The organism is Pseudomonas sp. H1_G08 (genome assembly GCF_054681355.1).
Genome location: NZ_CP162822.1, coordinates 2227580 through 2285250 on the forward strand (window position 1 = coordinate 2227580; position 57671 = coordinate 2285250).

General features: G+C 59.8%; 35 protein-coding genes (2 of these 35 running past the window's edge). 20 read left to right on the top strand and 15 right to left on the bottom strand.

The window, feature by feature from the left end:
* Both AB4N85_RS10100 and AB4N85_RS10105 read right to left on the bottom strand, forming a co-directional pair.
* Nucleotides 1-1971: the 5' end (the start) of an NAD-glutamate dehydrogenase gene (locus tag AB4N85_RS10100; RefSeq protein WP_095180183.1), read on the bottom strand. Its footprint begins 2925 nt before the window's first position; only the first 1971 of its 4896 coding nucleotides appear in the window; it begins with the start codon at nt 1969-1971; its stop codon lies beyond the left edge, outside the window.
* Between the two features lie 479 nt (nt 1972-2450).
* Nucleotides 2451-3845 carry a hypothetical protein gene (locus AB4N85_RS10105; protein ID WP_236169872.1) on the bottom strand — a complete coding sequence of 465 codons (1395 nt, stop codon included), beginning with the start codon at nt 3843-3845 and terminating at the stop codon, nt 2451-2453.
* A 295-nt stretch (nt 3846-4140) separates the two neighbouring features.
* Between AB4N85_RS10105 and AB4N85_RS10110 the strand changes: the two genes are divergently transcribed.
* From AB4N85_RS10110 to AB4N85_RS10150, 9 genes are all read left to right on the top strand, one after another.
* Entirely contained in the window at nt 4141-4497 is a 357-nt protein-coding gene (locus tag AB4N85_RS10110) for a hypothetical protein (protein ID WP_056789468.1), read from the top strand.
* Between the two features lie 519 nt (nt 4498-5016).
* Nucleotides 5017-6204 carry a YcaO-like family protein gene (locus AB4N85_RS10115; RefSeq protein WP_252867729.1) on the top strand — a complete coding sequence of 396 codons (1188 nt, stop codon included), beginning with the start codon at nt 5017-5019 and terminating at the stop codon, nt 6202-6204.
* Between the two features lie 26 nt (nt 6205-6230).
* On the top strand, nt 6231-7937 hold the full coding sequence (locus AB4N85_RS10120) for an ATP-binding cassette domain-containing protein (RefSeq protein ID WP_252867730.1): 1707 nt from the start codon (nt 6231-6233) through the stop codon (nt 7935-7937).
* A 167-nt stretch (nt 7938-8104) separates the two neighbouring features.
* Nucleotides 8105-9064, top strand: coding sequence for an AAA family ATPase (locus AB4N85_RS10125; RefSeq protein ID WP_007913915.1), 960 nt, complete (start codon nt 8105-8107; stop codon nt 9062-9064).
* 5 nt (nt 9065-9069) lie between these two features.
* A complete protein-coding gene (locus AB4N85_RS10130; protein WP_016774988.1) occupies nt 9070-10014 on the top strand; it encodes a DUF58 domain-containing protein in 945 nt (314 codons plus the stop codon).
* The gene (locus tag AB4N85_RS10135) at nt 10011-10508 is read left to right on the top strand and encodes a DUF4381 domain-containing protein (RefSeq protein WP_252867731.1); all 498 of its coding nucleotides are present in this window, start codon (nt 10011-10013) and stop codon (nt 10506-10508) included. Before AB4N85_RS10130 ends, AB4N85_RS10135 begins: the two co-directional genes overlap by 4 nt.
* On the top strand, nt 10501-11580 hold the full coding sequence (locus AB4N85_RS10140) for a vWA domain-containing protein (protein WP_056789460.1): 1080 nt from the start codon (nt 10501-10503) through the stop codon (nt 11578-11580). Before AB4N85_RS10135 ends, AB4N85_RS10140 begins: the two co-directional genes overlap by 8 nt.
* A complete protein-coding gene (locus AB4N85_RS10145; protein ID WP_122750530.1) occupies nt 11577-13313 on the top strand; it encodes a tetratricopeptide repeat protein in 1737 nt (578 codons plus the stop codon). The genes AB4N85_RS10140 and AB4N85_RS10145 overlap by 4 nt, the downstream gene beginning before the upstream one ends.
* A complete protein-coding gene (locus tag AB4N85_RS10150) occupies nt 13310-14941 on the top strand; it encodes a BatD family protein (protein ID WP_460061655.1) in 1632 nt (543 codons plus the stop codon). The genes AB4N85_RS10145 and AB4N85_RS10150 overlap by 4 nt, the downstream gene beginning before the upstream one ends.
* Before the next feature lie 99 nt (nt 14942-15040).
* Here the strand turns inward: AB4N85_RS10150 and AB4N85_RS10155 are convergent, their stop codons facing one another.
* The 3 genes from AB4N85_RS10155 to AB4N85_RS10165 are packed head-to-tail and all read right to left on the bottom strand — an operon-like array spanning nt 15041 to nt 28751.
* Nucleotides 15041-15343 (bottom strand): hypothetical protein, encoded by a 303-nt coding sequence (locus AB4N85_RS10155; RefSeq protein ID WP_110645657.1) that lies wholly within the window; start codon nt 15341-15343, stop codon nt 15041-15043.
* A 59-nt stretch (nt 15344-15402) separates the two neighbouring features.
* Nucleotides 15403-15822: a hypothetical protein gene (locus AB4N85_RS10160; protein ID WP_143497886.1), complete on the bottom strand. Its 420-nt coding sequence runs from the start codon at nt 15820-15822 to the stop codon at nt 15403-15405.
* Between the two features lie 5 nt (nt 15823-15827).
* On the bottom strand, nt 15828-28751 hold the full coding sequence (locus tag AB4N85_RS10165; protein ID WP_460067914.1) for a hemagglutinin repeat-containing protein: 12924 nt from the start codon (nt 28749-28751) through the stop codon (nt 15828-15830).
* Between the two features lie 445 nt (nt 28752-29196).
* Between AB4N85_RS10165 and AB4N85_RS10170 the strand changes: the two genes are divergently transcribed.
* The 6 genes from AB4N85_RS10170 to AB4N85_RS10195 all read left to right on the top strand — a co-directional run bounded on the left by AB4N85_RS10170 (nt 29197) and on the right by AB4N85_RS10195 (nt 40800).
* A complete protein-coding gene (locus AB4N85_RS10170) occupies nt 29197-32781 on the top strand; it encodes a toxin VasX (protein WP_460067916.1) in 3585 nt (1194 codons plus the stop codon).
* Nucleotides 32771-33886 carry a hypothetical protein gene (locus tag AB4N85_RS10175; RefSeq protein ID WP_460067918.1) on the top strand — a complete coding sequence of 372 codons (1116 nt, stop codon included), beginning with the start codon at nt 32771-32773 and terminating at the stop codon, nt 33884-33886. Before AB4N85_RS10170 ends, AB4N85_RS10175 begins: the two co-directional genes overlap by 11 nt.
* Nucleotides 33887-34086: 200 nt before the next feature.
* Nucleotides 34087-35247 carry a hypothetical protein gene (locus tag AB4N85_RS10180; RefSeq protein ID WP_460067921.1) on the top strand — a complete coding sequence of 387 codons (1161 nt, stop codon included), beginning with the start codon at nt 34087-34089 and terminating at the stop codon, nt 35245-35247.
* 77 nt (nt 35248-35324) lie between these two features.
* The gene (locus AB4N85_RS10185) at nt 35325-36569 is read left to right on the top strand and encodes an exonuclease SbcCD subunit D C-terminal domain-containing protein (RefSeq protein WP_460067923.1); all 1245 of its coding nucleotides are present in this window, start codon (nt 35325-35327) and stop codon (nt 36567-36569) included.
* Nucleotides 36566-40207 (top strand): AAA family ATPase, encoded by a 3642-nt coding sequence (locus tag AB4N85_RS10190; RefSeq protein ID WP_460067925.1) that lies wholly within the window; start codon nt 36566-36568, stop codon nt 40205-40207. Before AB4N85_RS10185 ends, AB4N85_RS10190 begins: the two co-directional genes overlap by 4 nt.
* Nucleotides 40204-40800, top strand: a complete 597-nt coding sequence (locus AB4N85_RS10195) for a glutathione S-transferase (RefSeq protein ID WP_236169621.1) — start codon at nt 40204-40206, stop codon at nt 40798-40800. Before AB4N85_RS10190 ends, AB4N85_RS10195 begins: the two co-directional genes overlap by 4 nt.
* Nucleotides 40801-40847: 47 nt before the next feature.
* Here the strand turns inward: AB4N85_RS10195 and AB4N85_RS10200 are convergent, their stop codons facing one another.
* From AB4N85_RS10200 to AB4N85_RS10235, 8 genes are all read right to left on the bottom strand, one after another.
* Nucleotides 40848-41105 (bottom strand): hypothetical protein, encoded by a 258-nt coding sequence (locus tag AB4N85_RS10200; RefSeq protein WP_056789426.1) that lies wholly within the window; start codon nt 41103-41105, stop codon nt 40848-40850.
* Nucleotides 41102-41314 carry a hypothetical protein gene (locus AB4N85_RS10205; RefSeq protein WP_460067928.1) on the bottom strand — a complete coding sequence of 71 codons (213 nt, stop codon included), beginning with the start codon at nt 41312-41314 and terminating at the stop codon, nt 41102-41104. The genes AB4N85_RS10200 and AB4N85_RS10205 overlap by 4 nt, the downstream gene beginning before the upstream one ends.
* 418 nt (nt 41315-41732) lie before the next feature.
* A complete protein-coding gene (locus tag AB4N85_RS10210) occupies nt 41733-41912 on the bottom strand; it encodes a hypothetical protein (RefSeq protein WP_016775003.1) in 180 nt (59 codons plus the stop codon).
* Between the two features lie 156 nt (nt 41913-42068).
* Nucleotides 42069-43244 carry a lactonase family protein gene (locus AB4N85_RS10215; protein ID WP_305380925.1) on the bottom strand — a complete coding sequence of 392 codons (1176 nt, stop codon included), beginning with the start codon at nt 43242-43244 and terminating at the stop codon, nt 42069-42071.
* Complete coding sequence (locus AB4N85_RS10220; RefSeq protein ID WP_252884354.1) at nt 43231-43542, bottom strand: DUF5629 family protein; 312 nt, start codon at nt 43540-43542, stop codon at nt 43231-43233. The genes AB4N85_RS10215 and AB4N85_RS10220 overlap by 14 nt, the downstream gene beginning before the upstream one ends.
* A gap of 206 nt (nt 43543-43748) precedes the next feature.
* A complete protein-coding gene (locus tag AB4N85_RS10225; RefSeq protein WP_353189068.1) occupies nt 43749-45329 on the bottom strand; it encodes an aldehyde dehydrogenase (NADP(+)) in 1581 nt (526 codons plus the stop codon).
* Between the two features lie 9 nt (nt 45330-45338).
* Entirely contained in the window at nt 45339-46331 is a 993-nt protein-coding gene (araD1, locus tag AB4N85_RS10230) for an AraD1 family protein (RefSeq protein ID WP_460067933.1), read from the bottom strand.
* A gap of 156 nt (nt 46332-46487) precedes the next feature.
* Complete coding sequence (locus AB4N85_RS10235; RefSeq protein ID WP_024013183.1) at nt 46488-47810, bottom strand: MFS transporter; 1323 nt, start codon at nt 47808-47810, stop codon at nt 46488-46490.
* Nucleotides 47811-48002: 192 nt separating this feature from the next.
* Between AB4N85_RS10235 and AB4N85_RS10240 the strand changes: the two genes are divergently transcribed.
* Together AB4N85_RS10240 and AB4N85_RS10245 are read left to right on the top strand one after the other, a co-directional pair.
* On the top strand, nt 48003-49739 hold the full coding sequence (locus AB4N85_RS10240; protein WP_460067935.1) for an IlvD/Edd family dehydratase: 1737 nt from the start codon (nt 48003-48005) through the stop codon (nt 49737-49739).
* Between the two features lie 187 nt (nt 49740-49926).
* Nucleotides 49927-50646 carry a FadR/GntR family transcriptional regulator gene (locus AB4N85_RS10245; RefSeq protein ID WP_024013185.1) on the top strand — a complete coding sequence of 240 codons (720 nt, stop codon included), beginning with the start codon at nt 49927-49929 and terminating at the stop codon, nt 50644-50646.
* Nucleotides 50647-50910: 264 nt separating this feature from the next.
* On the opposite strand, the gene AB4N85_RS10250 is transcribed toward AB4N85_RS10245, so the two are convergent.
* Together AB4N85_RS10250 and AB4N85_RS10255 are read right to left on the bottom strand one after the other, a co-directional pair.
* A complete protein-coding gene (locus tag AB4N85_RS10250) occupies nt 50911-53295 on the bottom strand; it encodes an efflux RND transporter permease subunit (RefSeq protein ID WP_042606775.1) in 2385 nt (794 codons plus the stop codon).
* On the bottom strand, nt 53292-54335 hold the full coding sequence (locus AB4N85_RS10255) for a WD40/YVTN/BNR-like repeat-containing protein (protein WP_110603691.1): 1044 nt from the start codon (nt 54333-54335) through the stop codon (nt 53292-53294). Before AB4N85_RS10255 ends, AB4N85_RS10250 begins: the two co-directional genes overlap by 4 nt.
* Before the next feature lie 461 nt (nt 54336-54796).
* Between AB4N85_RS10255 and AB4N85_RS10260 the strand changes: the two genes are divergently transcribed.
* The 3 genes in view from AB4N85_RS10260 to AB4N85_RS10270 are tightly spaced (at most 32 nt apart) and all read left to right on the top strand, a layout consistent with a single transcriptional unit that may run on beyond the window.
* On the top strand, nt 54797-55387 hold the full coding sequence (locus tag AB4N85_RS10260; RefSeq protein WP_007968626.1) for an amino acid synthesis family protein: 591 nt from the start codon (nt 54797-54799) through the stop codon (nt 55385-55387).
* A gap of 32 nt (nt 55388-55419) precedes the next feature.
* Nucleotides 55420-56253: an alpha/beta fold hydrolase gene (locus AB4N85_RS10265; RefSeq protein ID WP_024013187.1), complete on the top strand. Its 834-nt coding sequence runs from the start codon at nt 55420-55422 to the stop codon at nt 56251-56253.
* On the top strand, nt 56250-57671 hold the 5' portion of the coding sequence (locus AB4N85_RS10270) for an aldehyde dehydrogenase (RefSeq protein ID WP_252867748.1). 60 nt of this gene lie beyond the right edge of the window; 1422 of the gene's 1482 nt are visible here — the first part of the coding sequence; its start codon is at nt 56250-56252; the stop codon falls past the right edge of the window. The genes AB4N85_RS10265 and AB4N85_RS10270 overlap by 4 nt, the downstream gene beginning before the upstream one ends.

Below are 57671 nucleotides of genomic sequence, written 5' to 3' on the forward strand. Positions count from 1 at the left end.
CACCAGACGGTTGAACGCATCGTTCTCGGCATCGCCGCGCACGATGTGCACGAACGCGTCCTGCAGGGTGTCGTTGAGTTGCTGGATGTCGAGGTCCAGACCTTCAGCGGCGGTGAAGGCGAAATCGTGAATCCAGAATTCGCGGCCATTGGTGTGACGCAGGCGGTACGGGAATTCACCCAGCACGCGCAGACCGAGGTTTTCCAGAATCGGCAGGACGTCGGACAGCGCCAGCGGCGTGTCGGCGTGATACAGCTTGCAATGCAGCTCGCGCTGGCCGGAGACCTGACCGAGCGGCTGATAGAAGCTCATCACCAGCGGATTTTTTTCGTTGAGGCTCAGCAGGTGCTGCATGTCGACCACGGCCGAATGCGCAGCAAAACGCTCGCGGTAGCCGGCCGGGAAGCCTTTCGGGAAGTCGGCCAGCACGTTGGTGCCGTGGGCTTCGCCGAAGCTCTCGACGGTCAGTGCGGCGTAGTCGTCCTGCCAGCTGCGGCACGCTTGTACGACTTCTTTTTCCAGCAGCAGCGGGTCGATGTCGAGGCGGTTCTTCGGATCGACGCGCAGAATCAGCTGCACGCGGGCCAGCACGGATTCCGAGAAGAAAGTCCAGAATTCGCAATCGGAAGCCTTCAGGCGCTCCATCAGCACTTGCTGGATCTTCTGGCGCACTTCAGTGGAATAGATATCGCGCGGCACGTAGGCCAGGCAGTAGCAGAAGCGACCGTACGGGTCTTTGCGCAGGAACACGCGGATCTTGTTGCGTTCCTGGATCTGCACGATCGACATCACAGTGGTGAACAGTTCGTCGACCGGGGTCTGGAACAGGTCGTCACGCGGCAGCACTTCGAGGACCTGTGCCAGTTCCTTGCCCAAGTGAGCCTTGGACTGGAAGCCGGAGCGGCGCTCGATTTCTTCGACCTTGCGGCGGATGAACGGGATGACCCGCACGCTCTCGCCGTACACCGACGAGGTGTACAGGCCCATGAAGCGGTGTTCCTTGATGACTTTGCCGTCGGCGTCGATTTCACGGATCGACACGTAGTCCGGGTAAGCCGGACGGTGCACACGGCTCGGGTGCGCAGCCTTGGCGAACGACAGCAGGGTCGGTTCGCGCAGATAGGACACGGCGTAGTCTTCGATGCGCAGGTCTTCGTAGGTCAGGCCGGTGCGCAGCAGTTTCGTCAGGCCGAGGAAGGAGTTCCGGTCGTACTCGATGTGGCCGCCATCGGCTTGATCGGTAACCACGAACTCTTCGTAGCCGAGGAAGGTGAAGTGGTTGCCCACCAGCCATTCCAGGAAGCTCTTGATTTCGTTCTTTTCGTCGGCATCGACCGGATAGGCGCTGTTGTCGAGCTGGGTGAGGATGTCCTGCACCTTGGCTTTCATCGGCTCGAAGTCAGCAACGGCGACGCGCACTTCACCTAGCACCTGCTCAAGCTCTTTGCTCAGCACGTTCAGCTCGGCCGCGTTGGCGCAACGGTCGATTTCCAGGTACATCAGCGATTCGTGCAGCACGCCTTCGCCGGTGCTGCCTTTTGGCAGGATTTCCAGCAATTCGCCCTTGCTGCCACGACGCACGCTGAGCACGGTGGTCTGCAGGGTATGAATGCTGTAGCCGCGACGGTTCAGCTCGGTACGCACCGAGTCGACCAGAAATGGCAGGTCGTGGTGCAGCACTTCGACCGCGGTGTGGGTCGACTGCCAGCCGTGGCGTTCGTAATCGGGGTTGTAGACACGCACTTGCGGTTGCGCGTGATCGAAGCGCTCAAGCAGGCGCCACGCAGAGAGAGTACAGCCAGCGAGGTCGGAGAGACGACGTTGAGTCAGCTCGTCCAGGGAAATGATGCCGAAGAATTGTTCAGCGAACAGCGCCACTTGTGGCAGTGCCTGTTCACTGATGTGCTGCGCCAGTGCCGCTTGCAGTTGGTGCTGGAAGTCGGCTTTGCTGGCTGCGGTGAAGAACGCCATCTGTGGTACTCCGCTTAAGCTTGTTATTGATGGAAAGCGTCGCGTGCAACACCCCTTTCGGGGCTGGTGTCGCCCTGTTCCTGATTCTCGGGCAGAGGAAACAGGGAGACAGGTGGGTGAAGCTGGACGGGACACTCAGGTCACATTCACCTTCCATGAATGAGCATCTGCAAAAGCGACTGCCAGCACTGCCGACAATGCCTTTACGGGTGCTCATCCGTTGCGCAGCTTAATGGGTGCGACAATGTGTCTGCTTGCGGTGCTGCGACATATTCGGTCATTGGCACGTAAATGCAGGGTTTGGCCTGCATCAACACTAGCAGGCGTGAGCTGAAATGCAGGCTCGATACCCCGGTTTCACGGGACTTTCGTGCCAGGACAATCCTTGGGAACGTTACATATCCGGAAACGAAAACGCCCAAGGCCCTGTTATCGACCCTGAGCGTGGCATCCGGTTCAGCGCTGGCGGTTGACGCGGATCAGTCCGGCAGTTCCTCAAAGGCTCTGAATTTGCTCACCGTGGCGCAGTCGTAGCACATCGTCTGCAGGATCTGCTTGTCCATGCTGGCGTCAATGTTGCTCGAATCGCATTCGCGGCAGAACAGGCGCAGATTGCCCAGCAAGTCGCTGTCGAACGCTACGGCGCTGAAGAATTGCGGAACCAGTTCGTCGCGCCAGTACATGCCCGGCGACTTTGAGAATCCGGCGCCGCTGTCCTTCAGCACTACGTCGTAAAGCAGTCGCTGCAAGGCTGTCTGCGGCACCCGCGCATCACGATGGCCGTTCTTGCGCCAGTTACGGACGAGCGCGTCCTGCGCCGTGCCCAGCATGTTGCGCGGAATGGTGTTGGAGGCGTGACTGCGCCCTTTGGAATTGCCGGTGGCATAAAAGTGCGCGGCGTTTCGTACCGCCAAGCGGGCGAAGTAATACAACTGACTCACCGAGAAGTCCTGCAACAACTGCCCGACCACCTCATCGGCACGGGCTTCGGCCGTGAAGGCGAAATCCACCTCACTGGCCAGCACACGAATGTATTGAAGCGACTCTTCGCGGGCGAGACTGAAGACCAGCGAATAGATTTCGCTCTTCCAGGCAGCCTTTACGCTGCCCGACAATTCCTGATACAGCGCCAGATACAGATTCTCTCGGTTACTGCGCGCCGCGCCATCCAGCGTGACGTTGGGCAGCCAGCGCACGGCGCTGTACTCGCGAATACTGCAACCCTCGCTGCGATCGAAGGCGTTGATATCGGATTCGGTGGAAACCGCCAGCACCCCGGCTTCGTGCAGGTCTTTGAGCAACTCTTCCCGCGCCTCGAAGGTCAGGGCGAGCAGCTCCTCTCGGGATGGCGCGTTCAACGGCGCAATCCATTCAACGTTTGCGCCGTAGCCATCATCGAGCAAGGCAAGCAACGTCAACTTCTGCACAAAGCCCAGATTGGCGTAAGGCACTGCAGGGAGTTGCGCGCCATATCTGGCCTGCAACTCCAGACGGTCCCGCGCTGCCCGGGCGGCCAGTTGCTGCTGGCGAACCTTGAAACATTCTGTGCAGTTGCACGCTGCGTGGCGGCCATTGGCGCCGGGGACACTGTGCTGGTGCTCACAGCGTACGCATTTGAATGTACTGCGCAGCGAAAGCGGAGTACCCCTGGCGTAGCGGCGCATCCACATCGGCAGTTCACAGTAAGGACAGGTGAGGTCAGTGCTGACGAACGGTGGCAGAACCTTGAGCAGACTGCGCACCGTGGAAGGAATCTGGAATTGCGCCATCAGCTGCGCGGTTTTCTCACCTTCCAGATAGCGCTTGTAGATCTCCTCGATCTGTTCGTCAGACAGGTGGCGAATTTCTTCGGCGCGTTCGAAATATTGAGTCATGGCAAAGTTCCCTTTTTTGGGGTTGTCGTAACGCACTCCATTGCGCAAGAGCGGCGAAACTAACGGTAAAAAGGCTGCGATCACAAGGGAAAAATCGCAATTTCGGGTGGATTTTGCGCATCCGGTAATTGCCTTACGCTGGCGTCGGATTTTCCCTTCTCGCTACTCGGAACCGGGCGACGGAAATGTCCTGCTTTGCCACTTTTTACCGATGCAGGCAGCGCAAACCGGTTGAGACTGGCAAAATCGCGCCTTCGAACAGATTCACCGCCGCCACTGCCCAGGATTTCCCCCAATGCAAATGACCACCGCCCTACTGATCGTCAACCCGTGCGACGACGAAGAAGACAACATGGCCATGCTCTGCTGCCACAGCGACAAGGGCGAGATGTTCCTGATGAGTCGTTATCCGGATGAGGATGAGCTGGAGATCACCCTGGATGGCGAGCCTTCGACGCTTGACGGCGTGAAGGTCACGCTGACGTCGGAACTGCTGAAGATCGAGATTGCTGCGGCGGATGCCGATGCGTTGAATGGGGATGATGTGCTGGAGATCGCTTTCAACCCGGATATGGTGGATATGGAAGAGGTTGTTGAGACCTTGAAGAATATTCTCGATGGGACAGGAACTTTTGTAATTAATCTGGAATAACCAGGTCGGCTCGCATGACAAGATAAATGACGACGGCATTTGATCGCCCCTTATGCCATCGTCATTAATTCCACGCTGATCGATACCTCTACAAGCTCTAAACACCTGAAAACCATAATTCGCGCTAATTTTCCGCATAGAACGCCGCTGTGTTTAACAGCACGAAGCTCGATCCTACTACTCCTCAAGAAGTGCCCTACGCAATCATCGGAAGCCGTCTGATTGCGGGCCCACCCCTCCCTTGTTATTACTCGTTGCGCTTGCAAAAAAACATGCAAGCTCGGCGCACAAAAAAGTGCCGACAACGTGATATTCAATGGAGTCATATGTAATGGGTAGAAAACGTTCTGAAATAAACACCTTCGAGGATTTGCCTTATGGCTCGGGCCACTTTGAAGGTTTCCTGGCGACGGAACTGGACTTCTTCGCCTCACTGACCCGCTGACTCGGCCTCCCGATCAGCCAATCCTGAAAATGCCGAAAGTCGATCTTTCGGCATTCAAGCCTACGAGGCTCACCATGTCAGAGCGTGAGATTTCATCCAGCGAAGCGTTTGTCCGAATAAACAATATTATCCAGACACTGGGTTTGAAAGCGCGAGTGCGCTATGTCGATGACGGTAATCTGGTCGCTACTGCCGAACTCTATAACGAATACGACACGCTGATTGAATCAGGCGCAGGCAAAGGTCCCGACGCGCTTGTAGGTGCACTTGCTGAAAGCCTTGAGCACTACGCGATGTTTCACGCCGAGCCGCCATTTTGCACAACGCTTGGTTGCAGTGACATCGCTTCGCAGAACGGGGTCGAGTCGGACGGCATTTTCACAAGTCTGCGAAAAAACATCGAGCCTCTACAGTGTCTGCAGCTTGCAGCACTCGACGGCTGCGCCGGGCTTTTTGTGCCATGCGCCCTGCTGTATCCGGTCAAAGATGAACGTAAAACAACGAGTCAACCGACGCGCTTTTTAAATCGCTACGCCTCTAACTCAGGAACTGCTTTCGGCTGCACGAAATCAGAAGCACTGCTGCACGGTACCCTGGAACTGATTGAGCGACACCTGTTGTCCCGGTTTTTCATGGCCGTCTGCAGACTGATACCTGCGATAGATCTCTACTCACCGTCGGCGCCCCTGCTTGCGCAAGCCCTGTTCAACAACTCATACGCGCTACGGGCTGCCGAAGCTTTGCAGATCATCATTATCAAAGACGAGTCAGAAGTTTATCTGGCGGTTGCATTCCCACGAACCGGCCCCGGCGACCGACATATATCCGCAATCGGCTCCGGCTGTTCTTTGGACATATTTATCGCCATCCAAAGAGCGGTAACGGAGCAATTCCAATCAAACGCCTTATACGACGCCAACGATGAAATCGCGGACCGAAAGGTACTTGATGTGCTTTGTCAATCCGAGAAACTGAAACAGCTGATAGACTTTGCACCCGTTAAAAACTTGAAACTCAATACCCTGGCGCCGCCAAAAAGCCTGCTTGCACTCTCTGTTCCTGAACAACTTGCCTTGCTCCGAAAAAACCTGAGCGGTATGAACAAAGTCCTATTTTTCAGAACAGTCATGGAGTACCCGGGGACCAACGTAGTTACCCAGACTTATATCCCGGGTCTCGACCGATTCAACATAATCAGAAATGGCCAACCCGTAGCTCCTCAGCACATTTTGCTCGGCACCAGGAGCACGCCAACGGCGTGATCCAAAACGACCACAGGCCCATACTCATGCAGACATTTATAAGAACAGCCTGCGAGAAACATCGACTCCTGCTGGTGATGACAATAGGCGCGACCATCACCCTGAAAATCCTGGCCCTGGCCCCTCCTTTGTTATTGGGCAAGATCGTCGATTCACTAAACGATGCCGATCACACAACGCTGCGTACGCTGCTTTTTTTCACCGCAGCTTTTACGCTGGCCGGTTGCATTCAGTCGATGACCACCCCCCTGCAAACGCTGCTGCTCTCAAAGCTCGTCCAGCGAATTGTCATGGATGCTTCCATCAATTGGATGGCGCGGTTGATGGGCAAGGATTTTTCCCAGTTTGGCACGTGGCGAGTAGGACACTTCATCAAGTCGGTCGAGCGCGGAATCACTGCCCACGAACAGTTGCTGATGTTCTTCGTCACTACGGGTTTTCCCCTGTGCCTGGAATTTCTTATTGTGGCCGGCGCATTCTGGTATATGGGCGGAGCCTGGGTTTTCTGCGCGCTAGCTGGCCTCGGTGGCTGTTATCTCTATGCAACTCACCGGATCATTCGATGGCGCAGAAAACACATCGATGCTGTTAATGACCAGGAGGATGAGCTGAGTGCAACCTTGGTCAATACTTTGAGGGCTGGTAAATCGATAAAACTGGAACGCGCCGAACGCACGGCCCTGCAACCCTTGAACCGAGCGTTTGAGCGCTACGCCAATGCTGCGGTGACCGTAGCAGGCTCGGGCGGACTGTTGAGCGCGGCGAAGATTTTGTTTATCAGCCTGTCCACCGGCGGTTTGTTGGCTTGGGGAGTCATGGATCAGACGTCCGGACAAGCAAGTATCAGCGTCGGTCAGTTGGTGGCCATTTCCTCTATTGCTGGTACGTTCCTGTTGAATGTATCGGCGCTGACCGAAGGCTATCGGGTGCTGGATCAATTTTCGGCTGATCAACGGCGACTCAAAGAATTACTTGCAACTGCTGACTTCGATAACGATCGCTGCAATGACTCTGATGCGTTGCATAACCTATCAACATTACGGCTCGAGCCCTGCGAGATCACCCATAACGGTGTTGCGCAGCTATCAATTGCCAGCCAGATCAGCTTCCGACAGGGCCAATCCGTTGCGATCATCGGGCCCAGCGGCGCTGGCAAATCGACGTTACTCGAAGCGCTGGCAGGACTGGATTTTTCGGTGCGGCCCCGGCTGTTCATCGACGAGCTGTGCATAGATCGCTTAAATGCTCGCGTTCATCTGGAAACGGTGCGTTACAGCCCCCAGTCTCCGCAGTTCCTGGAAGGAAGTTTTGAACAGTCCGTACTTTTCGGTGTTGAGCAGTCGAAAGCATTGAACGAGGCAATTCAATGCCTCCAGCTTGATGAAATCATTGGCCGAGGTCACATCGCTGAAAACGCCACCAATATCTCCGGAGGTGAAGCGAAGCGGCTTTCGTTGCTGCGACTTCTGAATCGACCGGGCAAATTCAATCTGTTTGATGAGCCGAGTGCTTCGATTGAACCGAAACTCGCTACACCAGTGTGGGATTTGCTATTCAAGACATTCGCTGGACAGGGCCTTATATGTGTCACCCATGATGTTGAACATCTCCATCGTTTTGACCGCGTGCTCGTCATGCAGCAAGGCGCCATCGTTGATGAAGGCAAATGGTTCGAACTGCTTGAGCGCCCCGCCATCAAGGTCATATTGCACAGCTTGCACACGCAGACCTGAATCGCAAAAACGTCCAGAAACGGCCCCACGCAGTGCAAACGAGGGCCGATACTGACAAATCGCGCAAATGCCGTTAGTCGCCGCCCCCCACGATGGATTAAAGTAACGCCCCCAGCCCCGGCGTTATCCGAACGCCCCGGCCACCCCCTTTCCAGGAACAGTCACCGATGGAACATCGTGAAGCGCTGCTGGCGCTGCGAACCTTTCTTTCAACGCAGATTCTCGGCCAGGAAAAACTCATCGAGCGTTTGCTCATCGCCCTGCTCGCCGACGGCCACATGCTGGTTGAAGGCGCTCCCGGTCTGGCCAAGACCAAAGCGATCAAAGAACTCGCCGAGGGCATCGAAGCCCAGTTCCATCGTATTCAGTTCACCCCCGACCTGCTGCCGGCCGACATCACCGGCACCGAAATCTACCGTCCGGAAACCGGCAGCTTCGTCTTCCAGCAAGGGCCGATCTTTCACAACCTTGTGCTGGCGGACGAAATCAACCGTGCGCCGGCCAAGGTGCAATCGGCCTTGCTCGAAGCGATGGCCGAGCGCCAGGTCAGTGTCGGGCGCAGCACCTATGAGCTGTCGCCGCTGTTTCTGGTGATGGCCACGCAGAACCCGATCGAACAGGAAGGCACCTATCCGCTGCCGGAAGCTCAGCTCGACCGTTTCCTCATGCACGTCAAGATCGGCTTCCCTGACGCCGCCGTCGAACGGCGCATCCTGCAACAGGCGCGTGGCGAGGCGTTGAACGGCGAGACCAAGCCCGAGCGCCGGGTCAGCCAGCAGGCGATTTTCGCCGCGCGCAAGGAAATCCTCGGTTTGTACATGGCCGACGCCGTGGAGGAATATCTGGTGCAACTGGTCATGGCCACGCGCAACCCGGCCAAGTTCGACCCGGAAATGGCCGAGTGGATCGCCTATGGCGCCAGTCCGCGCGGTTCGATTGCCCTCGACCGCTGCGCCCGCGCCCACGCCTGGCTGGCCGGTCGCGACTTCGTCAGCCCGGAAGACATTCAGGCCGTGCTGTTCGACGTGTTGCGCCATCGCATCATTCTGTCGTTCGAAGCCGAAGCCGCTGGCATCGATCAGGACCGCGTGGTGCAGCGGATTCTCGACGTCGTCGCCGTCGCTTGACCCCCATGAACGCCGCCCTGCCCTCCGAACCCGGTATCCGCATCAGCCTAGCCGAGCTGATCGAGATGCGTCACCGCGTGCGCGAGGTGCAACTGTTTTCTACGCCGAGTCAGCGCAGCCCGCTGATCGGCCTGCATCATTCGAAATTCCGTGGCCGTGGCGTCGACTTCGATCAGGTGCGGGTCTATCAGGCCGGTGACGACGTGCGCACCATCGACTGGCGCGTCACCGCGCGCACGCAGGAGCCGCATACCAAGCTGTTCCACGAAGAGCGCGAGCGACCGATTTTCATCATGGTCGAGCAAAGCACGCGGTTGTTTTTCGGCTCGGGGCTGATGTTCAAGTCGGTGCTGGCGGCGCAGGTCGCGGCGTTGATCGGCTGGGCCGCGCTGGGGCACAACGACCGCGTCGGCGGATTGGTGTTCGGCGACAACGAGCACTACGAAATCAAGCCTCGCCGCAGCAAGCAGAGCCTGCTGCAATTGCTCAACCGGCTGGTCAAGGTCAATCAATCGCTGCACAGCGAGCGCGAGCCGGATCGCGATGCCTTCGGCGTGGCCCTGCGCCGCGCACGGGAAGTGCTGCGGCCGGGCAGTCTGGCCATCGTCATTTGCGACGAACGCGCGTTGTCCGACAGCGCCGAGCAGCAATTGAGTCTGCTGGCGCGGCATTGCGATCTGCTGATGTTGCCGCTGTCCGACCCACTCGATCACGCCCTGCCCGCTGCCGGCCTGCTGCGCTTTGCCGAGCGTGGCGCGCAGCTGGAAATCGACACGCTGAACTTCGACCTGCGCCAGACCTACCGCGCCCAGGCCGAAGCGCGCATCGCTCGCTGGGAATTGCTCGCGCAGAAGCTGCGGGTGTTGCTGATGCCCTTGAGCACGCAGAGCGAAATGGTCGAGCAGATGCGCGAGTTCCTGAACCCGCAGCGTCCGGGGAAAGGTCGATGAACGGCCTCGAACAACTGCAACCGCTGATCTCACCGCCGCCGATCGCGTTCTGGCCGCCGGCGCCGGGCTGGTGGCTGCTGCTTCTGCTGTTGCCGCTGCTGGGTTTCGCCGTGTGGAAGCTACGGCGTTTCATTCCGATGAAGAAACGCCCGCTGGTGCGCGCCGAGCAACCGCTGGACCCGGTACGCATCGCCGCGCTCGCCGAACTGGCGCAAATGCCCAAACCCTACGACGGTGCACCAGCCGGCGCTTGGCTGCAACAACTCAACGGCCTGCTCAAACGCCTGTGCCGCAACCACTATCCGTACAGCCAGAGCCACACCCTCAACGGGCGCAAATGGCTGGCCTTCCTCGATAACCGCTGCCCGGCTGCCGGCCTGACGCGCTGGATGGTGCTGGTTGAAGGCGCGTACAAACCGGAATGCAAACTCGACGACAAAGCCATCGTCGGCCTGACCCAAGCGGTCGACACGTGGATTCGCAAACATGTTTGAGTTCGCCTGGCCTTGGATCTTTGTGCTGCTGCCGCTGCCGTGGCTGATGCGTCTGATCCTGCCGGTGGCCGACAGCGGCGAGCCGGCATTGAAAGTCAGTTTCCTCGCCGACCTCGAAGGCCTCGCCCGCCGCCGCGCCCGCGCCAACTTGCCGGCGTGGCGGCAGCAGGCGCCGTTTATCTTGCTGTGGCTGATCTTGCTGATCGCCGCCGCGCGCCCGCAATGGCTCGGCGAACCGCTGCCGATTGCTGCCAGTGGCCGTGATCTGCTGGTGGCGGTGGACGTGTCCGGTTCGATGGATTTTCCCGACATGCAGTGGCAGGACGAAGAAGTCAGTCGCCTGTCGCTGGTGCAGCACTTGCTCGGCGATTTCCTTGAAAGCCGCGACGGCGACCGCGTCGGTTTGATCCTGTTTGGCAGTCAGGCCTACCTGCAAGCACCACTGACCTTTGACCGGCGCACCGTTCGCATCTGGCTCGACGAAGCGCGGATCGGTATCGCTGGCAAAAACACCGCGATCGGCGATGCCATCGGTCTGGCCCTGAAACGCCTGCGTCTGCGCCCGGCGCAAAGTCGCGTGCTGATTCTGGTCACCGACGGCGCCAACAACGGCGGCGAAATCAATCCGCTGACCGCCGCAAAACTGGCCGCCAGCGAAGGCGTCAGAATCTATCCGATCGGCATCGGCGCCAATCCCGAGGACAGCGGCTCGACCGGCCTGCTCGGGGTCAATCCGAGCCTCGATCTGGATGAGCCGGCACTCAAGGCCATCGCCGAAATCACCGGCGGCCAGTACTTCCGCGCCCATGACGGCAAAGAGCTGCAAGCGATCAAGGACACCCTCGATCAGCTCGAACCGGTGACTCAGCAACCGACTCAGGCACGCCCGGCGCAAGCCTTGTATCACTGGCCGCTGGCGTTGGCGCTGTGGTTGAGCCTGTTGCTGGTCGTCCGCGAACTGTGGCCGGACAATCCGCTGCAACGCCTGTTTACCAAACAACTGTATTTACAAAGTCCGCTGCCGGACTGGCGTGAGCGCTTGCAGCGTTTGCGCCTGCGGAGGCGCCGATGATCGCGCTCTGGCCGCACTGGTTCCGCCCTTGGTGGCTGCTGCTGTTGCCGCTGCTCGGCTGGCTGCTCTGGCAACTCTGGCACAGACAGAAACGCGCCGGGCGCTGGCAGATGATTCTGCCGCCGGCATTTCACGCTGCGCTGCTCAGTGGCGGCAGCGGTCGCCAGAGCAAACTGCCGTGGATCGCCCTAGGCGTGGCGTGGTTGCTGACCATTCTGGCCTTGCTCGGGCCGAGCTGGGAGCGCGTCGAACAGACCAGCCAGAAACCCGCCGACCCGCTGGTAGTCGTGCTCGAACTGACCCCGGAAATGCTCGCCACCGACTCACCGCCAACACGCCTCGAACAAGCGCGGCGCAAGCTGTTCGACCTGTTGCAGGCGCGCAGCGATGCGCAGACCGCCATCGTCGTTTATGCCGGCAGCGCGCACACGCTGGTGCCGCTGTCGGATGATCTGGCCACCAGTCGCAACCTGCTCGACGCGCTGAAGCCGTCGCTGATGCCGGAAGCCGGCCACCGCGCCGATCTGGCCGTGGGCAAAGCATTGGCCTTGCTCAAGCAAGGTGCGCTGGGACAGGGACGGATTCTGCTGATTGGTTCGTCGCTCAATGAAGAGGAACGGCGCGGCATTCGCCGTGCGCTCAATGGCGAGTCCACGCAACTGCTGATGCTCGGCATCGGCACCGCTGAAGGTGCGCCGATTGCCCAGGAAGACGGCAGTTTCCTCAAGGACGAGCAAGGCGCGATCCGCGTGCCGCAACTCGACAGTCCCGGCCTGGCGACTTTCCTCAACAGCGTGGGCGGTGAGTATCACCCTGCGCGTCTCGACGAGGCCGATCTTGGCGCACTTGGCCTGCTCAACGGCCCGCGCAGCCTGCGCGACGACGGCCAGACCGTGCGCCTCGACACGTGGGCCGATCAGGGTTACTGGCTGCTGTTGCCGCTGCTGTTGCTGGCTGCGTGTGCCGGGCGCCGTGGCTGGCTGTTCTGCCTGCCGCTGCTGTGGTGCCTGCCGCAACCGAGCTACGCTTTCGACTTCGAAGACTTGTGGCTGCGCCCCGACCAGCAAGGTTTGCACCTGCTCAAGCAGAAACGCCCGGCCGAAGCCGCGCAGCATTTCGATGATCATCAATGGCAAGGGGTGGCGTTGTACGAGGCCGGCGACTACAGTGGCGCCGCTCAGCGCTTTGCCGAGGGCAGCGATGCCCGCGCCCACTACAATCGTGGCAACGCTTTGGCAAAGAGTGGCGAGCTGGAAGCAGCAATCGACGCCTACGAACAGGCGCTGGAACTGCAACCGGATCTGCGTCCGGCGCAGACCAACAAGGCGCTGGTGGAAAACCTGCTGAAGCAGAAAAACGCTCCGCCGCCGCCCGAGCCGGACAACCAGCCGAACGAACAAAGTCTGCCCGGCGATGAGCCTTCGCCCACCACCGCGCCCCCTCCGGCGGTGAGCAGCGAAACCCAGAGCGAGGCGCAACCGGCCGAGTCGGCCAGCGAACCGCCGCCGACCGCCCCGCCGCTGCCCGGCCCCAATGAAATCCCCGGCAGCAACGAGGAAGAGGAAACCGACACGGTGCCGACCCTACGCCCGAGTGAGAACAACCTCGAAGGCGAGCAGCGTCAGGCGCTCGAGCAATGGCTGGGCAAGATCCCGGACGACCCGGGCGAACTGCTCAGGCGCAAATTCTGGTACGAACAGCAACAACATCAGGATCAGGAAAACAATCGATGACCCGCTTCACCGCTCTCTTGCTGCCCCTGCTGATCTGCACGGCCACCGCTCAGGCGGCCGAGCTGACCGCCAGCGTGGATCGCAGTCGCCTGAACTCCGGCGAGACGGTCGAGCTCACCCTCGAAACTGACGACGTCACCCAGTTCGGCAAGCCCGATCTGTCGGCGCTGGAAGCGCTGTTCGAAGTGCGCGGCACGCGCCAGGTCAACCAGCTCAACACCCTCAACGGCGACAACCGCGCGACCACACGCTGGATCATCACCCTGCTGCCAAAAGAAAATGGCAGCGTAGTGATTCCGCCGCTGCAACTGGGCGAAGCACAGAGCCAGCCGATCACCGTGCAGGTGATCGCCAGCGACAACCGCGAAGACAACAACAGCCTTGATCCGGTGTTCATCGAAGCCAGCCTCGACCAGACCAGCGTCTACGTGCAGGCCCAGGCCATCCTGACCTTGCGCATCTACCACTCGGTTTCGCTGTACGACGACAGCAGCCTGAGCCCGCTGCAAATCGCCGATGCGCGCATCGAACAACTTGGCGACACGCGCACCTACGAAAAAGACATCAACGGTCTGCGCCACGGCGTGATCGAGATGCGCTACGCGATCTATCCGCAACACAGCGGCCTGCTGACGATCGCCCCGCAGACGTTCAGCGCCACGCTGGTGGATACCGCGCCATCAGCAGACCCCTCGGGGCCGAAGCCCGGCAAACTGATGCGCGTCAGCTCGGCGTCGATTCCGCTGACGGTCAAACCGAAACCGCTGACCTACCCGGTCGATGCACCATGGCTGCCGGCGCGCAACCTCAGCCTCAGCGAAAGCTGGAGCCCGGAACCGGATCACACTCAGGTCGGCGATTCCCTGACCCGCAGCCTGACCCTGAAAGTCGAAGGCCTCGCCAGCTCGCAACTGCCAGCCCTGCCCGCCACCGACGTCAACGGCCTGCGCCGCTACCCCGACCAACCGGTGCTGAGCAACCAGAGCAGCGACCGCGGGATCATCGGCAGCCGCGAAGAACGCGAAGCCCTGGTGCCAAGCCGCAGCGGCGCGATCGACCTGCCAACCGTCGACGTGGTCTGGTGGAACACCTTCGAAGACCACCTCGAACACAGCAGCCTGCCCGCGCGCACCCTGCAAGTGGCGAACAACCCCAGCCTGCAGATCGACACCCCGGCCGGCACCCTGCAACCGAGTACGCCCGACAACGACACCCTGTGGTGGTGGAAACTCAGCACCCTGATCCTCGCCTGCACCACCCTGCTCGGCTTCGGCCTCTGGTGGCGCGCCCGCTGGCAACCGGCAATCCACCGCGCCGCCCAGACCGGCCCTAGCCCACGCACCCTGCTAGACGACATCAAACGCGCCAGCCAAGCCAACGACCCCCACGCCACCCGCCAGGCACTGGACGCCTGGGCGCGGCAGCAGCCGGAGACACTGGCAGACATGGCCGCGCGGTTTGTGCCGTTGTCGGACGCGTTGGATGGGCTGAACGGCGCGCTGTACAGCGAGACCGGGCAGCATTGGCAGGGTGAGGATTTGTGGCGGGCGATTCGAACGATTCCAGCCGCCGAGCGCGTGCAGGATCCGGTGGGTGAGAGTGGGTTGCCGCCGCTTTATCCGAAGTGAAAAGCAAAAGATCGCAGCCTTCGGTGCTCCTACAGAGTGGGTACGTATCCCCTGTAGGAGCTGCCGAAGGCTGCGATCTTTTGATCTGAAAGTCCGGAATCAATATGCGAATTTCGTTTTGACTTGTTCGCCTTCTCGATAGGAGAGGACGAATGACTTCCATGGCTCGCCACGCTTGACTGCGTTTTCCTGAAGCTGGTCGACCAAACGAAGGATAATCGCCCCGTTAATATCAGTTTCAGCGTTCCAGTCCTCGACGCCATCTTTCTCAACGCACAGCTCCGTCTCGATGTAGCCCTCCCCCAACTCCACGCCATAACGGAACGCGTCATAGCCATGGACGATGCCGGCTTCGACCACCTGAAAAATCTCTTGGATGATCTTTATGTCTTCGGTAATCACTGTAAAACCTCCGGAGTGCGGTGGAAGTGGAGTTTCCTCAGAGCCATGAAAATGGAGGATTACCTATCGGTACGCAGGTTGATGTACAGGGATTTGATCAATGCGTCCTCACCGTCCTCGATGTCCGGTACATAAAAGCTCATACCAAATTCGCTAACGTCAAACCCGTCATCGTCAATGACAGGTTGAATGCCGTTACTGCGGAACAGGCTCAGTATGCGAGACAATTTTTGTCCCACAAGTTTGTGCCCCATCCAGGTGACGCCGCTTCTTTCGAAAAACTCCGCACCTTTCACAACATCTCGAGGGTCATAAAAGACATGTAAGTCGTATCTTACAAACGCATCCGTCGTATTCAACGAGGCAGCCGTTTTCTTAAACTCCTCAAAATCACCACCCAAAATGCTACGCACCTGCGTTCTGGACAAGGTGCCATTCAGAGGTCCTACCGTTCCAAATACCTGGAATGAAAAATCCACCGTCATTACCTCCTGAAATCGTTCGGATCTAGTTTGGAGGCGTACTCCAACATTTGTCTGATTCCTTCATCGTACTTGTTGCCAAACTGACTTCTGATGTCATTGATATCCATCTGAATAGCATCCATCAGGCGCCCCTCCTCGAGCAGCTCTTGTTGCTTGTCTCGATAAGCCTTGGCCTCTTCGGAACGACCAAAACTCGCGGTCTTTTTGTGATCCTCTGGATCCATCTTGATGGCAGGACCATCACGACTGCTGATTGGCGCACCTTTGTAGCATTTCTGAGCAGGGCAATGGTGTGAATCCAATCCATCATTCACCGGTTTGCTGGTTTCCTTGTGCGGACCGCCCAGTACATCGGCCGGATCTTTTTTTACAACCGCGACGGTTCTGGTGACAGCCTTGATTCCGAGGGACTTGAATTCCCCAAGTACCGCATCGATCAGGAAACGCGTAGCAACTACATACCCATCGCCGTCGTATTTGTACTCCTCATTACCGCCGTTGTGCTCCTGCTTGGCGGTCTCGTGAAGCTTCGTCAGCTCTTCTTCTGACTCACCGAGCAATTTCGCCGCCAGCTTGATCGCGGCCAGATCTTTCAGCTCATCGATTTTGTCGCCATACGCAGCGTTGAGTAGTCCATTGGCGGCCATGCTCAACAGGAACTTCATCGGGCCCATCACCGCTTGTACAGCGATAACGGTGGCCTGAATTTTCTCTGTCGGCATATCCTTGGTCAGATCAATCAAGTCCAGTACTTGATTCAATGCCAGCTGGCCATGAGTAACCAGGCTTGCAGGAACCGGAATAGGCGGCAGCGTCATTGTTCCCGGTTTATCCGGGCCGCTTGATGGGTCAGCCGTCATCTGCGGGCAGGTATTATTTGCGGTACAACTCTCCACCAGCTTTTCGTAATCAGCCGCTTGTTTCGCAAACTCGGACAGCCCTTTCAGGACTGCCTCAGGCAATGATTTTATCTGGGCGGGGTCCAGTCCCTGTCTAACGAAGTTTTTGGTGACTGCCAGTGCACGCTCTTTACCCAGTTCATCGATAAGTGTCGGGGAAACATCATCAATATCGACAAGCTGAGCATTGATCGCCTGGTTCAGGTTCTGCAGGAAACTCGCCCCGGCTTTAGCCTGATCAAGCATGTTCTTTTTGAAATCAACGACGTTATCGCTCCAGCCCTCGACAGTTTTTACCGGATGGGTAACAGCGTCGATTGAGGAACTGCTGGCGTACAACGTCGTTCGATGTTCGTCATCCTTAGTGATCTCATACGCCCTGTTGACGTCGCGATTGAGTCCGGATGTCGAGTCCTGCCCCGTGGCCTTGTCGTTACGCACAACGATCTGACCTTCACCCACGGTGGCGTTCAGCGTCTGCTGACGATCCTTGTCGTACTTGTAACCCTCTACCGCCCAGCTATTTTTATTCTCTCCTTCCATGCCTTTATTCGGCTTGTCAGCCTGGGCGCCGCCGTTATGGTTATAGCTGCCGCTGACATTGAGGTAATAACCATGCTCGTTATCCTTGCCGGTGATGTTGCGATGGCCGAGGGTGTCGGTATCGAGTTTCAGGTTGCGGTTGTCAGCGCTAATGACCGAGCCGTCGAGTTGTGTGTGCTTCTCGGTGTGGATATCGACTTTGCTCTTGCCACTGATCACCGTCTGGTTTTCGACCCAGTTGGTTTTGCCGCTGGTCTCCCCATACCCCAGTGAACCGCTGGCTGTTACACCGATGCTGACTGCAACCGTGAGGCTGGCGTCGAACTCTTTACCTTCGACCTTGCCGGTGTTCGGCACAGACGTCACGGTGAGATTGCGGCCGACATCGCCGATGACCTCGTCACCTCGAAGAGTGGCGCCGGCGATCGTTGTGTCACGCCCGCTTTCGAAGCCCAGCTTATTGCCGGCATACAGGTAGGCTTCCTGTTGCTTCACACCTTCGCGGTTGAGATCGCCGATGCCCACGTTCCCCGAACCGTAGATACCAAAACCGTCCTGGCCGGCGATGATTCCGCCTTCTGCGCCCCAGCTACGCCGATCATGGGAACTCTCATAGGCATTTTGTGCGGAAAGGATATTCAGATCGTTGGCGGCTTTGAGGGAAATATCCCGCTCCGCGGTGGCACGGGTACCAATCAGCGTCAGGTCGTTTTTCGCATCCAGATTGATACTGCCGCCAGCATTCAGCTGAGTTGCCGTCGAAGTGCCTTGATTCGATTTGTCTTCAGTCCCGGCGTTACTGACACCCACGCCAAGTTTGAAGCCACCGGTGGTGCCACCTTTGACTCCGCCCTTGCTCTGGGTTGAATGCCCATCGCTGCTTTCGGAACCGTGCGCCACATCGAACGTGATGTCTTTGCCTTTGACGTTGATGTCACGCCCGGCATTGAACTGGCTGCCGCTGACGTTGACGTTGTTCCCGGCGTCGAGCGAGACGTCGCCACCCGCTGAAAGCGTCGATGGACGTTGTGTCACCGAGCTCTGCGTGCTGCTGGAGCTGACACTGGAGGCGCCAATGTGGCCGTCGAACTTTGGTCCGCTGAAGAACTGGTCCAGTGTATCGACCGCTTTCAGTACGCTGGATCCTTTGCTGACCCCATCCTCGCCCTTGCCAGTGCCTTTGAGGCCATCAATGGTGTTGCCGATGTTGTAGGCCGTGGTCACGGTGAGGCCGTTACGCTTGATGATGTCACGGATGGTGACTTCGCTTGCCTCCTCCTTGGCATCGATGTTGATGTCGCGATCAGCTTTGAGGTTAATGTTGTTCGCGGCTGACAAATCCGAGCCTTGCTGATTGATGTCGCGACCGGCGTTTACCTTAAGATTCATCCCCGCATCGATGGAGCTGCCCGCTGCGGTGTAGCCCGTGCTGTTAACGCCATGTTGAATGGTTTCACTGCCGGCGAAGGTGGTGAAAGCATTGCTGTCTATGGTCTGTTTTATACCGACGGTCTTATCTGTATCCCAACTAGTGCTGCGGTGATTGTCGATCGACGCGACCACATTGACATCGCGACCGGCATTGAGAGACGCATTGTGGTCCGCGCTGATCCCACTGCCGATGATATTGATGTCTCGGGAAGCATTCAGAATTGCATCGTTGCCTGCGTTGACCTGGCTTCCGATGCTCTCGGAACTGACGACCTCCCGCACACCCTTGTGCGAAGTAGCGAATGTCATATCGGCGCCGAAACCCGGCGTACCGACGGCCCAACCGATAGCATCCTTCAGCGAAAGCCCGACTTTCTTCTTATATTCCTCAGCCCGGCTATACGCTTGGTCATCAGCTGACGACAGAGTGATATCGCCGGCCTTGTCCACAAGGCCGGCATTCAGTTCTGCGTTATTATCCGCGTTGACTTCACTGGCATTCAGCCGAACATCACGCCCGGCTATCACTACCGCATCGTGACCGGCGTTCAACTCACTGCCAACCTGAGTCACCGAGGTTTGCAGATGGCTGCTGCCACTTTTAGACATACCAAACAGGCCAGTCTTGGTTTTTTTGCTGTAACTGCCTGACTCTTCGGTGCCAGAAAGTACCGCGACATCATTGGTCGCACCGATTAGCAAATCGTTGCCGGCGCTCAATTGACTGCCGATGATCGTGACGTTGCGCCCGCCATCGAGGCTGACGCCATCATCTTTACGCTTCGAGACGTTCATCGTCAGGTCACGACCCGCCTCGATTACCGAAGCGACGTTTTCGCTTTCATAGCTTTCCGACTGTGTGGTTTTGCTTCGTCCGAACGAACCCTTCTTTTTTCTGTAATAGTACGAAGAGGTTTCGTCTTTCGCCGATGCTACCGTGATGTCCTGTACCGCATCGAGGCTGACATCGTCCTGCGCCTTTATACGACTGGCAATAACGCCCAAATCATTGCCCGCGTTCAGCGCGATATCGCGTCCGGCGTTCAATACCGACGACTGTTGCGTGATGCTGTGGGTTTCGTTCGCGCGCTTCTTGCTGCGCGAGAAGTAGTCACTCTCGTCGGCGGCCGAAGTAATGACAATGTCATGGCCTGAATCGACGCTGAGATCGCGCTTGGCATCCAGTCGACTGGCAACAATTGCCACGTCGCGATCGGCACTGATCGACAGATCCCGTCCGGACGTCACTTCAGCGCCGTGCTGGGTGATGGTCTGGTTGAGGAAGTTGCTGCCGCGCGAGTCGGTGCGGCGATCCTGGACCGAGGTGATGTTGACGTCGCGTCCGGCATCGAGCGCCATGTCCTGTCCGCTGCTCAGGACACCACCGATGTTGCTGATGTCGCGACCTGCGCCAATGTTGAGATCATTGGCGGCTTCGATCCGCGCGGCGTTGTTCAGTACGTCGCGATGCTGCAGCGTGCCGCCGTAACTGGAATCGTAGCCATACACGTCGCGCTGGTTGATCACATCGCCGCGAGTGGCGGTCAGGCTGACATCGCGCCCGGAAATAATGCCGCCACCGCTGTTGACGATGTTGTTGCCGGCCTTGAGCGTCAGTCGCTCGCCCGCCTCGATCAATCCTGTATTGGAGAGGTTGTTGCCGGCTTCGGCCGACAGGTTATTGGAGGCGCGAAGCGTGCCGGCGTTGGTCAGGTCCGTACCGGCAATCAGTGTTACGTCGCCGCCCTGGATCAGCGCACCGTTGGGTGCCAGGCGGTTATTGGCCTGGGCCAGATACAGCACCGGCACCAGCACTTTCTCGCCATTCACTTCGTGCTCTTCGAGCCAGACGATGTCGTGGGTCAGGGCTGCCACTTGCTGAGCAGTCAGAGTTACGCCGACTGACAGGTTCAGTTCATTCTTGCTGGCGACGGCGTTATTCATGAGGTACTTGAACATAGCCTCGTCGGAGGTCTGCCCATCGATGAAACGCTGGCCGGTACGGGCGACAACGGCTTGCTGCACCAGGCGCTGTTCGAACAAGCCGTCGCCCAGACGCTTGGCGCTGTTGTCGGGGTCATAGCCGAGTTTATCGAGCAGGTAGTCCGAGCTCATGAACTGCTTGAGCTCAGTGAGCGCCGGGTTGGTCTCGATCAGGTATTTGTGTGGATTGGAACGCACGCTGGTGTCGGGCAGGCCCTGTACCCGCGGCACGTCGAACGAAACGTTGCCACGATTGGGCAGCAACACGCCGACCGGGCCATCCCCGGCGGCCGCGCTGACATTGATCAGCGTCGCCTGATCGTTGAGATTGAGCGATGGCCGGGCCGCCAATGCCAGTTCGCGGTTCTTGATCGATACAGGATCGCTACCGTCGAACTGAATATCCGTGGCCTTCCTCACTGGCATGCCGCCCGCATGACTTAAGGGCGCAACGTCGATGGAGCCGATTGTCCTCGACGGGCCAGATGCTAGTGTCGGATCGCTGCCGCCTTTACCGCTGAGTCGGAACAGACCGTTGTCGCCGGTTGGCAGCGTGAAGCCAGGCAGTGCCAGCGGGTTGACTTGTTGTTGAGCCAGATCTGGTGGCAACTGCGGGTTCAGAAAAACCACGGTAGGTTTGGCGGAGTTTTTCACCCCGGTGTCCGCGGTGCCTTTGACGGTACCGCCGAAGTTTGTGTACGGGTTCAGATTGCCGTTGTTGATCGTGGTTTTAGCGTTGATCTCTACGGCCTGGCCGGCCTGGACGATAGAGGAAACGCTTGAGCCGCCGTTGGTGAAAACGCGGTCGTCTCGTTGCTTTGTACCGGCAAGGATGGGTGACGGCACTGCCACTTCGGCGCCGATACCGAATTTTGTGTTTACGTCAGAGAGCGCCTGTTTATTCAGCGGTTGGTATTCCCAAAAAGATCCTCCTTTGTCGGGCTCGTGCCAACCGTGAATGTAGCTGTATTTGGTTTTTGAATTGCGCTCCGCATATTTTTGCAGATCCTCGGTTATCCAACTTGGTCGCTTGCTGGGCAAACCGCCGAGTTGATAAACACGCATCCGCGTGAAATTACCCGACTGCAGACCAAAGTTATCGAACGTATCGACATCGAGCTTTATGTTCTTGCCGGCCGAGATCAGCGACGCGGTATTGGTGAAAGCTCCAACATTGGCGGTCAGATTACCTGCTACTGAAAGCGACGCTTGCGGCCCGGTAATTGTCGATGTCGATTCAAAATTTTCATTAACGTAGAAAGTCGTACCGCTGAAGGTGATGTCCCCGGAAATAAATTTCTCCTCGCCAATCACCCCTTCTGTCTTGTTATTGAAACTATTGGCCGACAACGAAAAATCACCGTCGACATTGATCGAAGCCGCGAGGTTATTCACGCTGTTCGCACGGCCACCGCTCATGCCGGCAATTGTCAGATTGCCGATGCTGTAAACATCGCCCGTCTGGTTGGTGAAGTCATTAACCAGCAGGTTCATGTTGCCGCCGCTGAACAACAAGCCGTGATCGTTCACCAGACTTGCCGTCTTGACTGTCAGATCCTGAGCGGCTCCCAGCGTACCGGTGTTGCTGACGCTGCCCGCGTTGATCGTCATGCCGTAATTGGAAGTCAGTCTTCCGCCAGCGTTGTTCAGCAACCCGCCAATGTTGAACGTACCCAGGCCGCCACTGCCGATGCTGGCGAGACTGGTCAGGCCCAGTTGCGCAGCATTGAAGGTCATATCCCCCAGACTGCTCACCCGCCCATTACCGCCGTAAGTCCCACTCAACTGAATATCAAGCCCGCCATCACTGGCAATCAACCCCTCGTTCGTCCAGTTCCCGCCACGCCCCACCAACTGATTCGAAGCCAGCAATTGCCCACTGGCCGTCTGCACGAAATTGCCGACATTCACCGTCAACCGCCCCGCCTGAATCACGCTGCTGTTGGTCCAGCTGTCCGCGTTCAGGGTCAGGCCGCCACGGGTCACCAGTGAGCCGCCGGCGTTCATTACGTTGGTGGTGGAGATGCCGAATTCACCGAGGCCGACATGCGTCACCGAACCGCCAGCGTTGAGCAAGCTCGGTGCGGCGAGGGTGAAGTCGGTGTTGGCGGTTTCCACCAGGCCGTTGCGGTTGTCGAACTGGCTGCCGATCTGGAAATCGGTTTTGCCGCTGCTGCCGAGGGCGCGCAGTTTGCCGCTCTGGTTGTTGAGGTTGGCGGCGCGAATCGCCAGGGTGCTGGCGCTTTCAATCAGGCCGCCGTTGTTGGCGAGATTACCGCCGAGGCCAATGTCGATGAGGCTGCCGCTGACCTGGCCGGCCGTGTTGTTCATCGAGCCGGCGATGACGTTCACCTGGCCGCGGGCATAGATGCCGCCGCCGCTGTTGTCGAGGGCGTTGCCGCCGGCGTTGAGCAGGATGTCGCCGCTGTTGGCGGCAATGCGCCCGCCGTCGCTGTAGATGCCGCCCAGCGCACGCAGGTCGAGGCGGCTGCCTTCGATCTTGCCTGACTGGCCGTTGCGCAGGACACCGGTCAGACGGGTTTGCAGCAGACCTTTGAGGCTCGACAGCACGCCGCCTCGGCTGTCGAGGCTGGCGGCAGTGAGGTTCAGGTCGCCGTTCTGCGCAATGATCTTGCCGCCCTGGTTGTCGATTGCGCCGTTGCCCGTGTTGATGGTCAGCGCGGTCATGCTTTGCACCGCGCCGCCGGCGTTGTTCAGTGCGGCTGCGGTGAGGATGGCGTCGGCGGCGCTGCTGGAAATCAGGCCATCGCCGTCGTTGCGCAACAGGCCGCCGGCGGTGAGGTTCAGTTGGCTGCTGGCGGCGATGGTGCCGCGCTGGCTGTTGTTCAGATCGCCGCTGGTGAGCAGGCTCAGCAGGCTCTGGCTGATCATCTGGCCGCCACGGTTGTCGATGCTGGTCGAACGCGTCAGCACCAGCGGCCCGGTGCTGCCGAGCGCGCCGTTGACGTTGGTCAGCGCGCCGAGCAGGTCGAGTGTGACGCGGTCGTCGCCGATCAGACTGCCGCCGCTGTTATTCAACGCACCGCCGGTGAAGGTCAGGGCGTTTTTCGCATTCAGGTTACCCGAGGCATTGTTCAGGCTCGCCGCCCGGATATCGAGGGCGTCGGTGCTTTTGATCAAACCACCGGAGGTGTTGTTGAGTTCGCCGCCGAGCACAGTCAAGGTCTGCTTGCCGTCGCTGGTCAGCGTGCCGGCGCTGTTGTTGAGGCTGGCGGCCTTGATGTAAAGCTCGCCCTTGCTGCCCACGCCACCCTGGCTGTGGTTGATCAGTGCGCCGCTGAGGTCGATGCTGACATTGCCGAGCTGGCTGGAGATCGCGCCTGCGAGGCTGTTATCGACGTTCCCGCCGGACAGGGTCACGCCAGTCCAGCCGGAGATGAGACCGCCGTTGTTTTTCAGCTCGGCCGCGGTGAAGGTCAGTTGCTGATTGCTGATCAGATTGCCGCCGCGATTGTCCAGACTGTTGGCGCTAAGGCTGAAGCTGTTGACGCTGGAAACCTCACCTTTCTGGTTATTCAGGTCACGCAGGGTGGCGATGCTCAGCACGCCTTTGCTGTTGATCACGCCGTTCTGGTTATTGAGGTCACGCAGATGCGCAATGCTCAGCGCGCCTTTGCTGCTGATCACCCCGCCCTGGTTGTTGAGGTCCTGCGCGGTGACGCCGAGGTCGATGGCAAGGCCAGCGGCACCCACCAGCGTGCCCTCCTCATTGTTCAGGCCGGTGCTGTTGAGGGTCAGCTGCTGCGCGGCGCGGATGCTGCCTTTGTTGTGATTGTCGAGCAGACCATAGACGGTCACCGAGATATCGCTGTCACTGAGCAATACGCCGCCATCGCTGTTGTCGAGACTGGCCGCGCGAACCTGCAATGCTGCTGCCGCGATCGTGCCTTTGATCGAGGTCAGGACCTTGTCGAGGGTCAGGCTCAGTTTCTGATTGCTCAGCACTTGGCCGCCGCTGTTGTCCAGCGATTTGGCGATCAGTTCAAAGGCCTGCTCGCTGGAAATCTCGCCACCACGGTTGTTCACCTCAGCGAGATTCTTCAGCAGCAACTGCCCTGGCGCATTGATCACCCCACCCTGGTTGTTCAGCGCACCACCGTGCAGGTCGACGCTGACGCTGGCGTGGCTGCTGAACAGTTTACCGCCCTGCTGATCGAGGCCCTGAATATCGGCAGTCAACGCATTGCCAGCGCCGAGGCTGCCAGCCGTATTGGTCACTTTGCCGGCGCTCAACTCAAGCTGATCGGCGGCGTAAATGTTCGCCTGACTGTTATTGAGTTCGCCGGTAGTGATGTGCAGATTGCTTTTGCTGCTGATCACGCCTTTCTGCTGGTTGTCCAGCGCGCTGCTGGTGAGCGTCAACGCTGCATCGGTCAACAACTGGCCGCCCCGGTTGCTGACCGCACCGCGTGTGTCGACGCTGAGCGCTTTGGCGCTGGACAGCGTACCGCCATCGTTATTGAAGCTTTGCGCATCGATCGCCAGCGCACCTTCGCTGAACAGACTGCCCTGCGCGTTGTTCAGCTCGCCAGAGAGGGTAATCGCGAGGTCTTGTTGCGTGGTCAGGCGAGCGCTGTTTTCCAGACTTTTGCCGACCAGCGTCAGGCCGGTAGCGCCGGACAGCACGCCGTTGTTGCGGTTGATCACCTCGTTGACGGTCAACGCCAGATTGCCGCCCGCCAGCATGTAGCCGCTGTCGCTGTTGTCGAGCCAGGCACCGATCAGGCTCACGCCGGCCTTGCTCGACAGTTCACCGCTGCGGTTGTCGACACGGTCGACGACCAGTTGCAGCGCTTGGGTCGAACCGACCAGGCCCTCGCGACGGTTATCCAGACGCGCCGCCGTGAGCGTCAGGCCCTCGTCGGCGATGACCACGCCAGCCTGGTTGTCGAACAGATCAGTGACGGTGAAATCGACCGCGCCACGCCCACGAATCTCACCGCCGCTGTTGTCGAGGCTGGCGCTGCGCGCTTGGAGGCCAGCAGAGGCGATCAGGCCTTTCACGTTGCTCAGCGCACGGTCGATGACCAGGGTGAGTTTTTCATTGCTGAGCAGCTTGCCACCGTCGTTGTTCAGGCTTTGTGCGTTGAGGTTCCAGGCTTTGGCAGCGGAGATTTCCCCAGCGCTGTTGTTCACATCCTTGAGGTTTTTCAGCAGCAGTTGGCCCGCCGTATGAATGTTGCCGCGCTGGTTATCGAGCAGGCCATTGTTGAGGTCCAGGGTCAGGTCGCCGTTGCTGAACAGCTCGCCGCCGTCCTGCTTAAGCGAGGTGACGGAAGCCTGCAGGGTTTTCTGGCTGCCGATGATGCCGCCGGAGTTATCCAGGTGCGCGGTGGTCAGCAGCAGCGTGCCGTCCGTGGCGAGGCTGCCGCCCTGACGGTTCTTGAACTCACCGGTGGTCAAGGTCGAATCGGCCTTGGCACTGAGGATACCGTTGTCGCTGTTATCGAGACTGCCGCTGGTGAAGGTCAGGCCCTTTTGCGAGGCGATGAGCCCGCCCTGATTCTGCACCCCGGCGACGCTGGTCAGTGCCATCGCTTCCAGGCTCGACAGCTTGCCCAGGCGATTGTCGAGGCTGCCGAGATTCAGGGTCATCTGCCCTTCACTGCTGATCAGGCCTTGCTGGTTGTCGAGGGTATTGTCGAACGTCAGGTCCAGTGTGTTCTGGCTGACGATCCGCCCGCCCACATTGCTCAAGCCGATGCCGCTGAGCGTCGCCGCGCCTTTGCTGAAAATCAGGCCATTGGTGGCGTTGATGATCTGCGCGACTTTCAGGCCCAGCGTGGTGTCGGACAGCACCTTGCCGCCCTCGCTGTTGTCCAGGCGTGCGCCATTGATATGCAGGTCGAGTTGACTGGAAAGCGTACTGGCGCGGTTGTCGATCTGGTCGACATTGACGGTCAGGGTCTTGAGCGACCCGACCAGGCTGTCCTGGCGGCTGTTGAGGGTTTTGCCGGTGAGTTTCAGATTGCCTTCGGCAACCAGTTCGCCGGTTTGCTGAGTCAGGTTGTCGATGCTGGCGTCGATATCGCCCTTGCCGGAAATCCGTCCGGCATCGTTGGTGACATCCCGGGCTTTGAGGCTCAACAGTCCGGTCGAGGTCAGCAAGCCGCCGTTGCTGTTGTTCAGCGTGCTGCCTTCGAAGGTCAGCGCTGCCTTGCTCTCGGCGCGGCCCTTGTCGCGGTTATCCAGATTATCGATCAGCAGCGTCGTCGCTTTGTCGGCGCGCAAAACACCCGCACGGTTGTCGGTGGTCGCGCTGCTGACGGTCAGGGTGTCGAGACCGGAAATCTTGCCGGCGCGGTTATCCAGGCGCGTGGCCTGCACGTCCATCGCACCGTTGGCCTGGATCAGGCCCTTGTTCTGGTTGTTCAACTGGTCGCTGATGCGCGTGGTCAGCGTGCCTTCGCTGGTCAGCTGGCCTTGCTGGCTGTTGTCCAGTTGTTGCGCTTTGATCGCTACGGCCTGTTTCGCGCCGATCCGTCCGGTGCGATTGTTGATGGCGCCGAGGGCGGTGATGTCGAGCAAACGGCCAGCGGTGATCAGGCCGGCGACGTTGTCCAGCGAGGTTACAGTGAGCACTACGTCGCTCTGGCTGCCAAGCTCACCGTTGCTGTTGATCAACTGACCGATGTTGCCGGTGAGTTTGCCATTGCTGGTGAGCGTGCCTTGATTGTTCAGCACCTGATTGGCAGTGAGGGTCAGGCTGTTGTTGCCCAGCACTTTGCCGGCGTTGCGGTTGTCCAGCGTGCCGGCGGTGATGCTCGTGGTCTGGCCACTGAGCAGGCCATTCTGGTTGTTGAGGGTTTGCGCGGCGTTGACGGTCAGGTTGCGGCTGGCGCTGAGGCTCTTGCCACTGTTGTTCAGATTCTGTGCGCGAAGGCTCAAATCACCGTTGTTGTTACGGCTGCCGTCAGCATTGACGCCGGCTTCGATGGCGCCGGCATTGGTCAGTTGCCCACCGGCGCTGAGCACCACGCTGTCGCGGGCGGCCAAGGTCTGGCGGTTGGTCAGGTTGCCTTGGGTTTGCACGTTGAGCGACGTGCCGGCGTAAACCGGAGCTTGCGCGTCGAGGCTAGCGGCTTTGACGTTGACCGCGCCGGTGGCCGAAGTGTCGACCAGGCTCAATTGACCATTGGCATCGAGCTGAATATCGCCGCCGCTGGCGATCAGTTTGCCGTCGAGTTTCACCCCCACGCCGGCCTCGGTGCCGACCAGTTTGATCGCCCCGGCGTACATGCCGCCGAGGGCCGAGGAGTCGATGGCCAGTTGCGGTTCGGCGCTGCCATCGTCGGCGCGGGCAGTGGCGTTGAGGGTGTCGGCGTTGACGTCGTTGCGACCGGCGACGATGGTCAGGTTCTGCGCTTGAATCTGCGCATTGATCTTGGCGCTGCGGGTGATGATTTCGAAACGGTCGATATTGGTCGCGTTGATGCCCGCGCCTTCGATAGCCACGCTGCCCTGATCGACCTGAAATCGATCCAGCCGACCGTTTTCCAGCACTGGTTTACCGGTAGTCAGCGTCACCCGAGGTGCGTTGATGAAACCGCAGCCATTGCAGGTGATGCCATAGGGGTTGGCGACGATGACCCGCGCCGACTGCCCGGCCACTTCGGTGTAACCGCGCAACTGACTCGGGTTGCCGCTGATGACTTCGTTCAGAATCGCCTGCGCCGAACCGCTGTTCTTCAGATTCGGGTTGCCAATGACGTGGCCGCCCAGTTGCGTGTTCGAAGTTTGAGTCGCGCCGTTGTTGAGGATGACGCCTTGTGCGCCGACGTTGTAATCGTGGAACTGGTTGTGCGACAGGCCACTGGCGTTGGGCGTGGCGATGTTGACGATCGGCACGCCGTTGCCGGCACGGTCCAGCGTGGTATTCGGGTTGGCCACGACGATGCCGTCGGCCTGCGCCCACAGCGGTTGCCAGAACATGACGTTGGCCAGCAGGAACGCCAGTCCGCGCTTGGGCATGCCGAGGAACTCCTCGCGTTTGGCCACGACGGCAGAAGGCTGGCGAGCGAGGAATGCGTACTGGCGAACGTCCATGTGAAGATCCTGCAACGGGCAATAATCGGTCTGATCAGGTGCCATGCTCCGCAGGTAAGCGGCGCGGATGAGCGCAAAGAGTCGCTGGCATCCCTGCAATAGCGCACTAGTATCAAAATAGTGGCGCGATATTAGATGGCCACTATTTTGGCGTCAATTAATGGATGCGTTGAAAAATCGATTTCGATGAGCGGTACGGCTCAAATCCGTAGGCAATGAGCTTGTTAACGTATCTATTTATCAGCGTCGGTTTGCGAGCGCGGGTACGCCTTCAGGGTTACTCACGATTCATCTGAAGCAACTTCTGTAAGATTTCAGTCGATCCCTCGTAAGTTTCATCCCGAGTGTTCGATTCCTACGCAAAACACAGAAAGATCTGACTGCTGTCGTTTTCCAGATACACGCACATTTCTCTGTCACAAACAGACACAGGGAAATGTGCTCAATGATGCACCCCGCCAACCTCGCGGCAGCCGCAGCGTCCAAAGCCCCGATCATCGGCCCCGCCGCCTGCCCCTTGCGCAACACCCACGTGCAACTGCTGCCCCTCGCGTACGGCCTTGTCGAAAAACCCTTCGACCCCAGCACCGAACTCACGCTGCCGTACACCCTGACCACGCGCCCCATGGGCGTCCGCCGCCTGCGCGATGGTTGGCTGTACATCGTCGACAGTCTCAGCGGTGAGCTGTACGAATACCGCGTGCTCGACGGCGTCATCAGCGCATTGCTGCATCGCGGCAAAAGCGTCAGCGAGGATCAGCGCAGCGCCATCGAAGAACGTCCGGCGTTGATCTTTTCGCGCAAAAGCACCCTTTACGTGACCTTTGCCGACGTGCAGTTGAGCGCGGCGAAATGCCGACAGGTGCTGGACAGCGCGCAGGAACGCGAGCACTTCATGCAGGCGGTCGATCTCGGGCCGGTGCATTGTCTGATCGGCGGCGAGCATTTGCTCACCGTGGCTCAGGCGAAACAGTGGCTGGCGGAAGTGGCCTGCACAGCGAAACCGCTGGCCGAGGCCGACGCCACGCGGATGCCGGCGGTGCAGGTCAGCGATGCGCCCGAGCACGAACGCGAACCTTATTTGTGGGAAAACCCGCGACGTTTTCGCGAGGCGCATATCGGCGAATTTCTTGGTCGGGTGCGCGGACCTTATCAGGACGACACGCTGTTTCTGCTGGTCAACGACGACCTTGGGGTGATGCGCGATCTGGCTGATTATCAGGATCTGGTGGTCGGCTGGATCGAGCAGTGGAGCAACACTGACAACAACGAGCGCGACTATCTGCTGGCCAGCTACATCGAGTCGCTGAGCCAGTTGGGCGCTCAGGATTTCGACACCCTGGCCAAGGCCAGCGACGATCCGCGCGCCCAGGCATTGTTCGCTGAACTGGAGCAATTGCCCGAACCGGATCGGGAAAATACCCGGCAGGCGCTGCTTGAGTATTTGAACAAGGGTGGTGAGGTCGAGCCAGCTGCAGTCGAAGCCACGCCTGAGTTGCAACAGCTTCGCGAAAAGGCACTGGATGAGTCATTGGCGCTGAACCGTTTCGACGGCGTCGCCCCGGATTTTACCGCGCACGCTCGCGTCACCGCCGAGGCGGATCGGCGCTTTTACACCCGCGAATATTTTGTTGAAGTCGCCCCGGCCGATTTCGTCGAGCGTCATCTGAACACACTGGTCGAGCTCGGCAAGGACCAGAGCCGGCGCATGAAAGACGTGCTCGACGGCCCATTGCTCAGCGGTAAGCGCGGCATCAACGACCTGATCGACCGCCCGGCGATGGACGAGGTGCTGAACAATCATCGCGACAACCTCGGACGCTGGAATCGCCTGCTCGAACGCATCACCGCCGATCGCGCGCAACTGCTGTGCGCCGGGCGTTTCCATCGCTCGGCGTGGTATTTCGACGGGCAAGTGCAGATCGATCAGGCGCTCGCCAGCGAATACGCCTGCCTCAAGGACATCGGCCGTAGCGACGCGGCCAATGAGCAAATGCTCGGTTACCTCGAGCAGCACCCGCAACTGACCCGCCCGCTGTTCTACACCTTGCCGCTGCGCTTGCAGACCGAACAGGCCGGGCAATATTCAACGCTGTTCAACGCCGGCATGGCGATGTTCAACAACCTGCCGGACTGGCTGGCCAAATTGCAGAGCATCGAGCAGCCGCAGTTGCCGGCCCTCGACGATCTGCCGGCACACAGCCGCGTCCTCGCCGATGCGGTGCAAGACACCTACAGCCCGGCGCTGAACCTGGGCCTGAGCCGGGCACTGGAAGGTTTTGATCTTGCCGGCGAGAAAATCCCCGACCTCGACGAACTGTTCCAGCGCCTGCCCAAAGCCCTGCGCCTGCGCGTCTTCGACGCCGCGCGAACCAGCGGCGTGACCTTCACCGTATCCACCCCGGCGGAACAAGCGGCGCTGCAAGCCACGATCAAGGAAGTGCTGCGCGAGCGCGACTACCTGAAAACCCTCAACCGCGAACGCAACCAGCTCACCCACAACAAAAACCGCCAAGGCCACAAAACCGCCCGGGCGGTGGAATTGCAGCAGGAAATCGTCCGCGTGCGCACGCAATTGGCGCTGTTCGAAGGCCGCCTCGCGGCGGCGTTAAGCCCGATCGACGAACTGCCGGATCGCTCGGCACGGCTGTATGGCGCCACCCCGGCGAAAGCGGGATTGACGGTGGTGTTTCCGCCGGCGCAGCAAGGGGAATTGCGAGGATTGCTGGAGAACATTCGCGCGGGAGTGGCGGGAGTTTCGAAGGCGAGCCTGGTGCGGACGGAGGGGATGGGGTTGTTGGTGGTGTTGGTGCAGGTGGTGAATTTGGTGGGGGCTTATCGAGAGGTGATGAAGCAGACGAGGGACAGGAAGAAACGGGCGGATTTTTTTGCGGCTCTTGCCGCGACAGGCGCGGCGGGTTTTACCGCTGCGCAGGGGCTTGCTGATACAGCTTTGAAGGCTCGCAGCACGAGTCTAGTTGGGAGTTTGCAGCTTGAAGCGTTGCAACAGGTTCGTGTGCAAATGGGTAAGTTGCACGTGGGATTGGGGGCGTTTACATATGTTCTGGGTTTCAGTACTTCAGTTACTAGCTTGGGCAAACAAAATCGAAGGCGGCAGGATGCGATTCGTAGTGGCACGCAATCTGAGCAGACAGCGGCTACGATGGCGGCGTTGGGCGCCGCCGGAATGGTTGCGATAAACGCTTATGGCGCGGGTAGTACTGCTTACGCTTCCTTTAAAGTGTTCACTGCGCCGAATGGCTCGGCACGCACGGCAGCTTGGGCTGCCGCTGGTACACGTCTTTCTTTAGTGTTCTTTCGCTTCAATTTAGCCGGAGCGTTGTTCACCGTGCTGGAGTTCGTCGGTACTTGGCTGTTCAATCGTTACAACCTCTCTGCCCACGATAAGTGGTTGAAAATCACGCCTTGGAGCCGTGATGACGAGATGCGCGGAGACCACTCTCTGGATGACTATCAAAATTATCTGGCATTTTTGATACACGCTCCCTACGCCCAATCAGGACCTGATCCCAGTGACACCTGGCTGAAGACTTTATTATTTGGCGCCAAACCCAGTGATATTCATTTGGTTCTGCCGAGGCTGGCGCTAAATGATCTTCTGCCGCCGTTAAGCGGTAAACCGAGTCAACGCTTGGGAATCGGTGCCCATCGACTTGTTGCACCGCTGCATGGTCGCGGTGTGCCGCAAGTGCGCAAGGAAGTCATCAGTGAGGAGATATTGAGCAGTCTGCGAATCGTGAAGTCATCGCTAGATGGTTTGGTGCTTTGTCTTCACTACCCCATCCGTCCTGATTCTGACTACACGCCTGCAAAGGAAACGCTCGAACTTGCCATATGTATACAGACCGTCAATGGCAAAGGCGGGGCGGAGTCAAGAACGCGCGTGATTCATATTGACCCTCGGGATAGCGGTCATTTTGCTGTAGTAACTCCCGGCTCGGTTAAAGAAAACCCTCCGGTTTTGCTGGTAGAAACTCAATACCTCGAATGGGCCGACCATGCTGAATAATCACAATGAGCCTATTGTTGATGCGCAATGTGAGGTGATTAGAAGAACGGGCGATGTAGAGCCGTTCCCAAGCGGAAAAATTACCTATGTCGCACCGTTGCCATTACCTACAGCAATGCCGCCTTATGGGCCTCACATTGGGGAGTTAAACGAAGCATACATGGACTTTGGGCTTGGACTGCCAGAGGTATTTTCGTGGCAGGTAATTCTCGGCGCGCCAACCGCAGGCGCCTTTATGATCATTGTTTTATTTCCTTTATTTACCGGCTTGCTAGGTATTATTTTTGGCTATGGAAACGGGGCCATTTGGGAATCAATGATTGGTGTATTCGAAGAGGCTTACAAGAACCAATTAATCTGCGGCCCCTCGATCCTTCTTATTGGCCTCGGCGTCTGGCACCACGTCCACAAAAAACGCCTCTCCCTCATCCCAACCCGCTTCAACCGTCAACGCCGCGAAGTGTGCTTCATGCCCGAAGGCGCCACCGAACCTGTCTTTGTCCCGTGGGAATCGCTCAGCGCCTGGATCATCGAAGCCAAGGGCGCCACCCAGTTCGGCATCCATCGCCAATACGGTATGGGCATCGGTTTCTACCAAGGTGAAACCCTCATAAGCCAGGAATTCCAATGCGCCGGCCTGGAGCTCGCGATCAGCCATTGGGAAGCGATTCGCGGTTACATGGAGTACGAAGTCAACGACCTCAAATCGATTCAGGACCTGAAAGACCTGCAAGGCCCGGACGACCCACCCCACGAAGGCCTGCACACTTTTCGTAACGCCCGCGCGCGGATGCATCAGCAGATCCGTGAAGGCCGGCGCTCGCGGCTGTCGGGGTTCTTTTGGTACCTGTATCACGTCATGACTTTATGGACGATTCCCAACCGTTTGGTCGAATGGGAAGTGCGCCGTCTGGAAAGAATCGGCAAACAGGCGTTGCCGGAAGTCATGCGCGCATGGTCCGAGCCGCTGCCGAAAGAGCAATGGGCCAAGCCCAGTGAAGAGTTGCTGCGGCTGAGCGAACAAGTGCGGCGGATGCACAAGCGCCAGCCGCATCGGCCGATTACGCAGATTTTCGCTGAGGTTTGCAGGCGAGCTGAGTGCTGATGTTGAGCAGTTTTGTGGCCAGAGGGTGGGAGGTTTTTGCCTGTTTGAGCGCCTTCGCGAGCAGGCTCGCTCCCACAGAGGACCGCGTTGGACGCGGATGTTTCGGTTGATCTTGGACAAAGTGGGAGACCCTCGGGGTGGCGGCCATTTCTCAGTGGTTGCTACCGGGTCGGCCAAGGAAAACCCGATGGTTCTGCTGGTTGAAAATCAATACCTCGGAAGGGCTGACCATGCTGAATAATCACAATGAGCCTCTTGTTGATGCGCAATGTGAGGTGATCAGAAAAGCGGGCGATGTAGAGCCGTTTCCAAGCGGAAAGATCACCTATCTCGCACCGTTGCCACTGCCCACACCGATGCCCCCTTATGGCCCACATATCGGTGAGCTCAATGATGTTTACATGGAATTCGGGATAGGACCGCCACAAGTGTTCATGTGGCAGGTAACAGTAGGGTTGCCCTTTAGTGCAACCTTCATGATCACGTGCCTTTTTCCCGCAATTGCTGGTTTTATGTTTTTTCTGGCAGGTTCGGGGTGGAATGACATATGCGGCGCCATCGAAGGAGTTTTCGATGCTTTGATTGGTACGGGCTCTTTGACCATTTTTTGTTCTTTGTGTATTAACCTGGGCGTCTGGCAGCACGTCCACAAAAAACGCCTCTCCCTCATCCCAACCCGCTTCAACCGTCAACGCCGCGAAGTCTGCTTCATGCCCCGGGGCGCGACCGAACCGGTATTTGTCCCGTGGGAGTCGCTCAGCGCCTGGATCATCGAAGCCCAAGGTGCCAGCCAGTTCGGCGTCCATCGCCAATACGGCATGGGCATCGGTTTTCGCCACGGCGAAACCCTCACCAGCCTCGAATTCCAATGCGCCGGCCTGGAGCTCGCGATCAGCCATTGGGAAGCGATTCGCGGTTACATGGAGTACGAGGTCAACGACCTCAAATCGATTCAGGATTTGCAGGATCTGCAAGGCCCGGACGACCCACCCCACGAAGGCCTGCATACATTCCACAATGCCCGCGCGCGGATGCATCAGGAGATCCATGAAGGCCGCCGCTCGCGGTTGTCGGGGTTCTTCTGGTACCTGTATCACGTCATGACCCTATGGACGATTCCCAACCGTCTGCTCGAATGGGAAATTCGTCGGCTGGAAAGAATCGGCAAGCAGGCGCTGCCGGATGTTATGCGTGCCTGGTCCGAGCCATTGCCGAAAGAGCAATGGGCCAAGCCCAGTGAAGAGTTGTTGCGACTGAGTGAACAAGTGCGGCGGATGCACAAGCGCCACCCGCATCGGCCGATTACCGAAATATTCGCCGCTGCCGGTGCAAGCAGACACGCGACAAGGCAAGGGGCGTGATTTGCCAGTAAACTCCCCTCCTTTCGCCGCCCGTTCTTCTTCGCGGCCACCCTCTTGATCAAAATGCGGAGTCCACCTTGCGTCTGTTCCACACCTCCGACTGGCACCTTGGGCAAAACCTGCACGGCCAGGAGCGCGATTTCGAGCACGCGTGTTTTCTCGAATGGCTGCTGCGCCAGTTGCACTTGGCGCAGCCGGATGTGCTGCTGATTGCCGGCGATATCTTCGATACGGTCAATCCGCCGGTCAAAGCTCAGGAACGCCTTTACGACTTCATCGTCAGCGCTCACGAACAGCAGCCGTTGCTGACCATCGTGATGATCGCCGGCAACCATGATTCCGGCTCGCGGATCGAGCTGCCGGCGCCGTTGATGCGGCGTTTGCGCACTCACGCGTTGGGTCGGGTCTTGTGGCTGGATGACGGGCAACTCGATGCCGAGCGCCTGCTGCTGCCGCTGCCGAATGCCCAAGGAGAAATCGCCGCGTGGTGTCTGGCGCTGCCGTTTTTGCGCCCGGCGGAAGTCACTGGCGCGCATCTGGGTGACAACTATCTGCGCGGCATCGGTCAGGTGCATGAATGGCTGATCGCGGCGGCGAATGCCAAGCGTCAACCCGGGCAGGCGTTGATCGCTATCAGCCACGCGCACATGGCCGGGGGCTCGGTGTCGGAGGATTCCGAGCGCAGCCTGATCATCGGCAATGCCGAAGCGCTGCCCGCCAGCCTGTTCGGCGAAAGCATCAGTTACGTCGCCCTCGGCCATTTGCACAAGCCGCAGAAGGTCAACGGCGAGGAGCGCATCCGCTACAGCGGCTCGCCGATTCCGCTGTCGTTCTCCGAAATCGGTTATCAACATCAGGTTCTCGATGTGGTCCTCGACGGTGAAACCCTGGTCAGCGTCGAGCCGAAACTGATCCCGCGCTCGGTCAATCTGCAGCGCATCGGCCCGGCACCGCTGGCCGAGATTCTGCTGCAACTGGCCGACCTGCCGAACATCGATCTGCTCGCCGAAACCCAGCGCCAGCCCTGGCTCGAAGTGCGCGTGCGTCTGGATGAGCCGCAGCCGGATCTGCGCCATCAAGTGGAAACCGCACTGCAAGGCAAAGCCGTGCGACTGGTGCGCATCGCCGCTGAATACGCCGGCAATCGTGGCGCCGATGGCAGCGATGACGGCAGCACGTTGATCGAACTCGACCAGCTCACCCCGCAGGAATTGTTCAGCCGCGCTTGGCTCGACAATTACGGCAGCGAGGTCGACGAGCAGACGCTCAAGGACTTCGCCGAACTGCTGCAGGACGTGCAACTGGAGGGCGAGCAGCCATGAAAATTCTCGCCATTCGCTTGAAAAACCTCGCCTCGCTGGCCGGTCCGTTCGAGATCGATTTCACCGCCGAACCGCTGGCCAGCGCTGGTCTGTTTGCGATCACCGGCCCCACAGGCGCTGGTAAGAGCACGTTGCTTGATGCGTTGTGTCTGGCGCTGTTCGGCGCCGTGCCGCGCCTGAACAACACCGGTCGCGATGCCAAAGTCCCCGACGCTGACGGTGAAATCGCCACTGGTGACCCGCGCACCTTGCTGCGGCGTGGCACGGGTGAAGGCTATGCCGAAGTGGATTTCGTCGGCGTCGATGGCCGCCGCTATCGCGCGCGCTGGGAAGCCAATCGTGCTCGCGAGAAGGCTGGTGGCAAACTCCAGGCCAGTCGGCAGAGCCTGCGCGACATCGATCAGGATCAACTGCTCGCCAGCCAGAAAGGCGAATACAAAACCCAGCTGGAAGCCGCGCTGGGCCTGAACTTTGAACAGTTCACTCGCGCTGTGCTGCTGGCGCAGAGTGAGTTCAGCGCGTTCCTCAAGGCTGACGACAACGACCGCAGTGAACTGCTGGAAAAACTCACAGACACCGCGCTCTACACCCGCCTCGGCCGCCGCGCTTTCGACAAGACCAAAGAAGCCCGCGAAGCGCACAAGCAGTTGCAGGATCAGGCCACCGGTGTGACGCCTTTGGCGCCGGAAGCGCGCGCCGAACTCGACGAGCGTTTCAACACCGCTCAGCAACAGATGAAGGCGCAACAGGCGCAGCTCAAACAGCTTGAGCAACAGCATGCCTGGCTGAAGGATTTGCGTCTGTTGCAGGAAGCGCAGCAAGCGGCCAGCGAACAACTGCAAACCGCGCAACAGCAATGGCAGGCACTGGCCGGCGAGCGGGTGAAGCTGACGCGTCTGGAACAGCTTGGCCCGCAACGCCATCAGTTCGCGCGCAAGGCCGAGCTTGATGCGCTGCTGACGCCACTGACGACGCAGATTGCCGCGCACACCCAACAACACGCCGCGTTGGGCGAACGCCAGACGCAACTGGCGCAAAACCTCGACGCAGCAAAAGTCGCCCTGAGCGAAGCACAACAACGCCAGAGCGAAAACGCGCCGTTGCTGCGTCAGGCATTCGAAGAGCAAAGCACCCTCGCCCGTCTGATCAAGGACACTGCCAGCAGCGCCGAAGCCCGACAAACCGCCGAGCAAGCGTTCAAGGATGGCCAGAGCGCGATTCAGGCCTTGCAGGAAAAACAGGCTGAGGTCGCCGAGCGTTTGCAACGCATCGCCACCGAGCTTGAGCAGAGTGCGCATCTGGCGCCGTTGAGCGATGCCTGGAGCGCCTATCGCGACCGTCTGCAACAGCTGATGCTGATCGGCAACCGCATGAACAAGGGCCAGAGCGAACTGGCGTCCCTCGAACAGAACGCCGCGCGCAGTGCTGAGCAACTGGCCTCGCACAAGCAGCAACTGGAAGTGCTGTTCAAAGAGGCCGGCGCCGAGCCCGACGCGGTTGCGGAACAGATCGGCCTGCTCGGCACTTTGCTGCAGGACAACCGCAAACAGCTGCGCGCAGTTGAAGACCTGTCGCGCCTGTGGGCGTCTCAGCAGGATCTCGACAAGCGCAGCGCCGAGTTGCAACAACGTCAGCTCGACGCGCAGCAGCAACGCGAACGCTTGACCCAGGACGGTGTGAAAACCAAGGCCGAACTGACCGTCGCCGAGCAGACCCTCAATGTCACTCGCGAACTGCTCGAGCGTCAGCGGCTGGCGCGCAGTGCCAGTGTCGAAGAGTTGCGCGCGCAGTTGCAGGACGATCAGCCCTGCCAGGTCTGCGGCAGCAACGAGCATCCCTATCACCAGCCCGAAGCGCTGTTGCAGAGCCTTGGCCGTCACGATGAAAGCGAACAGGCCAACGCCCAGCAAGTGGTCGATCAGCTCAAGGAAAAACTGATCGAGCTGCGCGGCGAAGTCGGTGGCGTGATCGCGCAACAGAAAGAATTGCTCCAGCAACAGGAACAACTGGCGGCGCAACAACAAGCCCTGGCCCCGAGCCTCGACGCGCATCCGCTGGCCGCGCAACTGTTCAATCAGAACGCCGACAAACGCGACGCCTGGCTCAGCCGCCAGACCGAGCAGTTGAACCAGAGCATCACTCAAGACGAACAACGGCAAAGCGCCCTGCTCACCTTGCAACAGGACGCGGCGCGCTTGTCGCAACAATTGCGTCAGGCCGAGGTGGCGCATCAGCAAGCGGCGCAACAGCTGAGCCATCAGCAGCATGAACTCAACAGCGACCGTCAGCGTCTTGAAGAAGAACTCGCCGCGTTTGGCCCGCTGCTGCCCGCCGACACGCTTGAGGCCTTGCGCCTTGAGCCGGCGGCAACGTTCATGCAGCTGGATCGGCAGATCGCCGAGCGTCTGGCCCAGCTTGAGCAGCAAAAGGAAGAGCTGAGCGAACAGCAGCAACGCCAGCAGACGTTGGAGAAAGAACAGGATCGCCAACAGCTGCGCACTCAGCAACTGCACAGCGCCGAGCAACAATTCACCGCGCTGACCGAGCAGCAGCAAAGCTGTCAGGAAAAACTCGCGCAGTTACTTGGCGAGCACAGCAGCGCCGAGCATTGGCAGCAGCAGCTGGAACACGCGGTGGAACAGGCGCGCGTCGCCGAAACCAGCACCGCTGAGGAGCTGCAAAGCGTGCGCACGCAGCTGGTGCAGATCGCAGCCGAACTCAAGTCACAGCAGGATCGCCTGAAAGCATTGGAGGCTGAAGAACAGGCACTCGCCGGCAAGATCGCCGATTGGCGCGCCAGCCACCCGGAACTGGATGACAGCGGCCTGGAAGACTTACTGCGCTTCGACGACGCGCAAGTCGCCGACCTGCGTCAGACCCTTCAGCACAACGAAAAAGCCATCGAACAGGCCCAGGTCTTGTTGCAAGAGCGCGATCAGCGCCTGCTCGATCACCAGGCCCGGCAGGACGGCAATCTTCACGCCGAACAGCTGGACAGCGCCCTCGCCGAGCTGCAAAACCAGTTCGCCGTCAGCGAACAGCAGTGCGCCGAACTGCGCGCCGAACAGGCGGAAGACCAGCGCCGACAGAACGCCAATCAGGCGTTGGCCCGGCAGATCGCTGACGCCTACGCCGAGTATCAACGCTGGGCGCGACTCAGTGCCTTGATCGGCTCAGCCACCGGCGACACCTTCCGCAAGATCGCCCAGGCCTACAACCTCGACCTGCTGGTGCACCACGCTAACGCGCAGCTGCGCCAACTGGTCAAACGCTATCGCCTCAAACGTGGCGGCAGCATGCTCGGCCTGCTGGTGATGGACACGGAAATGGGCGACGAACTGCGCTCGGTGCATTCGTTGTCGGGCGGCGAGACGTTCCTCGTATCACTCGCCCTTGCGCTGGGTCTGGCTTCGATGGCGTCGAGCACGCTGAAAATCGAATCGCTGTTTATCGACGAAGGTTTCGGCAGCCTAGATCCGGAATCCTTGCAACTGGCCATGGACGCGCTCGATGGCTTGCAGGCACAGGGACGCAAGGTGGCGGTGATTTCCCATGTGCAGGAAATGCACGAACGGATTCCTGTGCAGATTCAGGTGCGGCGCCAAGGCAATGGTTTGAGCACGCTGGAGGTGAAATGAACACGCTGTATTCCTTCCGCCGCTGCCCTTACGCCATGCGTGCGCGAATGGCGTTGCGTTATGCGGGCGTGCCGGTGGAGATTGTCGAAGTCAGTCTCAAGGACAAACCGGCGCAGATGCTGGCGCTCTCGCCCAAGGGCACCGTGCCGGTGCTGAATGCCGATGGCGTGGTGATCGATGAGAGTCTGCAGATCATGCGCTGGGCGTTGGCGCAGAATGATCCGGATGATTGGTTGCTGGGCGGTGATTCGTTCGCGGCACTGTGGATGGAGAAACTGATTGAAGGCAATGATCAGATTTTCAAATCGGCTTTGAATCGCTACAAGTACGCCGAGCGTTACCCTGAGCAGCCGATGGAAGCTTATCGGGCTGAAGGTGCGTTATTTCTGCAGAAACTGGATGAGCTGCTTGAAGGACGTGAGTACTTGCTGGCCGATCATCCGAGCCTCGCCGACATCGCCCTGCTGCCCTTCGTCCGGCAGTTCGCTCACGTTGATCGAGAGTGGTTCGCGCAGACGCCTTATGTTCGCTTGCAAGCCTGGTTGCAGCGCTTGCTCGAATCCGAGCTGTTCACCTCGATCATGAAGAAGTAACCCTCTCTCCCTCTTGATCGTTCCCACGCAGAGCGTGGGAACGATCATTAGGCCAGTGCTTGGCACATGCCCAGCGCCATGCAATCCACTTCAAACGGCCCGAGAAAATCCAGCGCAACCTTGACCGGTGGATTGCCGGCCATCAGCCCCAGCGTGTTGGCTCGTTCAATGTTGTGCGCGATGTTGTGGTTGGCCTCTATGGCCCGGGCCAAGCCGCCCACCGAGCCCTGGCCAAATCCCAACAGTGAGGCGCCGTTGGTCATCAGCGCGAGGCTGGCGATGACCCAGAGTCTGTAGCCTTTCATGCGCCGCCGACTCCTGCGAGTTCGGCCCTGTCGACCATTGCGCTTTGCGAGCGCAGTTCGAACTGGATGCCGGGGTGGGCGACGTCGATCGGGGCGTCGAAGCTGTGTTCCATTTGCGCGCCGATGCTGACAAACAGCACCACGGCCATGTACAGACCGATGGCCAGGTAGGCGCCGCGTTTGGCGGAAGTGAGGATTGCGCTGGCCATGGTGTTCTCCGTGGGCAAAGGTTTCGATGGCCACAGAATCAATCAAAAAAGCCGAAGCAACCACTCAGGGTTTGCAATGGTGAATATCAGCTTCGTTGATTATTTAGCGGCTCTATTTGCCGGCGAGAGAAAACCTATGAGTGGAGAACGCGTACGCGCGTAGGAGCTGCCGAAGGCTGCGATCTTCTGATTGATCGTTCCCACGCTCCGCGTGGGAATGCCTCAAGGGACGCTCCGCGTTCCAATGGGACGCAGAGCGTCCCGGGCTGCGTTCCCACGCAGAGCGTGGGAACGATCAGGTTACGCGCACGCGTAGGAGCTGCCGAAGGCTGCGATCTCTTGTTTGATCGTTCCCACGCAGAGCATGGGAACGATCAAGATCGCAGCCTTCGGCAGCTCCTACAGGAGAACGGTGCGCTCAGGCTTGGGTTTTGTGATCCAGTGCGGCGTAGAAGTTGGCGCTTTGTTGCAGGTATTTCTGGGTGTAGCTCTGGGTGTGGGATTTTTTGCTGGCGATTTCGACGTTGGCACCGGCTGGCAATACCACGGTGGCAGAAATGGCGGAAGCGGCGATGACGGAGAAGAGATTGAAATTCATGGCGGTAACCCTCGTGTTCGTTTGCTTGGTTTGCCCGGTCGGGCTGTGAAACAAACGTAACGCTCGAGGGTTGCTCGCTTGAAATCTTTTGTAGCATTAGCCGATATCAGTGCAATTAATACAACGATGCAGGCCCCGCAGACCGGGGCCTGTGGCTTATTGTCGCACTACAAACTTCAGATCGCTTGGCGCGTCCATCGGCAGTTTTTGCACGGTTTTGCCGAGCAGACCGGTCTTGGTATCGCGCTCGACGACGACAATCTGGTTACTCTTCTGGTTGGCGATCAAGACGAATTTACCGCTCGGATCGAGAGCAAACTCGCGCGGGTGATCCCCCTCGACCGAGCGCTTTTGCAGCTCTTTGAGCTGACCGGTCGCAGGATCAATGCCGAACACTACGAGTTGATTGGCCGTGCCGCGATTGCTCACGTAGAGAAACTTGCCGTCAGCCGAAGCATGCAGCGCCGCGCCGGCCTTGTCCGAGGTTGGCTGGCCCGCCGCCAGATCGACCAGTTGCGTCTGGGTCAGTACGCCGTCCTTGTAGTCGAACACCGCGACCTGTGCACTCATCTCCATGGTCAGCCAGGCGTGTTTGCCGTCAGCGCTGAACAGCAGATGACGCGGGCCACTGCCGGCCGGCAAGGCTACCGAGGCGGTTTTTGCCGGGGTCAGCGGCAGGTGTGGATTGGCCTTCGGGTCGTACTGATAGATGAAAACCTTGTCCGCGCCCAAATCATTGGAGAACACATAGCGCCCGTCCGGCGACGACACCGTCGAGTGCACATGATTGGAAGCCTGACGCTCAGGGTTGACCCGACTGGCCGGGTGGCCGCTCATCTGCACCACCGGTTTCAACTGGCCGTCGGCATCGACCGGCAATACCGCCAGGGTGCCGCCCGGATCTTGCATCACTGAGTAGTTGCTGACGAACAGGTGTTTGGCATCGGCGCTGAGGCTGGAATGGGTCGGCTCGTTGCCCAGGCTCTGCACCTGATTGATCAGGCTCAGCGCATGGGTCTTCGGGTCAATGGCGAAGCTGCTGACGCGGCCGACCGGATCGGTCTGGCCCGGGCCGTTTTCGTTGACCACGAACAAACGCTTCTGGTCTTTCGAGAGTGTCAGCCAGGACGGGTTTTCGGTCTTGACCACTTGCAGCGGCTTGGCGTCGATCTGGCCGGTGGCGCTGTCGAACTGCATGCGGTAGATGCCCTGGCTGGAACCGGCGGTGTACGAGCCGACCAGCAACTGCAAGGTGTCGGCGCTGGCGCTGGAAAGCCCCATCGCGCCGACGCTGCCGGCCATCAGCAAAGGCCAGAAATTACGCATCTTCATTATTGTCATCCTCATCGTCGCTGCTGCTGACTACGTCGGCGAGGCACACCAGACGATGCTCGCCCGTGGTCTTGGTGTCGCTGGCGTAACCGACGATCAGCCAGCTCTGCAGCGTCTCATCGAACGTCGCTTGCGCGACCTGCGCCGGGGTGAATTCCCAGTGCTTGGCTGCACGGCCATCAATGCATTCGATGTGCAGGTTATCGTCCTCGTCGAGGGCGAATTCGAAGGCGTGCAGGCCATCGATTTCGACCATACCGCAGTGTTCGAGGGCGTTGAGAAGGGTTTGGGCAGTCATGGCAAACAGTCTTTCTAGGGGGGAAAGGGCCAATGATAGCCCAATGTGATCCAGAGGCCCCTGCTGGAACCTCTGTCTGATCGTTCCCACGCTCCGCGTGGGAACGCCTCAAGGGACGCTCCGCGTTCCAGTGGGACGCAGAGCGTCCCGGGCTGCATTCCCACGCAGAGCGTGGGAACGATCAACACAAAAAATCGCGGTGTTGGCTAGATCGCCTCTCGCGATGGCTTGCCATCCACCAAACGCTGAATCCGCAGCGGGTTGGCGTTTTTCAGTGGTTCGGGCAGCAAGCTGTCCGGGTAGTTCTGGAAGCACACCGGGCGCAGGAAGCGATCGATCGCCAGCGTGCCCACTGACGTGCCGCGCGCATCGGACGTCGCCGGGTACGGGCCGCCATGCACCATCGAATCGCACACTTCGACACCAGTCGGATAACCATTGAGCAGGATGCGCCCGACTTTCTGTTCCAGCAGCGGCGTCAGCTCGGCGAATTGCTCGAAGTCAGACGGCTCACCAATGATCGTCGCGGTCAGTTGACCGTGCAGGCCGTGCAGCGCTGCGCTCAGTTGTGCCTGATCGGCCACTTCGACGATTACTGTGGTCGGACCGAACACTTCTTCCTGTAGCACTTCGTCGCCGTTGATCAACAGGCTGACATCGGCCTTGAACAACTGCGGCTGCGCTTGGTTGCCCTGCTGCGGATTGCCGGCCAGATGCTCGATGCCGCTGTGCGCCAGGAGCTTTTCCAGGCCTTTGCCATAGCTGCCGAGGGTGCCGGCGTTGAGCATGGTTTGCGCCGGTTGATCGCCGATTGCAGCGGCGACTTGCTCTACAAACGCGCTGAACTGCGGTGAGCGAATACCGATCACCAGACCCGGGTTGGTGCAGAACTGACCGCAACCCTGCACCACCGAAGCGGTGAGGTCGCGCGCAACGGTTTCCGAACGCGTGGCCAGTGCCTGCGGCAAGACGATCACCGGGTTGATGCTCGACATCTCGGCGAACACCGGGATCGGTTGCGGACGTGCAGCGGCCATGTCGCACAAAGCGCGACCGCCCTTCAGCGAGCCAGTGAAACCTACTGCCTGAATTGCCGGATGCTTGACCAGCCATTCGCCGACGCCGCCACCGTAAATCATGTTGAACACGCCAGCGGGCATACCGGTTTTTTCTGCGGCACGAATGATCGCGTCGGCGACCAGTTCAGCGGTGGCCATGTGGCCGCTGTGGGCCTTGAATACCACCGGGCAACCGGCTGCCAGTGCTGCTGCGGTATCGCCACCGGCAGTGGAGAATGCCAGCGGGAAGTTGCTGGCACCAAACACCGCAACCGGGCCGAGGCCGATGCGGTACTGGCGCAGATCCGGACGTGGCAGCGGCTGACGATCCGGCAGTGCCAGATCGATGCGCGCGCCGTAGAAATCACCGCGACGCAGGACTTTGGCGAACAGACGCATCTGCCCGCTGGTGCGACCGCGCTCGCCCTGAATGCGTCCGGCCGGCAGCGCGGTTTCGCGGCAGACCACGGCGACGAAATCGTCGCCAAGCGCATCCAGCTCATCCGCGACTGCGTCGAGGAACTGCGCGCGACGTTCGGCGCTGAGGCTGCGATAGGTCGGATAAGCCGCAGCGGCGGCCTTGGCGGCGGCATCGACCTCTTCGGCCGTGGCCTGGATGAAATCATGCGGCAAGGCCTCGCCAGTGCTGGCGTCGACCGAGTGCAGTTTGACGCTGCCGGCGGCGCTGCGCTGACCGCCGATGTAGTTGTGACCGAGAATCTGAGTCATGGGATCTCCTTAAAGGGTGCCGATGCTGTCCGGTTCAAAAGCCGCCTGAACCGGTGCGATACCGTTGACCAGCGGTGCGCCGAAGTCGGCCTGGCTGATCTCGAACGTGTCGCCCGGCTGGGTGCTGATGCCGTCGGCAAACGACAGGGTCGCAGTGCCGAAAAAGTGAATATGCACGTCGCCCGGACGCAGGAACTGACTGTATTTGAAGTGGTGGTACTCGAGGTTCGCCAGGCTGTGGCACATGTTGGCCTCGCCACTGAGGAACTCGTTCTGCCAGAGCACTTCGCCGTCACGCAGGATTCGGCTGGTGCCGGCAAGGTGTTGAGGCAATTCACCGGTGCGAAGTTCCGGGCCATAACTGCAACTGCGCAATTTCGAGTGCGCCAGGTACAGGTAATTCTTGCGTTCCATGACGTGATCGGAGAACTCGTTACCGACGGCGAAACCGAGGCGATACGGCTTGCCATCGTTGCCGATGACGTACAGGCCGGCCATCTCTGGCTCTTCACCGGCGTCTTCGGCGAACGGCGGCAGCGGGAACGCCTGCCCCGGACGCACGACAATGCTGCCGTCGCCCTTGTAGAACCACTCCGGTTGCACACCGGCCTGCCCCGCCGCAGGTTTACCGCCCTCCACGCCCCATTTGAAAATGCGCATGGTGTCGGTCATCGCCGCTTCATCGCCGGCCTGCTGGTGCATCTTGTCCCGGGCCGAAGCGCTGCCCAGATGGGTCAGGCCGGTACCGCTGACCAGCATGTGTGCCGGGTCCGGGTGATCGAGTGGCGGCAGGATGCGCAGGTCTTTGAGCAACTGCGCGTAGTCGTGGCTGGCACCGAGGCCGAGGCTTTGCACTTGCTGCTCAAGCGAGCCGCCGGCCTCGATTGCGGCCAAGGCCAGATCACGGACACTGCGGGCGTCCTCGACTTCGCGGACCTGACCGTTGTCGACCACGCCGACACGGCGCTCGCCGTTGGGTAATTCGAATTGAACCAGATGCATATGTCCTCTCCTTTATCCAAAATTCCGAAACACCGCAAATCCCTGTGGGAGCTGGCTTGCCAGCGATAGCAACCTGTCTGACACGTCAATGTTGGATGTGCCGCCATCATCGCTGGCAAGCCAGCTCCCACAGGGGTGGTAATTGATCCATAGGTGTCAAGTTCGGGTCGCGCCACGGGCGCTGGCTGCGAACTGGTCGACGGGCAGCACGTGCTTGCGCTCCAGCACGCGATAAACAATGCCGGTCAGAATCAGCCCGAACACCATCACGCCCGAGAGGAAGTACAACCCCGAAGCCAGATTGCCGGTGTATTCCTTCAACGCGCCGATCACGAACGGCCCGATATACCCGCCCAAATTGCCCACCGAGTTGATCAAGGCAATCCCCGCCGCGGCACTCGCGCCGGCAAAGAAGCGCCCGGGCAAGGTCCAGAACACCGCGGTGCATGAGAACAAGGCAAACGCCACCAGACACAGCGCCGCCAGTTGCGCCACCGGCAGCGACAGCCAGGCACTGAGAAACAGGCCCAGCGCACCGAGCACATAGAGCACCGCCAAGTGGCCGTAGCGATCATTCAAGCGGTCGGAGCTGCGCGGAATGATCAGCAGGCCGATGATCCCGAAAATGTATGGCACCGACGAGACGAACCCGGTGACCAGATCGCTGCCGCCGAACTGTTTGATCAGCGTCGGCAGCCACAGGCCGAGGCCATAAATGCTCAGGGTCACCGGCAGATAGAACAGCGCCAGCAGCAACACGCGTTTGTCTTTCAGCGCATGCAGCGGATTGCCGTGACGGGTCTGGCCGTATTCCTGCAAATCCTTTTTCAGTTCGCCGGTCAGCCAGTCTTTTTCCGCCTGATCCATCCACTTCACTTGCTGCGGGCCGTCCGGCAGCCAGCGCAGGACCGGCCAAGTCAGCAGGATCGCCGGGGTGCCGATGACGATGAACAGCCACTGCCAGCCATGCAGACCAAGGATGCCGTCCATGCCCAGCAAGCCACCGGACACGGGACCGGTGATCATCATCGCGATCGGTTGCGAGAGGATGAACAGGCCGAGGATCTTGCCGCGATGGCGCACCGGGAACCATTGGGTGATGTAGTACAGCACGCCAGGGAAGAAGCCCGCCTCCGCCGCGCCGAGCAGAAAGCGCATCACATAGAAGCTGTGCGGCCCTTGCACAAAAGCCATGCCGATGGTGATCGCGCCCCAGGTGATCATGATCCGCGCGAACCAGCGCCGCGCGCCGAAGCGTTCGAGCATCAGGTTGCTGGGAATCTCTAGAAGAAAGTAGCCGATGAAAAACAGCCCGGCACCGAGGCCATAGGCGGCGTCGCCGATGCCGATGTCGGCGCCCATGTGCAGCTTGGCAAAGCCGACGGCGGAGCGATCCACATAGGCGATCAGGTACAGCAGGATCAGGAAGGGAATCAGTTTCAGTGTGATGCGCCGGACAAGCCGCAATTCCTGGCTCATGAGATCGGTCTCCGATTGTTGTTTTTATAGAACCTCGGGGGACGCCTCTCGCCAAAACAGCCAGGGCCATCCCTCCGTCGAAAACGACTATATAGTAATACTAATTACCCAACAACTCTTCCAAAGAGCGGATTTTGAGCTTAGATTAAGCGTCAGCTCGCAAACAAAAGTCTTACAATAAGAGAATCGATCATGTCTGATAAGAAACCCTCCCTGCGCTCCGCCCAATGGTTTGGCACGGCCGACAAGAACGGCTTCATGTACCGCAGCTGGATGAAGAATCAGGGCATCGCCGACCATCAGTTCCACGGCAAGCCGATCATCGGCATCTGCAATACCTGGTCGGAACTGACCCCATGCAACGCGCACTTCCGCCAGATCGCGGAGCACGTCAAACGCGGGGTGATCGAGGCCGGTGGTTTTCCGGTGGAATTCCCGGTGTTCTCCAACGGCGAATCGAACCTGCGCCCGACCGCCATGCTCACCCGCAACCTGGCGAGCATGGACGTTGAAGAAGCGATTCGCGGCAACCCGATCGACGGCGTAGTGCTGCTCACCGGTTGCGACAAAACCACTCCAGCACTGTTGATGGGTGCGGCCAGTTGCGACGTGCCGGCCATCGTCGTCACCGGCGGGCCGATGCTCAACGGCAAGCACAAAGGCAAGGACATCGGTTCCGGCACCGTGGTCTGGCAGCTCAGCGAACAGGTCAAGGCCGGCACCATCACCATCGATGACTTCCTCGCAGCCGAGGGCGGCATGTCGCGTTCGGCGGGCACCTGCAACACCATGGGCACCGCGTCGACCATGGCGTGCATGGCGGAAGCGCTGGGCACTTCGCTGCCGCACAACGCCGCGATTCCGGCTGTGGATGCACGCCGTTATGTGCTGGCGCACATGTCCGGCATGCGTGCGGTGGAGATGGTGCGTGAAGACCTGAAACTGTCGAAGATCCTTACCAAGGAAGCCTTTGAAAACGCCATTCGCGTCAACGCCGCCATTGGTGGTTCGACCAACGCCGTGATCCACTTGAAAGCTATCGCCGGGCGCATCGGCGTCGAGCTGGACCTGGACGACTGGACGCGCATCGGTCGCGGCATGCCGACCATCGTCGACCTGCAACCGTCCGGGCGTTTCCTGATGGAAGAGTTCTACTACGCCGGTGGTTTGCCAGCGGTGCTGCGTCGCCTCGGCGAAGCCAATCTGATCCCCAACCCGAACGCACTGACGGTCAACGGCAAGTCCATCGGCGAGAACACTAAGGACGCGCCGATCTACGGCGAAGACCAAGTGATCCGCACCCTCGACAATCCGATTCGCGCTGACGGCGGCATCTGTGTGTTGCGCGGCAATCTGGCGCCGTTGGGCGCGGTGCTCAAGCCGTCCGCCGCTAGCGCTGAACTGATGCAGCATCGCGGTCGCGCCGTGGTGTTCGAGAACTTCGACATGTACAAGGCGCGGATCAACGATCCGGAGCTGGACGTCGATAAGGATTCGATTCTGGTGATGAAGAACTGCGGGCCGAAGGGTTATCCGGGCATGGCTGAAGTCGGCAACATGGGCTTGCCGGCCAAGCTGTTGGCGCAAGGCGTGACGGACATGGTGCGCATTTCCGATGCACGCATGAGCGGCACCGCTTACGGCACGGTGGTTCTGCACGTCGCCCCGGAAGCGGCAGCGGGCGGGCCTTTGGCGGCAGTAAAGGAAGGCGACTGGATCGAACTCGATTGCGCCAGCGGCCGTCTGCATCTGGACATTCCGGATGCTGAACTGGCCGCGCGCATGGCCGATCTGCAAGCACCGCAGCAGTTGCTGGTGGGCGGTTATCGTCAACTGTACATCGATCACGTGCTGCAGGCGGATCAGGGTTGCGACTTTGACTTCCTGGTTGGTTGCCGAGGTGCCGAGGTTCCGCGCCACTCTCACTAACAGCGCAATTCCCCTGTGGGAGCGAGCCTGCTCGCGAAGAGGGAGTGTCAGTCGACATCTATTTGACTGATATGCCGCCTTCGCGAGCAGGCTCGCTCCCACAGTTGCTTTTGCGTATCGCCTCAAATCTGTGCCGTGCCTGCTATGATGCGCGGCATCTCCATCGCTCAGGATCGCGCCACTCCCCATGGATTACCGCAAACCTTCCGACCGTAAAAGCATGCACTCGCGCATCGTCCAGGAACTGGGCATGCAGATCGTCTCCGGACGCTTTTTGCCCGACGACAAACTGCCCGCCGAAGCCCTGCTTTGCGAGGAGTACGCGGTCAGTCGCCCGGTATTGCGCGAAGCCACGCGGGTGCTGGTGGCCAAGGGTCTGGTGTATTCCAAACCCCGCGTCGGCACCGTGGTCAAGGCGCGCCGCGAATGGCACATGCTCGACCCGGACGTGCTGCACTGGTTGATGCAGAGCAGCCCGCAGAATGAATTCTTCAACGTGCTGACCAGCGTGCGCAGCATCATCGAACCGGCAGCCGCCGCCCTCGCCGCCCAGCATGCAACCGATGCCGACATCGCCGCGATCAACGAAGCCTACCAACGCATGGAAGCCGCGCCGACCCCGGAAGCGCTGTTGCAGCCGGACCTGGACTTCCACAGCCGCATCGCCGACGCGACGCACAACGACCTGCTGGCGAACCTGTGCAATATGTTGGCGGTAGCGATTGCCGAGGCGTTGAAGCATTCCAATCAACGGCCGAATCTGCATGAACTGGCGTTGCCAAGACACAAGGCGATCCTGACCGCCATCGAGAACCGCGATGCCCTGGGTGCCCGGCATGCCACGTTGGTGCAGCTGGATGATGCGCGTAGTGCGTTGAGTGTGGTGCTTGGCGCTGAGCTTTCTTAGGGCTTGAGACCGCTTGCCCTCACCCTAGCCCTCTCCCAGAGGTAGAGGGGACCGATTGGGGAATATTTGAGATTTACGCCGACTTGAACGTTCTGCTGTGAATCCATAACCGACTCGGTATTTCAGGTCGATATATCTAGCCGCACCCCTCGGTCAGTCCCCTCTCCCTCCGGGAGAGGGCTAGGGTGAGGGGCTCTTGATCTTGATTCACAAAAAAAGCCGCAACCCCTCAAGGTTGCGGCTTTGTCGTTTCAGGCCTTCAGATCAGTGGGCAAACAGCGAATTGCCCTTCTGCCCCGCCAGCTTCTCAGGCTTGATCAGGAACTTGGCCAGCGCCGGCAGCAGCCACAGCGCGCCGAACATGTTCCACAGCAGCATGAAGGTCAGCATCAGGCCCATGTCGGCCTGGAACTTGATCGCCGAGAAGATCCAGGTGCACACGCCGATCGCCAGGCACAGGCCGGTGAACAGCACCGCTTTACCGGTCGACTTCAGGGTCTGGTAATAGGCTTCCTGCAACGGCAGCCCGGCACGCAGGAAACTTTCCAGGCGGCTGTAGATGTAGATGCCGTAATCCACGCCAATCCCCACGCCCAACGCCACCACCGGCAGCGTCGCAACTTTCACGCCGATGCCCATGAACGCCATCAGCGCGTTGCCGAGCACCGAGGTGAGCACCAGCGGCAAGACGATGCACAGGGTTGCCGCCCATGAGCGGAAGGTGATCATGCACATCACTGCCACGCAGATGTACACCAGAATCAGAATGGTCAGCTCAGCCTGTTTGATGACTTCGTTGGTGGCCGCTTCGATCCCGGCGTTACCGGCAGCAAGGATGAATTCCAGACCGTCCTTGTTGTTTTCCTTGGCAAACTCCTGCACCGCTTGCACCGCACGATCGAGGGTCTCAGCTTTGTGATCGTTGAGGAACACCAGCACTGGCGCCAGCGAGCAGCTGTTGTTGTACAGGCCATCGGCGCGGGCGATCGAGTTGTTCAGTACGTCCGGGTTGCGCGACAGGGTTTCCCATTTCAGGTTGCCCTCGTTCATGCCCTTGATCATCTGCTTGGACACGGTCACCAGCGAGATCGCCGACTGCACGCCCTCGGTGTTCTGCATCTTCCACATCAGCTGATCGATCGGCGCCATGGCTTCGTAGCGCGAGCAGCCTTCAGCTTTGGTCTTGACCATCACCACCAGCACGTCGGAGCTGGTCGAGTAGTTGCTGATGATGAAGTTGTTGTCCTTGTTGTAGCGCGAGTCCGGACGCAGTTCCGGCGCGCCCTGGTCGAGGTCGCCGATCTTCAGGTTCTGGCTGTACCAGAGGCCGCCGCCGAAGGCGATCAGCGCCAGCGCTACCGAAATCGGCGCGACTTTCGGGCTGGCGAAGTTCGACAGCAGGCGCCAGAAGGGGTGCTCGCGGTTGGCGTCCTTCTTGCTCTTGGCAATCGCGCGCTTGCTGATGCCGACATAGGAAATCGCCACCGGCAGCAGGATCAGGTTGGTGAACACGATCACCGCCACGCCGATAGACGCGCCGATCGCCAGTTCACGGATCACGCCGATGTCGATGATCAGCAGCGTGATGAAGCCCACCGCATCGGCCAGAATCGCGATCATCCCCGGCAGGAACAACTGGCGGAAGGTGCGCCGCGCAGCGGTCAGGGCGTTATCGGCCTCGCTGGATTGCAGGGCGATACCGTTGATTTTCTGCACGCCGTGGGAAATGCCGATGGCGAAAATCAGGAACGGCACCAGCATCGAATACGGGTCGAGGCCGAAGCCGAAGAAGTGCATCAACCCGAGCTGCCAGACCACCGCCACCAGCGTCGTACTCAACACAGCGATGGTGCTGCGCAGGCAGTTGGTGAACCACAGCAGCAGAATCAGGGTGATGACGAAGGCGACACCGAAGAACAGCACCACCATCACCAGACCGTCGATCAGGTCACCGACCTTCTTGGCGAAACCGACGATGTGGATCTTGATGTTGGGGTTCTGCGCTTCGAACTTGTTGCGGATCTTGTCTTCGAGCTCATGGGAGAACTGGCGATAGTCCAGCGCCAGCAACTTGCCCTGGTCCTGCGGGTCCGGATAGGCCTCCAGCAGTGGGATGTCGACGATGCTCGACTTGAAATCGTTGGCCACCAGACGCCCGACCTGGCCGGACTTGAGCACGTTGTTGCGCAGCAGATCGAGGCTGTCCTGGGAGCCGTTGTAGCTCTGCGGAATCACTTCACCGCCGGCGAAACCTTCTTCGGTCACTTCGGTCCAGCGTACGCTCGGGCTCCACAGCGATTTGAGGCCGGAACGATCGACGCCGGAAATGTAGAACACTTCGTCGTTGATCTGACGCAGGGTCTCCATGTACTCCTTGGAGAAGATGTCACCGTCGGTGGCTTCCACCGAAATACGTACGGTGTTGCCCAGGTTCGCCAGATCGTTGCGGTGTTCCATCATCTTTTCGATGAAGGGATGCTGCAGCGGGATCATTTTTTCAAAACTGGTCGACGGCCGGATCAGCGTGGCCTGCCAGAACAAGAAAATGCTCACCACCAGGCAGATCAGGATCACGGCCGGACGGTTGTTGAAGATCAGGCGCTCGAGAACCGTCGCCTTTTCCTGCTGAGGAGTGATCAAGGAAGTCATAGCCCCGCCTTCTTGTTATTGGTCTCGGCACCGTTTGGCTGGGTGATGTGCAAACCACCCTGCCCGGTCAGAATCAGGTTGCCGTTGCCAGCGGCGGTGACCGACGACAGCGAAATGCGATCCGGGCGGTTGAACACGCTGAAGGTTTCGCCGTTGTCACTGCTGCTGATCACCGAACCACCGTTACCGACGATGACGATCGAGCCATCTTCCAGCAGCGTGCCGCCAGACAGACCGAACTCCAGCGCACCGCGAGCGGCTTTGAGTTCGACCTGCTCCCAGTTGCTGCCGAAATCAGTGGAGCGATAAAGGTTGCCGCGCAAGCCGTACGCCAGCAGGGTCTGCGGCTGCGCCGTGCCGATCACGCCGAACAGTGAACCTTCGTACGGGCCTTCAAGCTTTTCCCAGGTCTGGCCGTCATCGGCGGAGCGGAACATGCTGCCGGACTCGCCGACGATGAACAGCCCGGCGTCTTTCACGGCGGCGATGGCGTTGAGGTGGAACTGGTCTTCGTTGTCGAGGCGGTCGCTGACGTCTTCCCAGTTTTTGCCGCCGTCGGTGGTTTCCAGCAGCGTGCCGTAGGCGCCCACGGCAAAGCCGCTGCTGGCGTCCTTGAACCAGACGTCGAGCAGCGGCGATTCGCGTGCGAGGTCTTCGAATTGTTTGGTCCAGGTCAGACCGCCGTCTGCGCTGGCGAGAATCTGCGCGTCGTGGCCCACGGCCCAGCCGTTTTTGTCGTCGACGAAATACACGGCAGTGAGCAGTTGCCGCGTCGGCACCTTGGCCTGTGTCCAGGTTTTGCCCTGGTCATCGGAATAAACGATGTGCCCGCGATCGCCGACCGCGACAAGACGCGCGCCAGCGTGGACGACATCAAGAATCAGGCTTTTTGCGGCCTTGGCCGATTCGGTGGCATAGACCACGTCAGCCGGGGCCTCGGCGGCAATCACAGGTGCCGATAACGTGGCAAAGCCCAGCAGCGAGAGTGCTGTGGCCAGCAACGCGGTGTTGCGTAACGCCGGCGGGCGGCAACGACTCATAGACCTTCCCCTATTTATTATTGTTGGGCCATCGGGCCTTCAAGGGCGCCGCAAGGGTGCTCGGCTAGTGGCAGATCAGAAGCATAGTCCTGAAACCCGCAATCCAGAGCCCCTTCGGAAGCTGGCTCATCCTATCGGGCTTTGCAAATGTCTGACAATCGGCGCCGCGTTATCTTTTGTTAACCGAAAGCGGCTCTCTGTAACCCATCATTTTCCCTGTGGGAGCGAGCCTGCTCGCGAATGCGGTGTATCAGTCACCCTGTTTATTGGCTGACCCACCGCTTTCGCGAGCAGGCTCGCTCCCACAGGGTTTGTAGTGATGGTTGGTTTTGCGACAAAGGGTGAATGCGCAGCCATTCGTAGGATGGATGACGCAATTGTTGCGGAGGGGACTTGCAGGATCGGTATTATGGTATACCATCAGACGCACAGACACTCTCAATCCCCCAACGGAGCAGCTCATGAGTTTCGAAATTCGCAAGATCGTCAGCTATGTCGAAGAAACCTTCATTGAAGGCGGCAAGGCTACTGACAAGCCGGTGACCATGGTCGGCCTCGCCGTGGTGATGAAGAACCCGTGGGTGGGCAATGGTTTTGTCGAAGACCTCAAGCCGCAGATCCGCGCCAACTGCTCCGACCTCGGCGCCATGATGGTCGAGCGCCTGGTGGGCATCATTGGTGGCGCCGAGAAGATCGAGGCTTACGGCAAAGCCGCCGTGGTCGGCGCTGACGGCGAGATCGAACACGCCTCCGCCGTGATCCATACGCTGCGCTTCGGCAACCACTATCGCGAAGCGGTGAAAGCCAAGAGCTACCTGAGCTTTACCAACAAGCGCGGCGGTCCGGGCACGTCGATTCAGATCCCGATGATGCACAAGGACGACGAAGGCCTGCGTTCGCACTACATCACCCTGGAAATGCAGATCGAAGACGCGCCGCGTGCCGACGAAATCGTCGTCGTGCTGGGTTGCGCCGACGGTGGCCGCCTGCACCCGCGTATCGGCAACCGCTACATCGATCTGGAAGAACTGGCCGCCGAAAAAGCCCAGTAATCACAACAAGAAAGGCATTGCAGGAGCGCTCCATGATTCGGCTCACCGCTGAACTCACCCCGGCTGGCACCAGTTACCTGGCGACCGGCCAAGGCCAGCCCGTGGTCTTGATCCACGGCGTGGGCCTGAACAAAGAAATGTGGGGCGGGCAGATTGTCGGCCTCGCCAGCCAGTACCAGGTGATCGCCTACGACATGCTCGGCCACGGCGCCAGCCCGCGCCCGGCCAGCGGCACCGACCTGCTCGGTTACGCCGATCAGTTGCTCGAGCTGCTTGATCACCTGAATCTGCCCCAGGCAGCGGTGATCGGTTTCTCCATGGGCGGTCTGGTCGCGCGGGCCTTCGCCCTGCACTACCCGGAGCGCCTGCAAAGCCTGGTGGTGCTGAACAGCGTGTTCAACCGCAGCGAAGAACAGCGTGCCGGCGTCATCGCACGCACTGCGCAGGCTGCCGAGCATGGCCCGGACGCCAACGCCGAAGCCGCTCTGTCACGCTGGTTCAGCCGTGAATATCAGGCGGCCAACCCGGCGCAGATCGCCGCGTTGCGCCAGACCCTGGCCAACAACGATCCGCAGGGTTACCTGACCACCTACGAATTGTTCGCCACCCAGGACATGTACCGCGCCGACGACCTGAGCAGCATTCAGGCGCCGACACTGATCGCCACTGGCGAGCTCGACCCTGGCTCGACGCCGGAAATGGCCGAGCAACTGGCCCGGCGCATCCCCGCTGCGAAGGTTGCCGTGCTGCCCGAGCAACGGCATATGATGCCGGTAGAGTCGCCGCGTCTGGTCAATCAGATGCTGCTGGAATTTCTCCAATTCGCACACGCCCGACAAAACCATATAAAGGGGATCGTTGCATGACACTCGCACGCTTCCAGATGTGCATCGGCGGAGACTGGGTCGACGCCCTCTCCGGCAAGACCTTCGAAAGCCTCAACCCGGCCTCCGCGCAAGCCTGGGCGCATTTGCCCGACGCCGATGAAGCGGACGTCGAACGCGCCGTGCAAGCAGCGCAAACTGCTTTTGACAGCCCGGCGTGGCGCGGCCTCACCGCCACTGCGCGCGGCAAACTGCTGCGCCGCCTCGGTGATCTGATCGCAGAAAACAAGGAACACCTGGCGCAGCTGGAAAGCCGCGACAACGGCAAGCTGATCCGCGAAACCCGTGGCCAGGTCAGCTATCTGCCGGAGTTCTTCCACTACACCGCAGGCCTCGCCGACAAGCTTGAAGGCGGCACCCTGCCGCTGGACAAGCCTGACCTGTTTGCCTACACCGTGCACGAAGCCATGGGTGTGGTTGCCGCGATCATTCCATGGAACAGCCCGCTGTACCTGACCGCGATCAAACTGGCCCCGGCCCTGGCCGCCGGCAACACGATTGTGATCAAGCCGTCCGAGCACGCCTCGGCGACCATTCTCGAGCTGGCGCGTCTGGCCCTTGAAGCCGGGATTCCGCCGGGCGTGGTCAACGTCGTCACCGGTTACGGCCCGAGCACTGGCGCCGCCCTCACCCGCCATCCGCTGATCCGCAAGATCGCCTTCACCGGCGGCGCGGCGACGGCACGGCATGTGGTGCGCAGCAGCGCCGAAAACTTCGCCAAGCTGTCGCTGGAACTGGGCGGCAAGTCGCCGAATATCATTTTCGCCGACGCCGATCTGGACAGTGCAATTAACGGTGCGATTGCCGGGATCTACGCGGCGTCCGGGCAGAGTTGCGTGTCCGGTTCGCGCTTGCTGGTGCAGGACGAAATCTACGACGAATTCGTCAATCGTCTGGTCGAGCGCGCCCAGCGCATCCGCATCGGCAACCCACAGGAAGACAACAGTGAAATGGGGCCGATGGCCACCGCGCAGCAACTGGCGGTGGTCGAAGGTCTGGTCGCCGATGCGATCGCCGAAGGCGCGCGTTTGCGCACCGGTGGCAAGCGTCCGGCGGATCTCGGTGAAGGCTGGTTCTACGAGCCGACGCTGTTCGAGTGCGACCGCAATTCGATGAAGATCATGCAGGAAGAAGTCTTCGGCCCGGTGGCTTCGGTGATTCGCTTCAAAGACGAAGCCGAAGCACTGGCGATCGCCAACGACTCGCAGTTCGGCCTCGCCGCCGGCATCTGGACCCGTGACCTCGGCCGCGCCCATCGTCTGGCGCGTGATGTGCGCTCGGGGATTATCTGGGTCAACACTTACCGCGCAGTGTCGGCGATGGCGCCGATCGGCGGCTTCAAGAACAGTGGCTATGGACGCGAAAGCGGCATCGACTCGGTGCTGGCCTACACCGAACTG

What these genes read in the sequence shown, in the direction of transcription:
- AB4N85_RS10265 (WP_024013187.1), top strand. Translation starts at nt 55,420, where the DNA reads ATGATTCGGCTCACCGCTGAACTCACCCCGGCTGGCACCAGTTACCTG.
- AB4N85_RS10170 (WP_460067916.1), top strand. Translation starts at nt 29,197, where the DNA reads ATGATGCACCCCGCCAACCTCGCGGCAGCCGCAGCGTCCAAAGCCCCG.
- AB4N85_RS10215 (WP_305380925.1), bottom strand. Translation starts at nt 43,244, where the DNA reads ATGAAGATGCGTAATTTCTGGCCTTTGCTGATGGCCGGCAGCGTCGGC.
- AB4N85_RS10245 (WP_024013185.1), top strand. Translation starts at nt 49,927, where the DNA reads ATGGATTACCGCAAACCTTCCGACCGTAAAAGCATGCACTCGCGCATC.
- AB4N85_RS10190 (WP_460067925.1), top strand. Translation starts at nt 36,566, where the DNA reads ATGAAAATTCTCGCCATTCGCTTGAAAAACCTCGCCTCGCTGGCCGGT.
- AB4N85_RS10220 (WP_252884354.1), bottom strand. Translation starts at nt 43,542, where the DNA reads ATGACTGCCCAAACCCTTCTCAACGCCCTCGAACACTGCGGTATGGTC.
- AB4N85_RS10130 (WP_016774988.1), top strand. Translation starts at nt 9,070, where the DNA reads ATGAACGCCGCCCTGCCCTCCGAACCCGGTATCCGCATCAGCCTAGCC.
- AB4N85_RS10105 (WP_236169872.1), bottom strand. Translation starts at nt 3,845, where the DNA reads ATGACTCAATATTTCGAACGCGCCGAAGAAATTCGCCACCTGTCTGAC.
- AB4N85_RS10195 (WP_236169621.1), top strand. Translation starts at nt 40,204, where the DNA reads ATGAACACGCTGTATTCCTTCCGCCGCTGCCCTTACGCCATGCGTGCG.
- AB4N85_RS10110 (WP_056789468.1), top strand. Translation starts at nt 4,141, where the DNA reads ATGCAAATGACCACCGCCCTACTGATCGTCAACCCGTGCGACGACGAA.
- AB4N85_RS10240 (WP_460067935.1), top strand. Translation starts at nt 48,003, where the DNA reads ATGTCTGATAAGAAACCCTCCCTGCGCTCCGCCCAATGGTTTGGCACG.
- AB4N85_RS10135 (WP_252867731.1), top strand. Translation starts at nt 10,011, where the DNA reads ATGAACGGCCTCGAACAACTGCAACCGCTGATCTCACCGCCGCCGATC.
- AB4N85_RS10125 (WP_007913915.1), top strand. Translation starts at nt 8,105, where the DNA reads ATGGAACATCGTGAAGCGCTGCTGGCGCTGCGAACCTTTCTTTCAACG.
- AB4N85_RS10255 (WP_110603691.1), bottom strand. Translation starts at nt 54,335, where the DNA reads ATGAGTCGTTGCCGCCCGCCGGCGTTACGCAACACCGCGTTGCTGGCC.
- AB4N85_RS10260 (WP_007968626.1), top strand. Translation starts at nt 54,797, where the DNA reads ATGAGTTTCGAAATTCGCAAGATCGTCAGCTATGTCGAAGAAACCTTC.
- AB4N85_RS10250 (WP_042606775.1), bottom strand. Translation starts at nt 53,295, where the DNA reads ATGACTTCCTTGATCACTCCTCAGCAGGAAAAGGCGACGGTTCTCGAG.
- AB4N85_RS10140 (WP_056789460.1), top strand. Translation starts at nt 10,501, where the DNA reads ATGTTTGAGTTCGCCTGGCCTTGGATCTTTGTGCTGCTGCCGCTGCCG.
- AB4N85_RS10115 (WP_252867729.1), top strand. Translation starts at nt 5,017, where the DNA reads ATGTCAGAGCGTGAGATTTCATCCAGCGAAGCGTTTGTCCGAATAAAC.
- AB4N85_RS10205 (WP_460067928.1), bottom strand. Translation starts at nt 41,314, where the DNA reads ATGGCCAGCGCAATCCTCACTTCCGCCAAACGCGGCGCCTACCTGGCC.
- AB4N85_RS10145 (WP_122750530.1), top strand. Translation starts at nt 11,577, where the DNA reads ATGATCGCGCTCTGGCCGCACTGGTTCCGCCCTTGGTGGCTGCTGCTG.
- AB4N85_RS10235 (WP_024013183.1), bottom strand. Translation starts at nt 47,810, where the DNA reads ATGAGCCAGGAATTGCGGCTTGTCCGGCGCATCACACTGAAACTGATT.
- AB4N85_RS10120 (WP_252867730.1), top strand. Translation starts at nt 6,231, where the DNA reads ATGCAGACATTTATAAGAACAGCCTGCGAGAAACATCGACTCCTGCTG.
- AB4N85_RS10175 (WP_460067918.1), top strand. Translation starts at nt 32,771, where the DNA reads ATGCTGAATAATCACAATGAGCCTATTGTTGATGCGCAATGTGAGGTG.
- AB4N85_RS10200 (WP_056789426.1), bottom strand. Translation starts at nt 41,105, where the DNA reads ATGAAAGGCTACAGACTCTGGGTCATCGCCAGCCTCGCGCTGATGACC.
- araD1 (WP_460067933.1), bottom strand. Translation starts at nt 46,331, where the DNA reads ATGCATCTGGTTCAATTCGAATTACCCAACGGCGAGCGCCGTGTCGGC.
- AB4N85_RS10225 (WP_353189068.1), bottom strand. Translation starts at nt 45,329, where the DNA reads ATGACTCAGATTCTCGGTCACAACTACATCGGCGGTCAGCGCAGCGCC.
- AB4N85_RS10165 (WP_460067914.1), bottom strand. Translation starts at nt 28,751, where the DNA reads ATGGACGTTCGCCAGTACGCATTCCTCGCTCGCCAGCCTTCTGCCGTC.
- AB4N85_RS10150 (WP_460061655.1), top strand. Translation starts at nt 13,310, where the DNA reads ATGACCCGCTTCACCGCTCTCTTGCTGCCCCTGCTGATCTGCACGGCC.
- AB4N85_RS10210 (WP_016775003.1), bottom strand. Translation starts at nt 41,912, where the DNA reads ATGAATTTCAATCTCTTCTCCGTCATCGCCGCTTCCGCCATTTCTGCC.